Below are 56,219 nucleotides of genomic sequence, written 5' to 3' on the forward strand. Positions count from 1 at the left end.
CGGAGCTGGCCCGGGCCGAGGGTGTCGCCGACCGGGTGGTGTTCCTCGGCTTCGTGCCCCACCGGGACCTGCCCGACGTGTACCGGTGCGCGGACGTGTTCACCATCGCGGGCACCGCCGAACTCCAGAGCATCGCCACACTGGAGGCCATGGCCAGCGGGCTGCCGGTGGTGGCCGCCGACGCGATGGCCCTGCCCCACCTTGTGGAGGAGGGCCGCAACGGCTACCTGTACCCGCCGGGCCGCCCCGGCGAGCTCGCGGCACGGGTGGACGCGGTGGTCGCCGAGGAGACGGAGCGGGTCCGGATGGGCGCGCACAGCCGGGCGATGGCGGCCCGGCACCGCCTGGAGGACTCCCTGGAACGCTTCGAGCGGATCTACCGGAACGCCGCCGTCGGCGCCCGGCCCTGACCGGCACGGTCAGCCGGGCCGCGGCCCCTTCCCACGGACGGTGCGGGCCTGCGCTCCCCCGGCTAGGTGGCCGTCGGGTCCTGGCCGGGCGGTCCGGGCGGTCCGGGCGCGGGTTCGTCCCGGGGCGGGTGGTGAACGGGCAGGTGGAAGCCGATCACGGTGCCGCCGCCGTCGCGGTTGCGGGCGGACACCCGGCCGCCGTGCGCGTGGGCGATCTCCTTGACCATGGCCAGACCCAGGCCGGAGCCGGGCAGACCGCGGGCCACGGTGGCCCGGAAGAAACGTTCGAAGAGGTGGTCGATCTCCTCCGGGTCCACGCCCGGGCCGCGGTCCAGCACCTCCACCGAGCCGTCGCGGACCCGGATCTCGATCGGCGCGCTCCCGTCGGGGTCGAACTTCGCGGAGTTCTCCACCGGGTTGGCCAGGGCCCGCTCCAGGGCGCCCGGGCGGCCCCAGACGAGGCTGTCGTCCGCGTCCACCAGGATCTCCCGGCCGGTGCGGCGACGGCTCCGGGCCGCCACCCGTTCGGCGACGTCGGCGAGGGCGACCGCGCTCGGCGACTCGTCCTCGTGGTTGCCGGTGGCCAGCCCGACCAGTTCGTTGACCAGGTCGGTGAGCTCCCGGGTCTCACCCTGGAGGTCGTCGATGAGCCGTTGGCGGCCCTCGGGGCTGAGCCGGTCCACCCGGCCGAGCACCTGCACGTTGGTGCGCAGGCTGGTGAGCGGGGTGCGCAACTCGTGTGCGGCGTCCTGCACCAGACGGCGCTGTTCGTCCTTGGACCGGGCCAGCCGGGCCAGCATCGCGTTGAAGGCGCTGCCGAGGCGGCCCACCTCGTCGTTGCCCGGTTCCTCCGGCGCTCCGTTCCGGCCGTTCCCCTCCCGGCCCCCGCTGCTGGTGCCGGCGGTGCCGTCCCCGTCACCGCTGCCGCCCCGGTCCGGGGTGACCGGATCCAGGCGGCCGGTGGAGCTGACGTACTCGGCGGCGTCGGTGAGCCGGACCAGGCGGCCGGTGATCCGGTGGCCGACCAGCCATCCCACCGAGGCCGCGCACAGGGCGACGAACAAACCCACCCACAGGATCTGGGTGGCCAGCCGCCCGACCATCTGCTCGATCGGCGACAGCCGTTGCAGGAGCTGGATCGCGCCGCGCCCGTCCCCCAGGGAGACCGTACCCACCCGGTACTTCTGACCGTGGACCTGCTGCTCGCGGGTGTCGACGACACCGGCCTCCCCGTCCCGGGCGACCTCCAGGTCGGCGTCGGTGGGGTGGAAGGAGGAGAGTTCGTGGCGGTTGGCGAGCAGTCGGGCCCAGGTGCCGTCCGAGGCGAGGACCTGCGCGTCCAGGCTGCCCGGGGCCAGGAAGGTGAAGGTGCTGCTGTCCGGGGCGTTCTGGTTGTTCTCCGCGGAGACCACGAGCTGCCGGGAGAGGTTCTGCACGGCGGCGTCGAACTCGCTCTCGGCGTCCGCCCGGATGAGCGCGGCCGCGGTGCTGTAGGCAAGTGTGCCCACGAGGGCGATCGTGACCGCCGCGACCAGCGCGAACAGCACCGCGAACCGGGTTCCCAGCCGCCACCCGCCCGGGTGCAGCAGGACGCCGCCGCGAAACGCCTTCATCCGACTCACCCCTGGGGACGCAGTGTGTACCCGACGCCCCGGACCGTCTGGATCAGCGGCGGGCCGCCGTCCTCCATCTTGCGTCGCAGGTAGCTGATGTAGACCGCGAGGTTCTTGGACTCGGGCCCGAAGTCGTAACCCCAGATGCGGTCGTAGATGGTGGCGTGGTCCAGAACGATCCCGGCGTTGCGCATGAGGAGTTCGAGCAGGTCGAACTCGGTCTTGGACAGCTCGATCTCGCGTTCGCCCCGCCAGACCCGGCGGGCCCGGGTGTCCAGGAGGAGCTCCCCCACCCGCAGCGGCCCCTCCCCCGCGTCCCCCGTGACGGGGGCGGCGCGGCGCAGCAGGGCGCGCAGCCGGGCGAGGAGTTCGTCGAGCTCGAAGGGCTTGGCGAGGTAGTCGTCGGCACCGGCGTCCAGGCCCGCCACCCTGTCCGGGGTCTCCACCCGTGCGGTGAGCATGAGGATGGGGGTCCTGTCGCCCTCCGCCCGCAGGACGCGGGCCACACCGAGGCCGTCGACCCCGGGCATCATGACGTCGAGGACGAGCAGGTCGACGGGGTCGGCGTGGACGGAGGCCAGCGCCTGGACTCCGTCCGCCGCCGTCCGCACCGTGTACCCCTCCAGCTGGAGTGCGCGTTCCAGGGACTCCCTGATGGCCCGGTCGTCGTCGGCGACCAGGACGGTGGCGGTGCTTTCCATGGCCCCCATGTTCTCCCACCTGGGTGAGAGACCGGTAAGAGGCGGGCCGGAACGGTACTTGACCTTCTCCGTGCCCTCTCCGTGCCCGCCGGAGCGGGCACCCGGGACGGCCCCCGGTCAGGCCTCCGGGTCGAAGGTACGCGTCCGGGAGAGGCCGGCCGCACGGCCCTTGCCCGCCACGACCAGCGCCATCTTCCGGGACGCCTCGTCGAGCATCTCCTCGCCGAGCATCACGGCGCCCCGCCGGTCCACCGTGGTGGCGTGCGCGTAGGCGTCCAGGATCAGCTCGGCGTGGTCGTAGTCCTCCTGGGAGGGCGCGAAGGCCTCGTTGGCCGCCTCCACCTGGAGCGGGTGCAGCACCCACTTGCCGTCGAAGCCGAGGGCCGCTGTGCGCCTGGCCGCCCGGCGGAACGCGTCGACGTCGCGGATCTGGAGGTAGGGGCCGTCGACGGCCTGGAGCCCGTGGGCCCGGGCTGCCACGAGGATGCGCATGAGGACGTGGTGATAGGCGTCCCCGGTGTCGTAGCCGGGCGGCTGCTCCCCCACCACCAGGCTCTTCATGTTGATCGAGGCCATGAAGTCCGCGGGCCCGTAGACGAGTGTCTCCAGGCGGGACGAGGCGGCGGCGATCCCGTCGACGTTCACCAGGCCCCTGGCGTCCTCGATCTGCGCCTCGATGCCGATCCGGCCGACCGGCAGGTCCACGGCCCGTTCGATCTGGGTGAGGAGGGTGTCCAACCAGTGCACGTCCCGGGCCGCGGTCACCTTGGGCAGCACGAGGGTGTCCAGGTGGGCCCCGGCCCCCTCGACCACGGTGATGACGTCGCGGTAGGCCCACCCGGTGGAGACGTCGTTGACGCGCACCGAACGGACCCTGCCGTCCCAACCGCCGTCGTTGAGCGCCTTCACCGCGTTCTCGCGGGCGGACTCCTTCTCCGAGGGCGCCACCGCGTCCTCCAGGTCCAGGAAGAACGCGTCCGCGTCCAGCCCCCGGGCCTTCTCCACGAACCGGGGGTTGGACCCCGGCACCGCGAGTACCGACCGCCGTGACCTGAGCTCACCCATCGTCGTACCGCTCCCCTGTCGTCGCTGGTCGTGCCGCGGACCCCGGGGCCCGCGCCCCCCCATCATCGCACCGGGCGGTGCATAGAGTGTGGCCTGGGACGGGGAACCGCACCGTCCCGGAGATCCACACGGGGAGTGCACATGGCAGCGACGCTGCACCCGACCAGCGCCCACTGGGGCAGCTACCAGGTCGAGGTCGAGAACGACCGGGTGGTCGGGGTCCGCCCCGACCCGGAGGACCCCGCGCCCGCCCCCGTCATGGGCAACACTCCCCGGGCACAGCACCACCGCACCCGTGTGGCCCGCCCCGCCGTGCGCCGCCGGTGGCTGGAGCACGGGCCCGGACCCGACCCGCTCCGGGGCGAGACCGGGGACTCCTACGTGGAGGTGGAGTGGTCCACGGTGCTGGACCTGCTCGCCCGTGAGCTGGACCGGGTGCGTACCGAGCACGGCAACACCGCGATCTACGGGGGCTCCTACGGCTGGGGCAGCGCGGGCCGGATCCACCACGCGCAGAGCCAGCTGCACCGCTTCCTCAACACCATCGGCGGGTACACCCGGTCCCGGACCACGTACAGCCACGGCGCCCTGGAGGTGCTGTTCCCGCGCATCATCGGCACGCCCGCAGCGAACCGGCTGCTCAGCCGGGTCCCCTCCTGGGAACGCATCCGCGAGCACACCGAGCTGCTGGTGAGCTTCGGCGGGCTGCGGGTGTCCAACACCTGGACGGCCTCGGGCGGCCGGGCGGCGCAGACCGCGGGCCCGGCGATGCGCGCGGCCTCGGACTCCGGGGTGGAGTTCGTGTCGGTGTCCCCGCTGCGCGACGACACCGCCGCCGAGGTCGGGTCCGAGTGGGTCTCCCTGAGACCGGGCACCGACACGGCGGTGATGCTGGCCCTGATGCACGTGCTGTTCAGTGAGGGGCTGGCCGACACCGCCTTCCTCGACCGCTACACCGTCGGCGCCGACCGGTTGCGCGCCTACGTGACGGGCGTCCGGGACGAGCGCGGCGAACCCGGCGGGGTCGAGCACTCCCCCGAGTGGGCCGAACGCGTGAGCGGGGTGCCCGCCGCCGACCTGCGGGCGCTGGCCCGGCGGATGGCCGGAAGGCGCACCCTGGTGAACGTCGGCTGGTCCGTGCAGCGCGCCCGGTACGGGGAGCAGCCGCTGTGGGCCGGGTTGGCGCTGGCGTGCTGCCTCGGACAGGTGGGGCTTCCCGGTGCGGGGTTCGCCTCGGGGTACGGGTCCATGGGCAACTACGGCGGCGGCGCGACCCCGCTGGGGCTGCCGCGCATGCCGCAGGGCAACAACCCGGTGGACTCGTTCATCCCGGTGGCCAAGGTGTCCGACATGCTGCTGCACCCCGGGCAGCCCTACGACTACGACGGTGAGCGCCGCCGCTACCCCGACATCAGGCTGGTGTACTGGGCGGGCGGCAACCCCTTCCACCACCACCAGGACCTGTCCCGGTTGACCAGGGCCTTCGGACGCCCGGACACCGTGGTGGTGCACGAGACCCACTGGACGGCGACCGCCCGGCACGCCGACATCGTGATCCCCGCGACCACCGCCCTGGAGCGCGACGACATGGCCGCCAGCCACGGCGACCTGGCCCTGCGCGCGATGCCCCGGGCGGTGTCCCCGCACGGGCTGGCCCGCGACGAGTACGACACCTACACCGACCTCGCCGAGCGGCTGGGCGTGCGCGAGGAGTTCACCGAGGGGCGGAGCAGCCGCGACTGGATGCGGGTGGCCTACGAGCGGTGGCGCTCCCTGCTGGCCCGCAGGGACCTGGAGGTCCCCGGCTTCGACGAGTTCTGGGAGCGCGGTCGGGTCGAGATGCCCGCCCGGGTCGAGGACGAGACCCACCTGGGCGAGTTCCGCCAGGCCCCGGAGGCGAACGCGCTGCGGACGCCGAGCGGGCGGATCGAGCTGTACTCGGAGACCATCGCGTCCTTCGGCTACGAGGACTGCCCGGGCCATCCGGTGTGGCTGGCCGGACCGGCGGTGACCGGCGGGGACGGGGCGGACCGCGCTCCGGACGGCGGCGACCGGCCGCTGGTGCTGATCGCCAACCAGCCCTCCGGGAGGCTGCACAGCCAGCAGGACATGGGCGGTTACAGCACCTCCCAGAAGGTCGGCGGCCGTGCCCCGCTGAGGATGCACCCGCGGGACGCCGAGGCCGCCGGGGTGAGGGCGGGCGACGTGGTGCGGGTGCAGGGCCCGAGCGGTTCGTGCCTGGCCGGGCTGGTGGTCAGCGACGCCCTCAGGCCCGGTGTGGTGCAGCTGTCGACCGGCGCCTGGTACGACCCCTCGGGTGCGGACGTCACCTGCGCGCACGGCAACCCGAACGCCCTCGCCGAGGACGTGGGGACGTCCTCGCTGGCCCAGGGCTGCACCGGGCAGCTGGTGCGGGTCCGGGTGGAGCCCTACGCGGGCGCCCCGCCGGGGGTGCGCGCCTTCGAACCCCCCGAGGGTGTACGGCCGCTCGGGGACTGATCTGACTCACCTTGGCGTCACATCATGGACATCATTCAGACCGGTCATTACAATGACCATTATGGAGACCATCCCGATCACCGAGGCCAAGGCCAAGATCGCCGAACTCGCCGACCGGGCTCAGCGCGAGCACGCCGACTACACCTTCACGAAGAACGGTCGTCCGGCTGTCGTCATGATGTCCGTGACTCAGTACGAGTCACTGATGGAGACGCTGAGCATCCTGTCCGACCCCGAGGCACGTGCGGACCTGGCCGAGTCCGATGACTCCGAGGAGTTCACCACCGAGGAGGAGATGGCCGAACTCATGCGTGACCGGCTGCACCGGGAATCAGCTGCGTGAGGGTCGTTTACAGGAGCGCCGCGAGCCGGGCCCTGGCCGAGGAGCTTCCCGAGGCGATCGCCTCGGCTGCTTACGAGTTCATCGTCGGCCCGCTCAGCAACAACCCCTGGCGTGTGGGCAAACCACTCGAACAACCCTTCGCTGGACTGCACACCGCGAGGCGGGGAACCTACCGGATCATCTACAGGATCGACCCGGGCAAGGAAGTGATCGAAATCCACTCCATTCGTCACCGCCGCGACGCCTACCGAGCCTGAGGCCACCGCTCGCGACGGCGTGTCAACGGCTGATGAGGCGGTTCACCCGCCGGGGCAGGGCCATTCCGGCGAACCCCAGGAGCGCGTACCCCGCCTGGCCCGGGGCGAGCATGCCCAGGACGGCCCCGGTGTTGGCGGTGGGCGACCGGAGGAACTCGCCCATCCTCGGGTGGGCGTGCGGGACCGCGTTTCCCATGGTGAGCAGGGTGAGCACCGCCAGGCCGGTGAGCGCCGTCCACACCGTCGCGGCGGTGTCCGCCTGGGCGGCCCAGCCGTAGAAGAGTTCGACCGCCCGCACCGCGTAGGCGGGATCACCGCCGGGTCCGGGGGCCGGGGCGGCACCGGCGCCGGGCCCCGCCGTGGCGAGCAGCGCCGCGGCGGCCACGACGACGCCGCCGGTCCCGGCCAGACCGATGCGGCGTGCCAGGTCACGGGCGTTGTGGGCGAGCTCCTCCTGGGAGGGGTAACGGCGCCAGCTCTTCCCGCGCGAGCGGGCCTCGCCCATGGCGTTGGCCCGGCGCCACCGCAGGAACCGCAGGGCGTCGCACAGCGCCCCGGGCCCCTGTTTGGCGGCCATCGTGGCGGTGGCGAGCTCGTGCACGACCGTGGTGAGGGCCGTGGCGAAGGTGACCGGAAGGTCCACCCAGGACAGCGCGATCCGGCGGAAGAGCGGGGCGATGTCCGCGGGGATGCGCACGCGCATGGCCACCGACCTGCCGTGCGCCCACCGGCGCAGCCCCGGCAGCGGCGCCCGGCCGGGGAGCGGGGGCGTGGTCTCGGCCGCCGCTCCGATCAGCCGGTAGTCCATGGCGACCGCGAACACCAGGGCGAGCAGCAGCAGCCACGGGGTGAGCGCACCGCCGCCGAACACGCCGTACACGAAGGTGGAGACCGGGTCGAGGCGGGCTCCGGCGGCTCGGGCGTTCGTCTGGAGGTGCTCCAGGAACACCAGGGCGGTGGCCAGGACCGGCAGCAGCCACAGCCAGCCCCCGTACCGGCGGCCGACGACAGCGAGGCCGAGGGTGCCGCCGATGAGGCCGGTGACGACGGCGTGCCCGGAGAAGACCGCGGAGGCCGAACCCGTCGGCCCGGGGACGGCGCTGCCACCGGCCGGGAAGAGTCCGCCGCCCTGTTGGCCCGCCCCCGCGCCCGTGTCCGCCGGGGCGAAGAGGGCGACTCCGTTGAGCAGTTGTTCGGCCAGCTGGAAACCGGCCCCGGCGGCAGCGGCCAGCAGCAGGAAGTCGACCGCGGCCAGGCGGCGCAGCCGGCGCCGGGCCAGGAGCGCCAGGACCAGCAGCGGGGCGAGTTTGCCCAGTTCCTCCACGGTGACCGCGACGTAGGTCTGGCTGAACACGTGCTGGACGTCCAGCCCGAGAGCACCGCTGACCAGGGCGGAGAGGAGGGCGGTCGGCCACATCAGCAGGGCGCCGAGTGCGCTCACCCTCAGGAGGGTCGCGAACGAGACGGTCCGGGACCTGGCCAGCAGCGCCAACTGGAACAGCAGCCAGAACGTGAGGACCAGGGACGGCAGGGCGACGCCCAGGGCCGGGACGGCCAGGGGGGCCAGCAGCAGGGTCCCGAACATGAGCCAGCACCACGTGCCGCGCAGTCCGCGCAGGAACCGGACCGGGCCGGGGGTGCGTTCACGGGCGCGTTCGACCCTGCGGGCGAGGCGTTCGGCCAGGTCGGGTCCGGGCCCGCGGGGCAGGCGGGAGTGCCGGGCACCGGGCTCGGCACAGTGGTGCTGCTGGGCGGCCCGCACCAGTGCGGGCCGGTTCCCCTCCCGGGCCCGCGCCGCGAAGTCCGCCCGGGCCTGCGGGATGTCCGGACCGACGATCTCCCGCACGAAGTCGGCCGGGCCCGCGGCGACGGTGAGCTCGCTGGCGGCGACCAGGACCGCGGCGGAGAAGTCCTCGACGCAGACGAGGAAGTCGGTGGGTTCGGGACCCCAGCCGCGGATGAGGTCGATGAGGGTGCCGGTGTCGAGGGGTACTTCGGTGACCGGGTCGTAGGAGAACTCGGCCCGGGTGCGGCAGACCAGGAGGCGGTCCACGCCCATGGCCCTCCCGGCCGCGACGATCCCGCGGATCAGGTTGCGGTCGCGGGGCACCACGAAGGGGGTGGTGACCTTCCCCCCGGCGCCGACCCACTGGGGGTCGAACTCGGTGGCGCCGGCACAGACGCGCAGCACGAGGTCGCGCGCGAGCATCGCCTGTTCTTCCATGGACTTCCTCGTGCCGGGGGGCTGAGTACACGGGGCCCGCACCCGGCGTCGTCCGGGTGCCGGACGGCCCCGCACGAGCATAACGGCGGAGGGGTCCGGCGGAACATGCGCGTTCGCGGCTTGTGGCCGCTTTGGTGCCCGTGGTCAGGGAGCGGTTCCCGAAACGGCCGGTGAGACGGTTCCGTGCGGTTCCCTGGAGGGGCGCGGGCCCGCCCCGAAGGCGTCCCCGCACAACTGCACGAAGTGGCGCAGCACCGGCAGCGACAGGGCCCAACCGGTCATCGCCCACCCCAGGTGGAGGTGGTCCATGGCGCGCGCCAGGGCGGCGACCCCGCTCCACCTGTCCCCCGCCCCGTTCTCGTAGGTGAGCCGGTAGAGCACCTCGGGGTGTTCTGCGGCCGGGCGCATGGTCAGCGCCGTGGGCCCGCGTGCCGCCACCCAGCTGCCCAGGGTCCGGCACATACCGCAGTCCATCGCGACGTACAGGGTCCCCGGGGCCCGTCCGGCCCAGGGGCGCCACCGGGGCAGCCACGGGCGCACCCCGGCGCGGTAGGCGTCCCAGTCCCGGCCGAACCGTACGCGCAGCTGCCCGCCCTCGTGCCAGGAGGCGAACCCGGCCCCGTAGCCCAGGGCCACCAGGGCGCCCAGCAGCAGCGGCGGGTACAGGGCCCCGGCCAGCAGGTAGACCAGCACGATGGTGAGCTGCATGGGGTTGCGCACGTAGGCGTAGGGGCCGCTGGTGACCAGGCGGGCGGGCGGGTCGTAGGGCAGCGGGGTGCCGTTGCCCACCGCCGCGAACTCACGTGCCGCCGCCAGCCCCGGCAGGCAGGCCAGGGCGAGGACCTGCGCACCGGCGGTGAGGGCCTCGGGGGACGCCTCCCACGGGGCCCAGGGCTCCCGCAGCGCTTCGGGCGCCCACCCGGCGGCCGCGTCCAGCGCACTCGGCACGGCTGGGGCGGTGGCCAGCGCGCACACCGGCAGCACGAACCCCAGCCCGAAGGCGAGCACCGCCTGTGCCCACATCCGGGCGCGGACCAGTTGGCGGTGCCGGGTCCAGAAGGCCAGCATCAGCGCGGGGATCAGGCAGAACGACGCACCGAGGATCTCGCCGAGCAGCCAGTGCCGCCCCAGGACCACCACCGGTTCGGCCAGCGGCATGAGGATCACGTCCAGCCACACCAGCAGACCGGTGACGAGCGGGACCGGCAGCAGTCGGAGCAGGAGCGCGGGCAGGGCTCCCCACAGCAGCACCCAGGCGAGCAGCAGGTCGACCGGCATCCCCAGCCACACGGCACCCTCGGCGTGGAAGGACCACCAGCCCGCGTGCTGTGCGACCAGGTTCAGCGGGACGAGGGTGAGCAGCGCCCAGCCGGAGGCCACGATCATCGAGGCGGTCTCCTTCTGGCTCGGGGCCCGCCACAGGCACAGCCCGACGAGCACCGCGAGCGGGAGGAGGAGGCCCGCGCCCCGCACGAGCAGGGCGGGCAGTTCCGGAACGGTCCCCGGAGCGGGTACGGCGGCGGGGGCCGCCCCGGGAGGGAGCGCGAGGACGAGTTCGGGGATCAAGGCCGGACCTCCCGCCGCAGCGTGTCCGACGGGGGCGTGTCCGCGGCCTCGGCGAGCGGTTCCCCGGCGGCCGCGCCGAAGGTCCCGGCGAGGTACTCGGCGGCCAGGCCGGTGGCGTAGGACTGCACGGGGCCGAAGTACCAGGAGGGGTCGTAGGTCCGCTCGTACTCGATCTCCCAGGACAGACGGGTTCCCTCGCCCTCCTGCCGCCAGGTGGCCACGGCGCGCTCCATGTCCATCCAGTTGGCGAAGGCGGTGTCGGCGGTGACCTCGAAGACGACCCGGCCGCCGTCGGGGCGCACCTCGCTCTCGACGACCTCCAGTTCCATGCGGCGCGGGGCGGGTTCGTCGCCGATGGCGAGGGTGCGGCGCGGGGTGAAGTTGACGAGGCGGGTGTCCCCCGGTTCGAGGCCCTCGCCGACCGCCTCGACCGGCTCGGGAAACGGTACGGCGCGCAGGAGGAGCGCCCGCGGGGGGCCGTACTCGGGCGGGGCCGCGAGGGCGTCGGCGATCTCGCCGGGGGCGGCCTCGACCAGCACCGAACCCTGCCCGTCGCTCTCGCGCGGCAGCAGGGAGAACCCGCCCACCCCCTCCAGCGTGAGGGCGAACAGGATCGGGACCGCGACCAGCGCGTTCGGATGGCGCTCGTCGGACCGCAGCAGCGCGGCGCCCGTCCAGGTGACCAGGGCGACCACCCCGTAGATGAGCGGTGCGGAGATGACCAGGCAGACCAGGCCCTCACCGAGCAGCGGCCCGGCCAGCAGCAGGCTCAGGGTGGTGACGGCCATGGCGGCGCCGACCGCGCTGTGGACCTGGCAGCACAGGACGACGAGCAGGGCCAGGAGGGCGGGCAGCCCGACGTAGAACAGGGCGGTCTGGTCCAGGCCGCCGAAGCGGGTCACCCGTACGGCGAGCAGGGCTGCGAAGGCCAGGAGCACGATCCCGGCCAGGAGCCATCGGGCTCCGGAGATCCTCGGGGCTTCGGAGCGCCGTCTGACGAACGCGGGGGCGGCGCGGCGGCCTGCGGCGTAGAGTTCGGCCGCCTCCCGGTCGGAGATGCCGGGCTCCTGGTCGTCGGGGTTCTCGGGGGGTTCGGATGGCTGCGCCATGGGGGTCTCCTTGTCGCGCGGTACCGCGAAGCTCCTTGTTCGATTGATTAAAGCATACGATTTAATCAGTCGATTAAACCGTATGATGAAGCACGAACCGAGGGAGGGCCATGGCAAGGAGCGGCGGCGGAGTCCGCAGGAGCAGCACACAGACCAAGGAACGCCTCATCACGGCTGCGGGCGAGATCCTGCGCGAGGAGGGGTACACCGGTGCGTCGGCCCGGGCGATCGCCACCCGGGCCGAGGCCAACTCGGCGCTAGTCTTCTACCACTTCGGCGGGGTCGACCAGCTGCTGCTCGCCGCGCTGGACCGGTCCAGTACCGAGCGGATGGCCATGTACCGGGAGCTCGCGGGACAGGCGCGCACCCTGGAGGAGCTCGTCGAGGTCGCCACCCGCATCTACCGCACCGACCTGGAGCGCGGCTACATCGCCGAGTTCTCCGAACTGGTCGCGGCCGCGGTCACCGAACCGGAGCTGCGCGAGGAGATCAACCGGCGCTCGCAGCCGTGGATCGACTTCATCGCCGGAGAGTGGGAGCGTGTGCTCGGCGGATCCCCCCTGGGGATGCTGCTGCCCGCCCGCGAGGTCGCCTACGCGGCGATCGCCTTCTACCTGGGGGTCAACCTGTTCTCGGTCCTGGACGAGGACCGGAGCCGGACCGAGGCCGTGTTCGACCTGGCCGGGACCCTCGCCCCGCGTGCCAAGCTGCTGACGCTCCGCCTGCCCGGGCGCGGCGCCAAGACCAAGGAGGACCAGTGAGCATCGACGTCGCCCAGGGAATCGAGTTCCCCGACACCTCCGACGGCAACCGCTGGGTCGCCGGAGCCGTGATCACCGACGGCCGGGGCAACGCTTTCACCCAGCGCCGCTCGGCCACCCGGAAGGTGTTCCCGCACTGCTGGGACATCGTGGGCGGGCACGTCGAGGAGGGCGAGGGCATGCTCGACGCCCTGGCCCGCGAGATCCACGAGGAGACCGGGTGGCGGCTGTCCTCGGTGGAGGCGGAGCTGTACCGGCTGGACTGGGACCCGGGCGACGGGGTGACCCGGCGCGAGGTCGACTACCTGGTCCGGGTCGACGGCGACCTGGCCGACCCGACGCTGGAGGCCGGGAAGCACACCGAGTTCATGTGGGTCGACGACACCAGGGTGCACCTGCTGCGCGACGCCCGCGACCCCGGCGACTACTTCATCACCGACATCGTCCGGAAGGGGCTCGACGCCGCCCGCGCCCTGGCCTGACCTGGCGGCCCGGCGCTCCGACCGAGTCCGCCGGGCCATCGAGATCGGGTCGGGGTCGGGGTCGGGTCCATCATCGAGCCAGGCGCACCTCGGTGGGGTCGGCCGCGTCCCACTCGATCTCGACGCTGCCCCTCTCGACCAGCGCGTCCATGCCCAGGAGTTCGGTTTCGACACGATCCCGGTAGGCCATCCCGTCGTACTCGAACAGCACGACCAGGTAGCCCTGGCAGGCGGAACCCTGCTGTGGAGTGCAGTCCTGCCCGACGATCTCCGCCTCGCCCCGGACGACACGCTCCTCCGGGACCGTGACCTCGGGGTAAGCCAGGTGGAGGGCTAGCAGGGTGGACATCACGGCTGCCAGGACGACCAGTGCGGTGATCCGCCCGGTGTAGTCGGGCAACAGCCGGAAGGGAGCCGGCGGAACCGTGACCGGGGCCAGATCGGCCTGACGGTAAAGGGCGGCCATCAGCAGCAGCGGGCCGAAAGCCAGCGGGGGCGCAGCCAGCAGTATGAGCCCCTCCGTCACGAACAGGCCCGCCACGAGGGCCGCCACCGCGAGGAGGAGCAGCAACACCCCGGGGACAGCACGGACGGCCACCTGCCTGCGCAGCCCCGCGCCACCCCGCTCCGGCCCCTTGACCAGGGTGCGCGCCCGCCGCCAGAACCAACTGGCCCGCGTACCGAGGCGGTGCCAGAGGCCGAACACCGCAAGCAGCGCGGGCGGCACCAGCAGGAGCGGTATCCACCACGACCAGCCGTAGCCGTATCCGCTGATCATGGCTTTCTCCGGGGCGTCCACCCGGTGTCTGACCTCCACCCGGGTCGGGTCTCCGGGACGGTACTCGCCCCGAACCCGAAGGAGTTCCTCCTGTGCCCGGAGCGGTTCCGGACCGGGCCGGAGGCTCACCACCGGTGTGCCGCGGTCGACCATGACCACCTCGGCTTCGGTGACCTGTGTCGGCCGGAGCTCCAGGGAGAGCCGCTCCACCAGGGGCGCCGCCAGCACCAACAGGAGGAACGCGAGCGGAACGCCGAGCAGCCCGGCCAGGACCGCCCCGAAACATCCGGGGCCGCCCTCCCTCTTCCGGCTGCGGTCCTGGGCGAGACGCCGGGTGAACTCCACGAAGCCGGGCGGCAGTTCCCGGCGGCGGTCCGCCTCAGGCTCCGCCGGTCCGTGTTCCCCGGAGGGGTGGTCGCGGTGCATCACTTCTCCCAACGGACGTCGGAGGGGTCGGCCGGGTCCCAGCTCACCGGTGCCTCGGCGGCCCGGATCAGTTCCTCGGCGGTCCCCGACTTCCCGAGGGGGACCGTGTTCCGGTACAGCAGTCCGTCCGCCTCGTACTCCACGGTGAGGCGGTAGGTGCAGGAGCGCCCCTGGGAGGCGCACCGGTAGTCCACCACCTCCGCGGTGCCGTGTTCGCGGGTGCCGTCCGGGACGACCGTCGGCGCCAGGGCGAGGAGCAGGACGGAGACCGCCGGAACCGGCACCACGAGGACCGCCGCCAGGTACGGCACCCAACGCGGAACCGGCCGGAACACGCGGGGCGGGCGGCGGAGGGGCGCGTGTTCGGCATGGCGGTACAGAGCCCGGACCCCGAGGCCCAGCCCGTACACCACCAGTGCCGCCCCGAGCCCGCACAGCCACAGCGGCGCGCCGTCGGCGACCAGGTCCGCACGGTCGGACCGGAGCAGCGGCAGGGCGTACAGTCCCGTACCCGCCGCCACAAGCACCCCGGCGGCGGCCGCCCACGGCAGCGAACGCCGCCACGGGGACCCTGCCGTGGGCGTCCCCCAGCGCAGCACCCGCACCCGTCGACGGAACCAGCCCGCCCGGACCCCGCCGCGGTGCCGTAGGACCAGGAGGGCGAGCAGGAGGAGCCCCACCGGGAGCGCCCAGGGCCACGGGGACCACCGGTGATCGGCGATGACGGCCTGTTCGGGTGCGTCGGGAAGGTGGACGACGGTCCGGGTGAGCGGATCCCCGGGGGTGTGCTCTCCCCGGGCGACAGCGGTCACCCCGGACCCGTCCGCGGCGGTGAACCGCACCACCGGCTCCCCGTGGTCGACCGCGGTGACCTCCGCCTCGACCGCCACCCCGTCCAGGGCGAAGACGGCCCGGTGGACCAACCCTTCCGTGGCGTGGAAGGCCCCCACCCCGACCAGTACGCCGAGAACCGCGACGCACAGCCGGACCAGGGTCGGGTACCGGTCCCTGGCGGGCGGACGGGGCGACAGCGAACGCCGGTGCGACTCCAGCTCGCGCGCGAAGTCGTTGAAGCCGGAGGGCAGGGGGACGCGGTTCACGGGGGATGCCTTCCACACGAGGGGGCGGGAACGGACCACTGGCCGGGGAGACACGGCCGAAACCCGGATCGGGCCGGATCAGGCCGGTCTCCCGACCCGGTCACTCACGGGCGAACCGCAGCACGGAGGGTCGGACCCGGCTCCACTCCACCCGAACGGTCTGCGCCGCCTCGTACTCCTCGCTGTCGGAACAGGCGATCTCGATCCGTTCCCGGTACGGCAGGCCGTCGGCCTCGTACGCCACGTGGACCCATCCCCTGCACCCGCCCCTCCCGTTGGAGCGAGTGACCTCGGCGACCGCCAGTTCGGCCGTGGTCGAGTCCGCCAGGGCGGTCTGTTCCCGGACCGTGTGCACCCCGAAGCCGACGGGTAGAGCGAGGAACCCCGCCAGGACGAGTCCCAGCAGCGCCACGAACTCGCTGTCGGCCGGCAGGAGGCGGATCGGAGCGGGGGCGTGCGGGGCCGGAGCGAGTTCGGCGTGGCGGAGGAGGGCCTTCCCGGCCAGAACCGCACCGAACGACGCCAGGACCGTCGCCGGGACGAACCAGACATACAGCTCCGACGTCGAAACCAGCTCCACCGTTCCCGCAGCCGCGAAGGGCCCCGTGTAGAGCCCGACCGACGCGGTCAGAGCGAGGGCTGCCGGCGCCGCGAACAGGCCGACCGGCAACCACGGGGCACGTCCCGGGCCGGGGGCCCCACCAGCCGCGGACGAGCGGTCGGACTCGTGGGCCTTCCGGCGACGCCGGTGCCAGCCCGACCGGAGTCCGCCGCCCCCGAAGTACAGGTAGCCCCCCGTGGCCAGCGCCAGAACAACCGGCACCAGGAACCACGGAAGCCACACATGACCCTCCAGCACCGCCCGCTGCGGGGCGTCCACCAGGTACAGCACGCCCACCTCGCGGGGATCGCCGTGCGCGAAGGGGCCGGGGAGCTCCTTCTCGTACCGCTCCCCCGCCCGGGTGCTGAAGGAGACCACCGGCTCCCCGTACTCGACACCGACCACGGTGCCCGGTACGGCCGCCGACTCCGTCGCGAACGCGGCCCGGGTCAGTTCGTTGTGTACGACGAAGCCGAGCCCCAGACCCGCGAACCCGCCGAAGAGCAGCAGCAGGAAGAGCGCCGCCAGGGCACCCCTGACCCGGTGCGCCCAGCCCTTCCTCACGGCGGGTTCCGGCGCGGGCACGGAAAGAGGGGGCGGAGGGTAACCGCGCTCCCGTATCTTCTTGAGCTGCCACTCCGGGGTGGGCCTGGGCCGGTTCGACCTACGCCGTCTGGTCACCGGAGCCCCTCGGGACTGGGAAGCGCGGAACGTGGCGCCGCCGCCCGGCGGGCGGGGGCGCGCCGTGGTGCGCGAGGTGCATGGGGGACGCCTCCCTGAGGGCGGGAACGAGGGCCGGGACGCAGCGGCGGGGCGCGTCAGCGGGGGAAGGCGACGGCGACGGGGTCGGTGTCGCTGACGTTCAGTGGGACTTCCTGGCCGGAACGGTAGTAGTGCGCGTCGGAGCAGTGGACGGAGAGGGTGCGTTCGTGGGTCAGTTCGGCGGCCTCATAGGACAGACGCACGTCGTACCGGCAGCCCCGGCCACTGTCCCTGGTCACCTCGTGCACCGTGGCCTGGACGGTGGTGCCAGCGGCGGTCTCGCGTTCGTGGAGTACGAAGTCCACGGCCCAGGAGCCGGGGACCCCGAGGATCAGCGCACCCGACACGACCAGTCCGGCCACCACCCAGCCGGTGGGGAGTCCACGTTCCTCCCGCGGGTCCCGGGTGAGCTCTGCGTGCCGGGCCACCGCCTGTCGGGCGAGAACCACGGAGAGCAGGAAGGCGGTCGCCCCAGACGAGAACCACACGAAGGCGGGGTCGATGGTACCGGGTTCCGTCCGGTTCGCCCCGAGGAACGGCCGGGTGTGGCACAGCACTGCCGCGACGAGGGCCAGCAGGGCCGGCACCGACCAGCGGGCGACCGGGTACGGCGGGGCCTTCCGCCGCAGACGCGCGCGCAGCCGTCTGGGCTGACCGCCCCGGCGCCAGGTGCGCACCAGCCACACCGCCGCCACGCCGAGCACGGCGAGCACGGCGACGGCCGCCAACAGGAGGGGGCCCCAGCCGGGCTCGTAATCGGCCAGCACCACCTCATGCGGACTTTCGACGAGGTACCGGACCGACACCGTGCCAGGTTCACCGCCCCCGCCGGACTCGCCGGGTTTCCCCAGGACGTACGACCCGGTGGCGACGGCCTCCACCTCCTGTCCCTCGGCGGTGGTGAAGCTGACCTCAAGGCGCCCCTCGACCGTACCGACCACCGCGGCCTCGGCACCTCGGGAATCCTCGTGGGCGAAGAGATCACTGGTCAGGGGTTTTGCCATCACGGTGAGAACGGCACCTGTGCCCAGTCCCAACAGGATGAGGGCCGCCCCCGCGAGGGCCGCCACCAGGGCCATGAGCCGGACATCCTCGCCGTCCCGGTCCCGGACTCCCCCGCCCCTGCGGTCTCTTCTCCCGAACCAGCTCCGCCACCCGGTCCGCGCGGAGGGCCGGGGGCGCCGTGCACCCGGGTGGCGTCTGAGGTGGTGTTTCTTACGTGCCCGGCTCATCGGCCCTCCTCAGGGACACCGTCGGGGCCGGGTACGGAGGCCCCGCCCCGAACGGAAGGCTGCGGGCGAAGGTGCTGGGAGAATTGCGGAACGCGCCGCCGCCCGGCGGGCGGGGGCGCGCCGTGGTGCGCGAGGTGCATGGGGGACGCCTGTCTGGCCGCGAGCGCGGGCTCGGATCGTGCGGTTCTCGGCCGCTCACCCTAGGCGGCCCAGGTCACGTCCCGGGCACCCGCGGGTGGCTCCTGGGCTGCTCCGGCCCTTCCCGCGAAGAGGGGCCCGGGGCGTGTCAGGCACCCGGGAAAGAGACCTCGGCCGCGGCACGCCGCACCTCGACCGCCGCGAGAGGCAGTGCCTCCACCAGGTCCGAGGCGCTGATCGGCGCACCGTCCCGCGCCAGCTCCGCCGCACGCCCGTGCAGGTAGGCGGCGCACATCGCGGCCTCCCAGGCCGGCAGCCCGGAGGCCAGCAAAGCCCCCGCAGCGCCCGAGAGCACGTCCCCCGAACCCGCCGTCGCCAGCAGCGGTGTACCCGTCGGGTTGACCGCCGCCGGGGCGCCGGGGTGCGCGATCACCGTCGTGGACCCCTTCAGCAGCACGGTCGCCCCGTACAGCGACGCCGCCCTGGTGGCGTGTTCGAGCCTGCGTGCCTCGATCCCGGCCCGGTCGGCGTCCGGCAGCAGCCGGGACAGCTCCCCCGCGTGCGGGGTGAGCAGGGTGTGCGCCGTGCGCCGACGCACCAGCTCGGCGAGGGAGGCGCTGCCCGCCAGCAGGGTGAGCGCGTCCGCGTCGAGCAGTACCGGGCGCTCGCTGTCCAGCACCGCCCGCAGCTCCTCGGCGTTGGCGGGGGCGGTGCCCCGGCCGGAACCGACCACCGCCGCCGAGACCCGGCCCGGCCCCAGGTCGGTACTGTTCAGCGGGTCCAGCTCCAGCCCCACCGTCTCGGGCCAGCGTGCGATCACCTGCGCGAGGACGTCCTCGCCACCCCCGTAGCGGACCATGCCCACCCCCGTGCGCAGGGCGCCCCCCACGCACAGGACCGCGGCGCCCCGGTACTGGTCGGATCCGGCGCGCACAGCCAGCACGCCCCGACGGTACTTGTCGTCCTCGGCCGCGGGGGACGGGAGGAGGCGGGCGACGTCCACAGCCTGTGGACAGACCAGGTCGGCACCGGGCAGCTCCGGAGCCAGACCGATGTCGACGAGGTGCACCCGGCCCGCCCGCTCCGCGCCCGGATCAACGAACAGGCCGGGCTTGTGGGTACCGAAGGTGACCGTGGCGTCCGCGCGTACCGAGTGCCCGGCCACCTCCCCGGTGTCGGCGTCCACCCCGCTCGGCAGGTCGACCGCAAGCACCGGGGCAGGAGAGTTCGAGGCGAGGGAGGCGAGCGCGGCGAAGGGTTCGCGCAGCCCGCCGCGGCCACCGATGCCGAGGAGGCCGTCGACGACGAGGTCCGTGTCGAACAACGCCGCCTCCACCTCCTCCGGGAGCGGAACGCCGAGGGACTCGGGAAACGCGGCGTCCCCGCCCCCGACCACCCGGCCACCCGCCGCACGCAGGGCCGCCAGGCCGCCCGGGTGGGTGCGGCTCCCGGCGAGCACAGCGCGCACGAACGCACCGCGGGCGGCCAGGTCCGCCCCCGCGAAGAGCGCGTCGCCACCGTTGTCACCGCCGCCGACCAGCAGTGTGACCCTCGACCCGTAGACGCGGGGCAGCATGCGGGAGCAGTGGACGGCCAGGCCCATGGCGGCGCGACGCATGAGCGCGCCTTCGGGCAGTCGGCTCATGAGGGCCTGTTCGGCCGTACGGACAACACTGACGACATGGGCGGAGCGCACCGGTCACCTCCGAGGGGCGGGGTCGGGCCTCCCATCGTGGCGCATCCGGTTCGGAACACACCCGCACCGCCACGCACACCCGGGCGCTTTCCGGCGTACCCGCGGCCCGGAGAGGACCGCAGCATCCACAGAACATTAATCACTTTCGACTCATATAGCCCGTTGTCACGGGTTCGCCACATAGAGAAGTCTTCGCTGGGGACAATAGGTGTATGCCTCGACCGAGCAAATACGTATCCAGGTCCGATCTGGGCTGGGGCACATCCCCCGCTTCCCGAGCCAACCCCCGCTCCGGTCTCGTCATCCACTACGACAGCGTGAACCAGGGACTCTCCGGCAAGGACCACTCCGCCTGCCTGACCTACTGGCGCAACACCCGTGCGTTCCACACCGGCCCCTCCCGGGGCTGGGCGGACATCGGGTACTGCGTGGACGAGGAGACGGAGATCCTCACCGAGAACGGCTGGCGCTCGTTCCGGCGGGTCCGCGCGGGCGACACCGTGCTCACCCTCGACCACACGACCGGGACCTCCCAGTGGCAGCCGGTCCAGGCCGTCAACGTCTTCCCGGCCACCGAACGCACCCTCGTCCACATGCGGGGCCGCTCACACTCCTCCCTGACGACCCCGCACCACCGCTGGCCGGTGGAGCGCGCGCTCCACAACCCGCCCGGGGAGCACTGGGCGACCACGGAAACACTCACCTCCCGGGACATGATCAGAGTCGCAGCCCCCTGCGACCACCTGCCGGACGAACCCAAGTGGCCCCACGACCTGGTCGAAGAAGTCGCCAGAGCATGGGCCAGCAGGGCGAAGCCGAGCCCCCGCCTGAGAGAGCACCTCACGGAAGGGGTCCCCCACCACGCGTTCCTCCGAGCCCTGACCCGGGAGCAGCTGGCCCTGCTGATCAGGGGCGCCGCACCAGAGGGTCGCGTCCCGGACCGGGCCTCGGCCGAGGCCCTCCAGTTCGCCGCCGTGCTGGCCGGGCGGGCCGCGCACCTGCACCACAACGAACACGGCTGGACCGTGGCACCCGACCACCGCGCCCTCCTGCCGATCAACCGCGACCAGGACGGCCTGACCCTCCGCGAGGAGACCTACGGCGGGCACGTCTGGTGTCCCACCACCCCCAACGGCACCTGGCTGGCCCGGCGTCGGGGGACGGTGTACTTCACCGGCAACTCCTTCATGGCCTGCCCGCACGGGTACGTCATCGAGGGACGCGGGCTGTACCGCACCCAGGCGGCGCAGCCCGGCGGGAACTCATCGCACTACTCCTGCACCCTGGCGACCGGTCCGACCGACGCCATCACCCCCGAGCAGATCAACGCGGTCCGGATGCTGCGGCAGTGGCTGATGGAGCCCGACACCTCCATCGCCGGGGCCGTACTGGGGCACCGCGACTTCATCTCCACCTCCTGCCCTGGCGACAGGGCCTACCAGCTCGTTCAGGACGGAACGTTCACACAGCCCCCCGGGGCCGTCACGGAAGGACTCGACTTGCTCGGACTCAAGGAAGGCGACGGCATCCCCACCCCCTCCGAAGGGGTCAAGGCCGTCCAGAGGCTGATCGTGGCCGCCGGTTTCGGTGAGCACCTGGAGCCCTACGGGGTCGACGGCCAGTGGGGGAAGGGCACCAGCGCGGGCCTGCTCGCGGCCCGGCACTACGTGGGATCGGGCGTCTCCTCGATCAAGTCCATGACCGGCGAGTCCTACGCCCAGCTCATCCGGGCGTGCGCCCGGCGGGAGGCGGAGCGGGCGGTGAAGGGACTGGACGGCCCCGACAGCGGGGGTGACGGTTCGCTGCCCGGCACGGAGACCGTCGATGTGTCCGGCCAGCTCACCATCGAGCGATAGGTCCGGCACCCCCTGCATCCTCAAGCAACAGCACCCCGGGGGTTGGACGAGCACGCCCCGGGTCCCCTTCACCCCTGGGGGTTTTGCCGCACTTCCCAGCTGCCAGCCCCCGGGGGATCCAGCCCCCCACCACCCCGACCCCCTCAACCCCAGGGGGTCACAGAACGTGCGCCTTGTGCGCCCTCCTCCGGTGGTGGGGGTTGGCCGAAGAGCGGTGGGCGGCGCCCGGCCACAGGGAGTTTTCGCCAGACGTGGGGACACGTGTCTCCAGAACACGCCAGTAGTCCAGGGGGGGTGGCGAGCTACGGGCCTCGCCCTTTTCCAGAACCAGACGTAGCAAGATCAAACACGTCCCGCGAGGTGCGTAGCGGCCTCCGAGTACGCCCCACACCAACCCCCACAGGGCCCAGCCGGACGAACACCGGGCCCAGACCACCCCAGGGGGGTGTCCCGAACCCCCACCACCAACCGTTTGAAGGAGCACCCACGCAGAACCCCCCACCACAACGGGTCCCGAACCCCCACCACAAACCACCCGAACCTGCACCCGCGCACTCCCCACACCACAGCGGGTTGGCTTGGAGCTCAGGCACAGGAAGCTCAGACACAACCCCACCCGAACCCCCATCACCACACCCGCACACCCCCGTACAGGCTGAGTACGAGGCAGTACATCCGGGGTACTACAGTCTGTCGTAGTTTGGTTCGGTCCGCTGACATGGGCGGACACGCGTGGTGTGCGAGTGGAGGAAGCGTGGTCGACTGGCTGACCATGGCCATTCAGATGGTGTCGTTGGCGATGGCCGTGTGGTGCCTCATCTCGACCTTCCGCGATCAGCCCATGTTGGTCCCGCACCTGATCGGCGTGGGTGTCCTGTGGCTGCTGGTGCTTGGGCAGGTCGGTGCGACCGTGGTGACCATGGTCGGCGGCGAACGCCCCGACGAGATGGTCATGTTCGTGTCCTATCTCGCGACCGTGGTGCTGCTGCCCCCCGCCTGTGCCGTGTGGGGGTTCATGGAGCGCACCAAGTGGGGTCCGGCGGTGATCGCCTTCGCCTGTCTGATCCTTCCGGTGCTGATGGTCCGTATCGAGCAGTTGTGGAGCCCTGTTGTCTGAGACACCGGAATCCGAGGCACCGGGAACCGGGCCCGTCGCCGACCGCACTCTGCGCACGGGCCCCGGAAGAGTACTGGTCGCGGTGTACGCGGTGTTCGCTCTCGCCGCGACCGCGCGCGGGAGCTACCAGCTGGTGACGCGTTTCGAGGAGGCCCCCGTGGCGTACGGCCTGTCCGTGCTCGCCGGGGTGGTCTACCTGGTCGCCGCCGTCGGTCTGGCCCGTGCGGGGCGCACCTCTCGGGTGGTGGCCCTGGTCTCGGTGTCCGTGGAGATGGCCGGGGTACTCGTGGTGGGCGCGCTGAGCGTGTTCGCGTCCGGGGTGTTCCCGGACGACACCGTGTGGTCCGGTTTCGGCAGCGGCTACCTGTTCATCCCACTGGTACTTCCCGTCCTCGGCCTGTGGTGGATCCTGCACGTCCACCGTCTGGACCGCGAGGCGCAGGCCACCGGGGCCTGACCTCCGGTCGAACCACCACCGAGGGTCGGGGCACGGCGACCCTCCGGTTCCGCGGTCACTAGGCTGTCGCCATGTCCGATCAGACGCTGTCCCTGCCGGTGGCCGTTTCGGCCGCCTGGCTCCGTGAGCACATCGACGAGGTCGTTCTCGTCGACTCCCGTTGGTACCTGGACGGCCGATCCGGCCGTGAGGCCTACCTGAGCGGCCACATTCCCGGCGCCGTGCACGCCGACGTGGATGCCGACCTCGCCGCGCCCGCCAGCCCGGAGGGCGGACGCCACCCGCTCCCGGCCGCCGCGGACCTCGCCCGCACCCTGGGCCGCCTCGGCATCGGCGACCACTCCCGCGTGGTCGTCTACGACGACGCGAACGGTTCCGTGGCCGCGCGCCTGGTATGGATGCTCCGTATCCTCGGCACCTCCGCGGCCTTTCTCGACGGCGGCCTCCAGACCTGGAACGGTGAGCTGGAGGAGGGGGAGGCCACGGTCGCCCCGGTGCACCGCACCGCACTCCCCTGGCCCGCCGACCGCCTGGTGGACACCGAGGCCCTCCAGGGGGAGCTGGCCGCCCCGGACCGGCTCCTGTTGGACGCCCGCGTCCGCGGGCGCTTCACCGGTGAGCAGCCTGCGCCCGTCGACGCCCGGGCCGGGCACATCCCCGGTGCCCGCAGCGCCGAGTGGCCCGCGAACCTGACCCCGGACGGTCGGCTCGCCGCCCCCGACGTCCTGCGCGAGCGTTTCGCAGCCCTCGGCGCGGATTCCGCGCACACGGTCACCGCCTACTGCGGTTCGGGGGTGACCGCCTGCCACGACCTCCTCGCCCTGGAGCACGCGGGCTTCAGCAACACCCGCCTGTACCCGGGGTCGTGGAGCCGGTGGGGCGGGGACGACTCCCTGCCTCTGGAGACCGGGGACACCCAGCACTGACCGGCCGCTCCCCGCTTCGCCCGCGACCCAGCAACCACCGCTGCCCGCGCCCAGCAACAGCAACAGCAACAGCAACAGCCACTCGAACACTCGACGCCCCGCCGGGGCTCGCGCCGTCAGCGCGGACCGCGGCGGGGTTTCGCTGCGCTCCCCCGAGCCTGCCCCCGCTCCACCAACCGGCCTCCGCCAGGCTGGCCCCCGACCCACCAGCCCGGCCCCGTCCCACCATCCTTGCCCCCACCCCGCTTCCGCCCTGGTTCCCGGCCTGCCAAACCGTCGCCGCGCAGACCGTTCCCGGTCCCGGCAACCGCCTAGGCTGGGAAGAGACCCAGGCCCGAAAAGCCCAAAAAGCCCGAAATCTCCCAAAAGTGGATGGCCTCGTCCGAGATGGCCTCATCCGAAAAGAGCGGGTGCTTCAACAACCTGCCGCTGGGAAAAGTTCCCGTCCGTACCGTGCTGACCTGACCTGATCCGGCCAGAACCGGAACCGGATCCCCTGAGCCGGCGTCAGACAGAGCAGTAGGATCGCCCGGCCCCAACAGACAACGTGCTTCACCGCGAAACGAGGAACACTGGTGATCGAACTCCTGCTGCTACTGCTTCTCATCGTCGGGATCGTGATCGGAGTCATGATCTACAAGCAGCGCTCCCGCACCCAGAACCCGAAGCAGGACGTGCCCCCGCCGCCACAGGACCCCTTCGCCGCGTCCTCCACCACGGACACCGCCGGTGACCCCCGCAACATCAAGGCGGGGGACATGATCGACTGGGGCACCGAGCGGACCTGGATCCGCGGCACCCTGCGCCTGTCCGAGGGCGGCTACGTCTGGTCCGAGCACTTCCTGGAGGTCGAGGGCGGCAAGCGCTGGCTCTCGGTCGAGGAGGACCCGGACCTCGAGCTGGCCCTGTGGACCGGCCGCCCGGACCTGACCATGGTCCCCCAGGGCAAGACCATCGAGCTCGAGGGCGTCACCTACAGGCTGGAGGAGAAGGGCTCCGGCTCCTACCGCTCCGAAGGCACCACCGGCCTCAAGGCCCAGGGCGGCATGGACTACGCGGACTACGAGTCCGCGGACGGTCAGCTGCTCGCCTTCGAGCGTTTCGACCACGGCAGCTGGGAGGTCAGCACCGGCACCAAGATCGCCGCGGGTACCTTCACGATCTTCCCCGGGAGCTGATCCCGGTATGCGTGCGAGCATCAGCGCCCCCTTCGTCGACACCAAGGCCGACGACCTGGTCTGGACCCTGAACCACCCGTTGGTCGAGCCTCTGGCGACCCGGACCGTCGAGGTGCCGGGTTTCGGGGTCGAACTCCGGGTCCTCGGAGCCTCACACCAGGTGGTCCTGCGGTCTGCGTCCGACGACGGGAAGCTGGTGGAGACGGTCGCCTGCCTGCCGGGGGTTCCCGGCGGGCTCCCCGGCTGCGCCGGGCACCCTCTGCCTGGGGTGGGCGACTACCGCTTCGGCTCCGTCGTCGAGTCGCTGCCTCGTCACGAACTCGCCCTCCGGGTCGCGGAGATCCATCAGGAGACCTCCGACTCCCCCGGCGGGCTGCTCGTCGCCTTCCCCGGTGATCCGTTGGCGGTCACCGCGCTGCACCTGACCTCTGGCAGCGGGGCGTCCCTGCACTGGCGTACCTGGCACGCCTATCCGCAGAGCAACGAACTGGTGACGACGACCACAACCCTGACTTCCTGAGGAGGCCGACATGGCCAAGAGCAAAATCCCCGAAGCACACGCTCCACGACACAGGGTCGCCGCGGTCGGCGGCGCCGTCACCGTGCTGCTCCTGCTCTCGGCGTGTTCGAACGGCGACAACAACGCTGACTGCGAGCCCCGTGCCAGTGCGACCGCCACCCCGTCGAGCACGCCGAGCCCGTCGAGCACACCGAGCCCGTCGAGCACGCCGAGCCCGTTCAGCTTGTCGAGCCCCTCCAGCACACCGAGCCCGGGGAGCTCCACCAACTCCTCGTACCGCAACACGCCCAGCCCGACACCGACCGACGACTGCGACAACCACAACGGCAACAGCAACAACAACAGCGGTGGCGGCGGTGGATTCTTCTTCTTCGGGGGCGGCGGAGGCGGCGGCTCCAACAGCAACGGCAGCGGAAGCAACAACCGCGGCGGCGGGTCGGGCTTCGGCAAGTAGAGCAAGTAGGACAAGTAGTCTGCCGTGTCGGGGGACGGGCTCGTTTGCGCAGTCCACACCCACCGACGCCCCAACCATCCCGACACGGACGAGGCCATGAACGAAATCCTCAGCAGCTCCCTTTCCGCCCTGGGTTACGGCGTGGTCGGCACAGCCGTCATGCTGCTCGGCTACCTGATCACCGACCTGCTCACCCCGGGCAAGCTGCACCAGCTGATCTGGGAGGACCGCAACCCGAACGCGATCCTGCTGGTGTCCGCGAACACTCTCGGAGCCGCGGTCGTGGTCGTCTCAGCGATCATGTCCAGCTACTCCGAGCTGGGCCTGGTCCCCGGACTGGTCTCCACCGCGGTCTTCGGGCTCATCGGCCTGGTGGTGATGGCCCTGTCGTTCCTGCTGATCGACCTGCTGACCCCCACGAAGATCAGCCACATCGTCAGCAACGCCGAGTGGCACCCGGCTACCTGGGTCAGTGCGACCGCGCACCTGTCGATCGCGCTGGTCGTGGCCGCCGCCATCTCCTAGGGCCCGGGGGCTCCTGGGGCGCCCGCCCCGGGCGCCCGGCTCCCGGGCCGACGGTTCCCGGGCCGACGGTTCCCAGGGGATCGGTCCGGCGGACCGGCCCCGCACTTCCTCGAGAAAGCAGTACCTTGACCGAGACCACGGCCCACTCGCGGCCCCGACTCCCGGTGCCCGCGCGCGCGGCCCGGTTCTTCATCCTGTTGGCGGTGTTCATCTGCGCCGCCTGCGGCCTGGTGTACGAGCTGGCCCTGGTGGCGATCGGCAGCTACCTGCTCGGCGACACCATCACGCAGGCCTCCGTGGTCCTGTCGGTCATGGTGTTCGCCATGGGTGTGGGTTCGCTGCTGTCCAAGCGGTACCAGGCCCGCCCCGCGCTGTCGTTCGCCGTGGTGGAAGGCCTGCTGTCGTTGGTCGGCGGCCTGTCGGTCCTGCTGCTGTACGGGTCCTTCGCCTGGTTGTCCGTGAACGCCTACCAGCCCACGCTGGTGCTGCTGGCGTTCGTCATCGGCACCCTCATCGGCATCGAGATCCCGCTGCTGATGACGCTCATCCAGCGCATCCGCAAGCAGGAGGCCTCCGAGGCGGTCGCGGACCTGTTCGCCGCCGACTACGTGGGCGGTCTGATCGGCGGGCTGGCCTTCCCGTTCCTGCTGCTGCCGCTGCTGGGTCTGCCCAAGGGCGCCCTGATGGTGGGGCTGCTGAACGCGGTCATCGGTGTAGCGGTGGTGCTGTGGCTGTTCCGCACGGATCTGACCAGGCTCGCCTACGCGGGGTTGAGCGCGGGGCTGACGTTCATCGTCGTCGTGCTGGGGCTGGCCTACTACTTCGCCGAGCACTTCGAGGTGGACGCCCGGCAGGCCATGTACCGGGACCCGATCGCGTACGCGGAGCGCAGCGAGTACCAGGAGATCGTACTCACTCAGTCCCTGGACGGCCGGGACGTGCGCATGTTCCTCAACGGGTCCCTCCAGTTCTCCACGCTGGACGAGTACCGGTACCACGAGTCGCTCATCCACCCGGCGATGGACGGCCCGCGCGAGGACGTGCTGGTCCTGGGCGGCGGAGACGGCCTGGCCATCCGGGAGCTGCTGCGCTACGACGACGTCGACTCGGTGACCCTCGTGGACCTGGACCCGGCCGTGATCGAACTGGCCTCCACCCATCCGGTGCTCCGCGAGCTCAACGACGACTCCTTCCAGGACCCGCGGGTGGACGTCGTCAACGCCGACGCGTTCCAGTGGCTGCGCGACAACCCGGACAACTTCGACGTGGTCATCGCTGACCTTCCGGACGGCACCGACGTGGGTACCTCGAAGCTGTACACCATCGAGTTCTACGCGCTGTTGGAACAGGCCCTGAACCCCGACGGGCGGGTGGTGGTGCAGGCCGGTTCACCGTTCTTCGCCCCGGACGCCTACTGGAGCGTGGGCCACTCGCTGGAGGAGGCCGGGATCGCGGTCACCCCGTACAACGTGGACGTCCCGACCTTCGGCAACTGGGGTTTCTACCTGGGTGCCTCCGAGGGGGATTCGGGTCGGGCCCCGGAACTGACGCTGCCGGACGACGCCCCCGAGCTGCGCTTCCTGGACGACGACCTGCTGTCGGCGTCCCTGGTGTTCCCGAAGGACCGGCAGGAGGGCGATGTCCGCTCCTCCACGCTGATGCATCCGCGGATCATCGGCTACCACCAGGACCGCCAGGCCTGGCGGGGTTACTGAGTTCCGGGTCGTACGCACCCGGCCACACCGATGGCGCCCGTACCGGGGGTACGGGCGCCATCGGTGTCAGACACCGCGCGACCTGGGATCTTGGGCCAGTGGGCGGCCACGCGGTGGTTTCGGCCGGGGGCGGGCCAGCGGGGGGAGCGGGTCACCTTCGTCGGCTCCCCCGCGGCCCGACGCCCATCCTCACCCCGGCCGGGCGGACGGCGCGCACGCCACGCCGCCCGCATCACCCCGGATGACAACCCTTGACACAGACTTGCCGCCCCTTACCGGAAACGGATGCTTTCCTCACCCCTGTTCCGAGCGCTCCAGGGCCGCCAGGGCGGTGACCGCGCCCAGTTCCCAGCAGTCCTGCCTGGCCTCCGTTCCGGGACGGCCGGTGACGGCGACCGGGGGCCGGTGCCGGCTCCACCCCATGCCCTTGGTGATCGACTCCACCGCGCGCACAGCACCCGAGGTGTCGTTGTCCCCGTGCACGTAGAGCGAGTACGGCAGCCCCCGCGTGTCGGTCTGGACGGGGTAGTACACCGTGTCGAAGAAGTGCTTCAGGGCACCGGACATGTAGCCGATGTTGACCGGGGTCCCCAGCACCACCGCGTCGGCTTCCAGAAGGTCCGCGGCGGTTGCGGCCAGGGCTGCCCTGGCCCGTACCTGGACCCCTTCGATATCGTCGGTGCGGGCACCGTCGAGCACCGCTTCCAGAAGTTCCTGTGTGGCGGGGGAGACAGTGTGGTGAACGATGAGCAGTCGTGCCATACACCCACATTAGGCAGTGCTCCCTCCGGAGCCGACGGCCCCTCGACGGCGGCAGAAGAACTGGCGCCGAAAGCCACCTGACCTCGGGCGAACCCGGACGCCCGCACTGACGGGCGCAGAGTTCAGCCGTCCCCACGGCCCGGTCACACGCTCCCGTCATCAGCAGAAACCGTGGAAGAAAGCCAAGGGCCGCATGAATCAGCCTCCGCACGACCCCTACCAAGGTCCTCCGCCGGGGACGCCTCCGACCGGAGGCCAACCACCGGTGGACCCACCGCCGATGGGCCCACCGCCTCCCGGGTGGGCGCCCCCGGGAGGCGGCCAACCGCCGATGGGCCCGCCCCCTCCCGGAGGTCCGCCTCCGCCCGGCGGCCCCTACGGAGGCCCGCCCCAGGGCGGCGACCCCTACGGCGGTCAGTACGGCGGCCCGCCCTACGGCGGCGACCCCTACGGAGGCCAGTACGGCCCGCCCCAGGGCGGCGACCCGTACGGCGGTCCCTACGGCGGTCCCTACGGCGGCCCGTACGGCCAGCCCGCGCCCAGGAAGGGGACCTCCCCCTGGCTGTGGGTGAGCCTCGGATGCGGCGGGATCTTCGTCATCGGTCTCGTCCTGGTCCTGATGCTCTTCTTCGTCTTCGCGGAGGTGGAGGAGGACAGCGCCGGTGACAGCACCGGTGGCAGCGCTGGCCAGTCCAACTCGGACATGCCCGGCCTCGGCGAGGAGGTCGCGCACGACGGCCTGCTCTTCACCGTGACCGAGGTCGAGACCGGTCTGCCCGAGGTCGGGGGCCAGCGGGCGATCGGTGAGTACGTCGTCGTGCACCTGGAAGTCGGAACCGACGACGCCCTCTTCCCGCTGTTCTGGCGGGACGAACAGCACCTGTACACGGAGTCCGGCACTCAGATCGAGGAGGACTACGAGGCCACCGGTGCCTACGACAACACCGAGATGAGTGTGCTCGTGCCGGAGGAGGGCACCGTGAGCACGGCGATCGTCTTCGACGTGGACGACCCCGACGAGCTCTCCCACATCGGTCTGAGCGCGGAGACCTACGGCGGTAACGAGGTCGAGATCGACATCACCGGCTGATCCAGGCCTCCCCGCCGCCCGCCCCGGAGCGCCCCCTCTCCGGTCCGGTCGGTGTAGGGGGCGGACCCCACTCAGGGGCCGTCGGGACACCCCTTCCGGCGGCCCTCCGGCATGTGTGCCGACCTCCGGAATCCTCGCTGGCCCAGCAGCGAAACCTGCCTTTTCCGCTGAATCAACACCGCCGTGCAAAGGACATTTATTACCAGAGGCCACGAATGCGAAAGTGTTAACCCGTTCGCGTTCCCCCTGCCGGACTTCTGATATCGACCTGCCGTTCCCCTCTTGCCTGGGGTGCGACCGCTACAGCGCGCCAACCCGCTCGCACCCAGGTACCGGTCCGTACCCGACGGCCCCACCGCCATCACGGGAGGGTCGGCAACCCGGACACCGAGTTCGTGCCCGACGCCATCGTGGACCGGTTCTGCCTGGCCGGAACGGTTGCGGAGCACGTGGAGAAGCTGGAGCGGCTGCGCGCCGCGGGCGTGGACCAGTTCGCGGTCTACGCGATGCACGACGACGTCGACGGGGCCATCGACGCCTACGGCCGGGACGTCGTCCCGGCCCTGGCCCCGGCCGCCCCGGGCTGAGACACGCGGCCCCCGGCCGGTACCCGTACCGGCCGGGGGCCGCGGTGCCGACGTACCGCGTCATCGCGCGGGGGATGACGTGCGAAGATGTTCGACGGCCTGGCACCTTTTCCGGATATTTCGGATCTTTCGCCGGGCTCCGCCCGCGCGGGCCCAGCGCCGCGTCCGCGCACACCGCTCCCCCGCCAGCCCCACCGAAACGCAGGTGTCCCGTGTCCACAGTGCCCTCCACACCCGAGCCGCCCCTGTCCGAACCGCCATCCCAGGTCACCCACCCCGACGGCCGTGTGTCGATGCCCGAGGGCACCGCCCTCGCCCGGAGCCCGTTCGTCAACGACGACCTCCAGCCCCTCCCCGTGTCGAGGCGGACCTGGGGCACCGGGAGCTTCACCGCGCTGTGGGTGAGCATGTCGGTCAGCATCCCCGCGTGGACGCTGGCGAGCGGCCTGATCGCGGCCGGGCTGGACTGGCGCCAGGCCATGGTCACCATCGTCCTGGGCAACCTCATCGTGCTGCTGCCGATGGTGCTGACCGGCCATGCGGGCGCCAGGTACGGCATCCCGTTCCCCGTGTTCGCCCGGTCCTCCTTCGGCCTGCGCGGCGCCAACCTGCCCGCCCTGCTGCGCGGCGCGGTGGCCTGCGGTTGGTTCGGGATCCAGACCTGGATCGGCGGTCAGGGCGTGCACGTCCTGACCGGTCGGCTGTTCGGGGACGGCTGGGTCGACGCCACCGAGGTCGGCGGCAACCCGTGGACGCTGTGGCTGTCCTTCGGCCTCTTCTGGCTGGCCCAGGTCGCGATCATCCTCTGGGGCATGGAGGGCGTGCGCAGGGTCCAGGTGTGGGCCGCCCCGCTGATGGCCGTCGGCGGTGTCGCCCTGCTGGTGTGGATGGCGGTCGAGGCGGGCGGTTTCGGCCCGATGCTCGCCGTCGAGGGCAGAACGGACTGGGGTCCGTCCTTCTGGGCGCTGTTCTTCCCCTCCCTGATGGCCGTGGTCGGCTACTGGGCGACCCTGACCCTGAACATCAGCGACTTCACCCGCTTCTCCTCCTCCCAGCGCGCGCAGGTGGTGGGCCAGTCACTGGGCCTGCCCACGACCATGACGCTGTTCTCGCTGATCGCGGTCATGGTGACCGCCGGCACCGCGTCCGTCTACGGTGAGCCGATCTGGAACCCGATCTACGTCGTGGACAGGATGGAGAGCGGGATCGGGCTGCTCTTCGCGATCTTCGTGGTCCTGCTGGCGACGGTCTCCACCAACGTGGCGGCCAACCTGGTCGGTCCCGCCTACGACCTGGCCAACCTCAAACCCAGCTGGATCAGTTTCCGCACCGGAGCGATCCTCACCTGCTTCCTCGGGGTACTCATCTTCCCCTGGAAGCTCATCGAGGACGAGAACGTGTACGTCTTCACCTGGCTGGGCACCGTAGGCGGACTCCTGGGCGCGGTGGCGGGCATCCTGCTCGCCGACTACTGGCTGCTGCGCCGCACCCGCATCAACCTGCCCGCCCTGTACACGCGCGGGTCCGAGTACTGGTACTCCGGCGGCTGGAACTGGCGCGCCCTCGCCGCCTTCGGAACGGGTGCGCTGCTGGCCGTGGGCGGCTCGAACTCACCCGAGGGCGAGGGCCCCTTCCCCGCCGGGGGGCTCATCCCGCCGTTGGCCCCGCTGTCCGACTACGGGTGGCTGGTCGGTCTGCTCAGCGCGATGCTGGTGCACTGGGCGCTGGGCCGCTTCCTCCCGGACCCGAGGCAGCGGGCCGCCGAGGAGGAGGCCGCCGACCGGTCGGCCGACCCCGTCGCCTGACTCCGAGACGCGTCCCCGGGCGCCGCGCGGCAGTGTTCGCCGCGCGGCGCCCCCTTTCGTGCCCGGTTTTCGAACTGCGGATGTTGGCGCACAATAAAACCCCTGGAAAGCAGACCATCACCCAGAGAAACGGGAAGCAGGCCGAAAAAGAAACACGACCACAATCGGACAGCAGGTGAACCAGACGATCCAAAGCCACTTGAGCTGGGGATTAGCGGTGCCTGAAAAAACCCATAAAAATGACAACCCCTCCCCCGGCATCGGCGTCCGCGAGGGAGCCCTCATATTCCCGAAGATCCTTCCCGTTCGTTCAGAAAACCGGTGTCAGCCATCCTTTCGGAAGAGGCATGATGGAACGGTCCCCTGGTACTCCGGTCCCCGTCCGCCCGAGTCCTCCGGACCGAACCCCGCTCACCACGCCGGTTTCCGCCCCCGGCGCAGGGCAGCACCAGTCGAGAAGAAAAGGGTCATCATGACTCACCCCCAGTACCCCGGAGACGCGCCCCAGCCCCCGAAGAAGAAGTCTCCCGCCCTCCTCTTCGGATGCCTCGGATGCAGCGGCCTGCTCCTGCTCGTCCTCATCGTGGTGGGAGCCCTGGCCCTGGGCTCCGGTGACGGGGACGGCGCGACCGGGGACAGCACGTCCGCCGACTCCGGCGACGGCGGCGGCGGCGGAAACGACGAGGCAGCCGACGAGGGGTCGGACGGGGACCTGGCCGGCATCGGCGACCGCGTCGAGGTCGGCGGCCTGGCCTTCACCGTCACCGGCGTCGATGACGGTCTCACCGAGGCCAGCGGCGCCCTGGACACCTACACGGCGGAGGGCCAGTACGTCGCCGTGTCCGTCACCGTGGAGAACACCGGTAACGAGCCGACCTACTTCGAGAACACCGCACAGAAGCTGTACGACGCCGAGGGGCGCGAGTTCGGCCACGACTCCGACGCGACCATCGCGTTGGACGAGGGCCCCATGCTCGGGGAGCTCAACCCGGCCCAGAGCGGGGACTTCACCGTGGTCTTCGACATCCCGGCCGACGCCGAGGTCGACCGCATCGAGGTCAGTGACGACATGTTCGGGGACGGCGGCACCCCGATCAGCCTGAAGGGCTGATCCCCGTTCCGCCCTGACCCGCAGGGGGCGCCGCGCGGCAGTGTTCGCCGCGCGGCGCCCCCGTGTCCGGTCGGCCCATGGCCGTTTCCGGTCCGCTGAGCCGGTCAGGGGCGGTACGCCGCCGCCCCGGAGAACTCGGCGATGGATCCGCCCCCGGCGATGGACTCCCGGGCGGGGATCTCGGCGTCCTCCTTCGACTTCAGCAGTGCGCCGAGTCCCACCGCCTCCTCCGGTGTGAGGAAGGCCGCACCGTCGGAGTCGGCGAACACCACGTCGCCCGGCCGCACGACCGCGCCCGCGATACTCACCGGGACGTTGATCGCGCCCTCGATCCCGGCGATGCGGGTGGTCAGCGGGCTGTACCCCCGGGACAGGACCGGGAAGTCGTAGGCGAGGGTCTCGTCGTGGTCGTTGACCGCGCCGTCGATCACCGCGCCCGCCGCTCCGCGGGCCTTGGCCGTGTAGGAGACCAGACCGCCGAAGCAGGAGCGCCGGAGGTCGCCGGACTGGTCCACGACGAGGACGTCACCGGGGCGCAGCATGTCGGCCGCCATGTGCACGGCCGTGGAGTCCAGGTGCGGAATGCGCACCGTGACGGCGGTGCCCACGAACTTCAGCGGGCGCCGGTTGGGTGTCAGACCGAGGGCGAAACCGTGGTCCCGCAGGTGTCCGAGTGTGGAGACGCACGCCTGGCCGAGTTCGGAGACGATGCTGTCGTCGATCTGTTCGGGCATGTCATGGACGGTGAACACGACTGGTCCTTTCCGCACGGCGGGGCCGTGCTACTGCGCGCTGGAGAGATAGGGGATGAAGGTGGTGATCTCGGGGACCATGATGAGAATCGCGACGACCACGAAGTCGGCGATGATGAACGGCACGATGCCGCGGAAGATCCGTCCCAGTCCGGCCTCGGGCACCGCGCCGGAGTACACGAAGGCGTTCATGCCGACCGGCGGGGTGATGAGCGCCATCTCGGCGACCTTCACGATGAGCACCCCCAGCCAGATGCCGTCGAACCCGTAGCCGATCAGGATCGGGTGCAGCAGCGGGCCCGCGATGAGGATCATCGAGATGCCGTCGAGGAACATGCCCAGCGGCAGCAGCACCAGCAGGCACAGCACCAGCACCAGGTAGGGGTTCAGTTCCGCGGACAGGACCGCGTTCACCAGGGCCGTGCTCGCCCCGGACAGGGCGAGGAAGTAGGTGAAGACACCGGCTCCGACCATCAGCAGGAAGGTCATCGCCGTCAGGCCGACCGCCTCGGACACCGACTCCTTGATCGCGCGGAGCCACCGCGGCGGCCGGGTGCGGATCAGCAGGATGACGAACGCCGACACGGCACCGAAGGACGCGGCCTCGGTGGCGGTGGCCACCCCGAGGTAGATCGTGCCGATGGACACCGCGAAGATGACGACGAGGAACCCGAAGCCGACGAGGTCCGGGGACCGCGGCCGTGTGTCCGAGCCCCCGGACTCTGCCGGGGAGCCCGCACCGCTTTCGGTCACGGCGCTCGCACCGGCGTCCGTTCCCGGACCCGCCGCCAGCGCTCCGACCTCCTGGCGCGCCGCCGCGCGCGCAGCCCTGCGGCGCCTGCCGACCACCACGACCAGCATGACGGCGACCGTGTAGGCGAGGATCGTCAGCAGCCCCGGGCCGATACCGGCCAGCAGCAGGTGTCCGATGTTCTCCTCGGCCACGACCCCGTACAGCACCAGGACGATGGACGGCGGGATCAGGACCCCGAGCGTTCCTCCGGCGCAGACGACGCCGGCGGCGAGGCGGAAGCCGTGCCCCGCCCGGACGATCGCGTCGGTGGACACCCGCGCCATGGTCGCCACGGTCGCGACGCTGGAACCGGTGACCGCGGCGAAGAGCCCCGACCCGGACAGCGACGCCAGCGCGGTGCCGCCGGGCAGGCGGTGCAGCGTCCTCGAGGCGAGGTCGAACCCGGCCTGGGCGAGCCGGGCGTGCACGGCGAACACGCCCATGAGGATGAACAGCGGGATGATCGTCAGCGAATAGTCGGCCGCCGTGGAGAAGGGCTGGTTGGCCACCGTGCTGACCGCCGCGCCCGTGCTGCGGATGAGCACGATGCCCAGCAGGCCCGCCACCATGAGCGACAGCCCCACGTGGAACCGGACCGCGAGCAGGCCCAGGAAGGCCGCGAAGACCGCGGCCAGGATGAGGAGGGTCTCAGTGGTCATCGGTCACCCTCGGTTTCTGTCCGGGTGGCGGTCGGGGCCGTCCGTCCGGTGGCCGGATTCGCGGCGCCGGACGCCCCGGCCGGGTCAGTCGGGTCAGTCGGGCCGTCCGCCCCCTCCCGGGGTGCCTCCCCGGCCAGGAAGGCGCGGAAGGCGAGCACCTCCCGCCAGATGGCCACGATGAAGAACAGCAGGAAGGAGAGGAAGAGCACGAGCTTGGCCGGCCAGGTCGCCAGACGCAGGATGTCGTTGGTCGTCTCACCCCGGTCGACGGCGCTCATCAGCACTTCTCCCAGGCCCCACACCATCACCCCGCCGACGACCAGCAGCAGGACGGCGCGCAGCCCCGACAGGACCGTCCGTGCCCGCGGGCCCAGCCGCATCTCGACCAGCCCCACCCAGACGTGTCGTCCGTCGACCTCCGCGGAGGCCAGCCCGAGGAAGGCCACGGCGACCAGGAGCAGCGTCGAGATGTCGACGGTTCCCAAGATGGAGCGCCCCTGCACGTTGCGGCTGACCACGTCGGCCACGGTCAGCAGCATCAGGACCAGGAGCAGCAGTCCAGCGGTGAGGCTGAACACGGTGGAGACCGCGCCCGCGGACCGCGGAAGGCGGTGCCGGGTCATGGGCCCTCTCCTTCCATACAGGCGATGAGCGGATCGGAGTACTCCGACGTTCCGGTCTCCTCCGCGATGATCCGCCGGTAGTCCTCGAGCACCGATTGCGCCTCGTAGCCGCGCGCCTCGTAGCGCTCCACCCACGCCTGCGCGGCGCCGACCTCCTCCTTCCACCGGGACACCTGGTCCTCGGGGAGGGAGGTGAACTCCGCGCCGGACTCCTTGAGTTCGGTGCAGGCGGTCCCGCCGAGCTCGTCCATCTCCTCCAGTCCGTTGGGGATGCCCGACTCGGAAGCCTCCGTGAGCGCGTGCCGGTACTCCTGCGGCATGGACTGGAAGAGCTCCTCGTTGATGACCACGATCGAGGAGGAGTACGCACCGATGCCGGGCTCCATGACGTACGGGGTGTTCGTGGACAGCCCGAAGGTGGGGAGGTTGGCCAGGGCCAGCGAGGTGTAGCCGTTCACGACGCCGCGGGTCATGGACTCGTAGATGTCGTTGGCCGTCATCGCGACCGGGTTGGCTCCGGCGGCGAGCATGACCTCCGAGGTCAGTCCGCCGGCCCGGATACTCCTGCCGCGCAGGTCGTCGAGGTCTTCGGCCTCCTCCTGGAGCCCGACGGCGGCGATGCCCAGGGGCAGTGGGAAGAGGAGCCGGACGCCCTGGCGGTCGAAGTCCTCCCGGTAGACCTCGTTCTCCTCGTACAGCCGCTGGATCGCGTTCATCTGCACTTCGGGGTTCTTGGTCTCGAAGGGCAGCTCGATGACCGTGAACATCGACAGGTCCGAGGCGGCGTAGATGGAGCCGACCTGCGCCATGTCGGCGCGGCCGTCCAGCGTCGCCTGGACGGATTCGTCCGCGTCCACGAGGGTCTGCGAGTAGTGGAAGCGGACGGTGACGCCGCCTTCGGTCAGCTCCTCGACCTCCTCGGCCCACCGCTGCATGGCCTGAGACTGGTCGGAGGTCGAGTTGGAGTACGTCGTGTAGTGCAGGACGTAGGTGCCGTCGCCGCCTCCGGCGGCGGAGCACGCGGTGGCCGCGAACGCCAGGGCCGCGCCGGCGGCGGCCCGTCCGAGCCACCGCCGTCCACCGTTCGGTGCGTGGGGTGCAGGTGCCTTCATGGCGTCACTCCGTTGGTGTCACGCGGTAGCGCCGCAGGGAGAGGGCGGGGTTGACCGTGCGGACCCGGTCGATCCGCTCCCGGTCCAGGACGGCCGTTCCGATTCCCGGGGCCTCACCGAGCGAGGCCAGGGCGATACCCATGGGGTCGACGATCGCGCTGTTGCCGGAGCCGGTCGGACCGCTCTGGTCGGCGGCGAGGACGTAGACGGTGTTCTCGATCGCCCGGGCACGCACCAGGGTGTTCCAGTGGTACTCCTTGAGCGGGCCGGGGACCCACTCGGCGGGGAGTGCGACGATGTCCGCGCCGGAGTCCACCAAGGTACGCGTGGTCTCCGGAAAGCGCAGGTCATAGCAGGTTTGCATACCCACGGTAAAGCCGTCGACCGTCAGGAGCTGCGGCTCGGCCGGGTCGGCGGCGATGACGCGGTCGGACTCCTTGTAGCCGAAGGCGTCGTAGAGGTGCACCTTGCGGTAGACGGCACGGACCTCGCCCTCCCCCAGGCCCACGAGGGTGTTGTGGATGCGTCCGTCGGCGGCCGTCTCGTTGACGCCGACGATGACGAAGACGCCCAGTTCGGCGGTGAGGGCGCGGATACGCGACACGGACGGGCCGTCCAGGGGTTCGGCGCTCTCGACGAACCGGTCGTCCATGGCCGGCGCGGTGAACACCGCGTACTCGGGGAGGACCGCGAGGCGCACGCCCCGGCCGACCGCCTCGCGCAGGAGGCGTTCGATCTCGGCCAGGTTCGCTTCCTTGTCCTCGGCCGGGGTGAACTGGATGACGGCGGCGGTCAAACTCATCAACGGCTCCTCAGCTCGTTCTCGATGGTGCGCAGGGCGTCGATCGCCCCGGTGAGTCCGGCGAACAGCGCGCCGTACTGCATGGTCGTCACGATGGTCCCGGCCCCTTCCTGCACGGCCAGGCGCTGCTCCGCCGGGCTCCAGGCCGGGAGGACCCACGGCTTGCCCGCGGCGCGGGCGGCACGGGCCAGGCGGCGCAGGTCGTCCAGGTCTGCCTCGTCGACGCTGTAGGCGCCGCGGTCACGGCGCAGCGACAGGTCGGAGGGGCCGATGAAGATGCCGTCGACGACGGGCAGCCCGAGGATGGCTTCGACGTCGGTGAACGCCGAGGCGTCCTCGATCATCGGGTAGCAGCGCGTCTGACCGTCCTGCCGTGCCACCCACTCGTCGGTGAAGCCGCGGTACCCCGAGGTGCGTCCGCCCGCGAAGGAGCGGTCCCCCAGCGGGGGGAACTTGGCGAAGGCGCAGACCTCGGCGGCGTGCTCCACCGATTCCACGTGCGGAACGGCCACGGCGTTCGCGCCGAAGTCCAGGGCCTGCTGGATGGGGCCCCGTTCGGGCCCCAGGACCTTGGCGATGACGTCCATGCCCTTGGCACGGACGAACGGGATGAGTGAGTCGAGGGCCGCCAGGTCGAACAGGCCGTGCTCGATGTCGAGGACGACGGTCCCGTAGCCGGCCAGGTGGGCCATCTCCACGGCGGCGGTCGAGGGCTCGGTCAGCCAGACGCCGTGCCGCTTGTCTCCTTGCTCGCTCATGCTGCTCCTTCGTGTGTGATGCACAGCATGAAAATATGTGCTGTGGACGACATGTATACAAGATGCATCCACGGAGTGCAAAGGTAGGCTGAGACGGTGTCAGATCAAGGGAACAGCGGAAAGCCCCGCGCAGCGCGACGATCCGCCCGCGAACGCGCCTACGAATGGATCGGCGAGGCCATCCTGTCGGGAAAGTACTCCGAGGGGCAGTTCCTCGACGAGGTGGACCTGGCCCGGGAGGTGGGCACCTCCCGGACCCCGGTGCGGGAGGCGCTGCACCGGCTGGAGGCCGAGCGCTTCGTCGAACTCGTCCCCCGGCGGGGCGCCCAGGTGCGCGTGGTCACCTCCACGGAGATGAAGGAGATCTACCACGCCCGTTTCGTCATCGAGTCCCACGCCGCGACCGAGATCTGCAAACGGCGGCACGGCGCCCCTGCCGACTTCCACGACCTGATCGAGGCGATGGAGGCCGCGGGGCGGGAACGGAACTGGAACGAGATGGCCCAGCGCGACCAGGCCTTCCACGCCTCCCTGGTCCGTCACCACGGCAACGCCGTCCTCGCCGAAATGTACGAATCGATGCGGCCCCGCCAGGTGCGCCTGTCGATACGGACCATCACCGAGGCCCCGGAACGACTGCACACCATCGCGAGCGAGCACCGGCTCCTGGCGGAACGTCTCGACGAGCACGACGGAGCGGGTGCCGTGGCGGTCCTCGCCACCCACCTGCGCGAGGTCCCCGAGCTCGTCCGCGCCTTCCCCGGTTAGGGCGCCCCGGCCACCGAGAGGATCCGGGCTCCCGCCCCTGGAGGGGGACAGGGCCCGCACGGCGTTCACACGGACACCCGATCGGGCGCGCCCGCGGACGGCGGATCCGCGGGAACCCGGGGCAGACAGCGGTGCGGTTCCGCGCCCCGGAGAGGTTCGGCGCGCCCGGAAACCCGTGGTCTCCCGTCTGACGCGACGCCCGGGACGAAGCCGCCCGCACCGGGCCGCCGGAACACGGCACATGTGACTGGCTACACACGTTTTCCCTGCTCAGGGCTACGCATTCACACAGATTCCATCTCGACTCGACAACAGGGGCCGCTGTCTACACAGGCCACTCCCCCCGGCTGCTGATACTGGCACGGCAGGGCGTCCCTCTCGGGCGCCGCCACGACTCCTGGCGGCCGACCCGTCGCACGAGCCGTCTGATCCGGCCGGCCCCTGCCTTCACCTCCTTCGAGCCCGAGGCTGATCCGTGTCCGTTCCTGCCCTGAACCGTGTCCCCGACGCGGTCACGTCACCTGTGACCGACCCCGCGAGGAGCCGACGCCGCTCCGACATCGAGGGGCTGCGCGCCGTCGCGGCCCTGCTGATCGCCGTCTACCACATCTGGTTCGGCACGGTCTCCGGCGGCGTGGACGTCTTCCTGGTGCTCACCGGCTTCCTCATCACGGGGTCACTGGTCCGGGCGATGGAGCGCGACGGGCGCATCGGTTTCGGGGCGTTCTGGTCCAAGCTGGTCAGGAGGCTTTTCCCCGCGGGTGCGGTCGTGCTCGGGACGATCCTGGTGACGGCCTTCCTGCTCTTCCCGCGCTCGCAGTGGACGGCGGTCATCGACGACGTCCGGGCGGCGGCGCTCTACTACGGGAACTGGCACCTGGCGCTGGGATCGGTCGACTACATGGCGCAGAGCGCCGCGGCCAGCCCCGCCCAGCACTTCTGGTCGCTGGCCGTGCAGGGGCAGTTCTACCTGCTCTGGCCGGTGCTGATCACCGCCGCCGGACTGGTCGCCGTCCGGCTGGGGCTGACCGTCCGCCGCGCCGCCCTGGTGACCGTGGGCACGGTGTTCGCGGTGTCCCTGGGCTACTCGCTGTGGATCACCGCCACCGACCCGGTGTGGGCCTACTTCGACACCGGGGCCCGGCTGTGGGAGCTGGCACTGGGCGGCCTGCTCGCGCTGGTCGTCCACCGGGTGGACCTGCCCGGCCGACTGCGCACGGCGGCCGGGTGGACCGGCCTGGCCGCACTGACCACGTGCGGCCTCGTGATCAGCGACTCCCTCCCCTACCCGGGGTACGCCTCGCTGTGGCCCACCGCGGCCGCCCTGCTGATCATCCTCGCGGGCGCGGGCGGCGCCGAGAACAGCCGCCTGTCCGCGAACCGCCTGCTGGGGCTGCGGCCGCTGACCTGGCTGGGCGGACACGCCTACACCCTGTTCCTGTGGCACTGGCCGCTCCTGGTCCTCCACCTGGAGCTGACCGGCCGGGACCGCCCCACCCTGACCGGCGGGCTCCTGGTCCTGGGCGCCTCGTTCGCGGCCGCCCTGGCCACCAGCTGGGTGGTCGACGGCGGGGTCGCCCGGGTGACACGCAGGCTGCGCGCCCCGAGCTGGTCGCTGGCGGCGGGGGCCGCCTTCATCGTTCCCGTGCTGGTCGCGGCTGCCCTGTGGAACCAGTCCATCGAACGGGACCGCCAGCTGCGCACCGAGCTCAGCTCCAACCCGCTCGCCTACCCGGGCGCGGCCGTCCACCTCGACCAGGAGCTGGCGGAGAACCTGCCCGCCCTGCCGATCTACCCGGACACGACCACGGTCGCCCGGGACACCATCGACCAGACCCGCGAGTGCAACGCGCTGTCCGACCAGACCGAGGTCGTCACCTGCGAGTTCGGAGCCCTGGAATCGGACTACACGATCGCCCTGGTGGGCAGTTCGCACGTGCGGCACTGGTTCCAGGCGCTGAGGACCCTTTCCGAGCAGCACGGATGGCGCCTGGTCACGATGACCAAGAACGCCTGCCAGTTCAGCTCCGAGCCCCAGCGGTACCGCGGTTCCGAGTACACCGAGTGCACGGAGTGGAACGACGGCGTCATGGCCGAACTGGCCGATCTGGAACCCGACTCCGTGTTCACCCTGGCCTCGCTCACCAGCAAGAGCCCTGACGAGGAGGAGCACGTACCAGAGGGGTTCGTGGAGCGCTGGCACCAGCTCGACCGGATGGGCGTCGACGTCGTCGCGGTCCGGGACACGCCCCGGTTCTCCTTCCGGGTCCCCGACTGCACCGACCGCAACCACCGTTCCGAGTGCTCCGAACCGAAGTCCGACTCGATGTCGGCACAGGCCCCCTTCAAGGACCTGGCCAACGTCCCGCACAACACCCGGTTCCTGGACATGACCGACTACCTGTGCCAGGACGGCGTCTGCCACGGCGTGATCGGGAACCAGTTGGTCTACTACGACACCAACCACTTCTCCCACGCCTTCTCCCGGTCCCTGGCGGTGGTCATGGAGCCCTACCTCCTGGAGGCCACCGGCAACGCCCCCGAGAGCGAGCTCACCCTGACCGAGGCCGCCCTGTCCCTGCACGAGCAGCAGAACCCGTCCTGACGTTCAGGAGAGTTCGCCCCGGCGGCCGCGTTCGAGGAGGTCGTGCAGACGCTCCACCCAGTCGTCGTATCCGGGCGGATGGAAGTGGTTGCGCTCCCCCCACTCCCGGCTGGGACGCCGGAAGCGGGTGGCCCGCACGTCAGCCAGGGTGCCGAACAGGCCGCTGTCCTCGAAGACTGCGTTGCCCTGCGCGGCGCCCACGCCGAAGTCCGTGAGGACGAGGGAGGGCACCCTGCGCGCGAGGGCCTCCAGCACGGCCGCCGAACCCACCGCGACGAGGCCGCGGGCCCGGTCCAACTGCGCGGACAGGTGACCGGACCGGAAGAGCAGCGCGTACCCGTCGGCCCGCCCGGAGGCGACCAGGGAGCGCCAGGTCTCCAGGTGGGGGCCGCCGCCCGTCTCCTGCCCCAGGTGCACGACCACCTCCAGGTCGGGGCGGTTCCCGGCCAGGGTCGCCAGAGCGAGGAGAACGCGCTGGCGGCCCCGCCCGGTGTCCGGGACTCCGGGGCGGGCCGCGTACACCACCCGGTCCCGCCTGACCGCCTCAGCGGGGTCCCGACGTCCCAGCGGCGGGCTCGCCAGGCCCACCTCCCCCCTCATCCCGAGTTTCTCGCCCAGGGTCGTGTACTCGGCGACCTCGCGGTGGCTGTGCGCCACGAGCAGATCGACCCGTGAGCGGTGCAGCCACTCCCCCTCGACCGCGGGCACGGCGAGCGGTTGCAGTGCGGAGACCACCAGGGGCCGGTAACGGCGGACCACCGAGCGCAGCGACCAGGACAGGGCCTCCACCACCGGACCGGCGCAGTTGAGCACGACGGTGTCGGGACGGCGGCGCCAGACGAGTCTGCGGACCTGGCGCGGGGAGAGGACCGGGACCCGCAGGCCCGCCTGCCCGGTGCCCTCGGTCGCGTGGCGGACCAGGGCCGGAGGGGGTGTGCTCTCGGAGCGGACGACGGCCATCCCCACGGCGTTCCCCGGGCCGGAGAGCCGGTCGAGCATCGCGGCGCAGAGCCCGACCCGTTCGGTGGAGTCGGCCACCGCGAGGACCGTGATCGGGCCGGTCCGAGCGCCGGGCCGGCTCCATGGGGGCGTGAGGGACACGAAGCCGTCTCCTTGGCTTTCGGGGTGGACACCCCCAGGCTACACACGGAGAGTAGGCACTCGGGAACGCATCGTCCGCCCCCCGGCGGGAACGGCGACGGCGGCCGCCCCGGGGGGGCGGCCGCCGTGCGGTGCGCGATGCGCGGAGGAGCTACTCGCCCTTCCACACGGGGGCGCGCTTCTCGGCGAAGGCCGCCGCCCCCTCCATGGCGTCCTGGCTGACGAACACCGGGCCCGCCAGTTCGTTCTGCCGGTCCCACATCTGCTCGGTGGACCAGTCGTCGGAGGCCTGGATGATCTCCTTGGAGACCTTCAGGGCCAGCGGGCCGTTCGGCGTGATTCGGGAGGCGAGGGCCCTGGCCCCCTCCAGCGCGCCGCCGCTCTCGGTGACCTGGTTGACCAGGCCCAGGTCCGCGAGGCGCCCGGCGTCGACGAAGTCGCCGGTGAGGGCGAACTCCATCGCGATGTTGCGCGGGATGCGGTGGTGGAGGCGCAGCAGGCCGCCGGCTCCGGCGACCAGGCCGCGCTTGACCTCGGGGATGCCGAACCTGGCGTCCTCGGCGGCCACCACCAGGTCACAGGCGAGCACCGCCTCGAAACCACCGGCGAGGGCGTACCCCTCGACCGCGGCGATCAGCGGCTTCTTCGGGCCGCGCTCGGCGAAACCGCCGAACCCGCGGCCCTCGACCACCGGGACCTCGCCCTTCATGAAGGCCTTGAGGTCCATCCCGGCGCAGAAGGTGCCGCCGGCGCCGGTGATGATCGCGACGTTGACGTCCCTGCGGGCGTCGACGTCGTCGAGGGCCTCGGCGATCCGGGCCGCGACCGCGGCGTTGACCGCGTTCTTGGCCTTGGGGCGGTTGATGGTGATGACGGCGACGCCGTCCTCAGCCGTGTAGAGAACCTCGTCGGACACGGTGTCCTCCTACTTGGGGGGCATGCGGAGGGCGCCGTCGATGCGGACGACCTCGCCGTTGACGTAGCTGACCTCGAGCAGGGTCCGGGCGAGCTTGCCGAACTCCTCGGCGGTGCCCAGGCGCTTGGGGAAGGGCACCGGGGCGGCGAGCTTCTGCTTGAACTCCTCCGAGCCCGGGCCGTCGCCGTAGATGGGCGTCTCCAGGATGCCGGGGGCGAGGGTGTTCACGGTGATGCCGACGGCGGCGAGGTCACGCGCGGCCGGGAGGGTCATGCCGATCACGCCGCCCTTGGAGGAGGAGTACGCGATCTGACCGATCTGGCCCTCGATGCCCGCGAGGGAGGCGGTGTTGAGGATGGAGCCGCGCTCGCCGTCCTCGTTGACCGGCTCGGTCTTGGCGATCTCGGCCGCCGCCAGACGGAGCACGTTGAACGTGCCGATCAGGTTGACCTGGATGACCTTCTGGTAGCTGTCCAGGTCGTGCGGGTTGCCGTTCCGGTCGACCGTACGGGTGGCCCAGCCGATACCGGCGCAGGAGACCGCGACGCGGAAGGGCTTGCCGGTGTCCGCGGCGGCCTGGACGGCGGCCTTGACCTGGTCCTCCTGGGAGACGTCGGTGGAGACGAAGACGCCACCGATCTCCTTGGCGATCGCTTCGCCGCGCTCGGCGTTCAGGTCGGCGATGACGACGGTGGCACCGGCGGAGGCGAGTTCCTTGGCGGTGGCCTCACCGAGGCCACTCGCGCCGCCCGAGACAAGGGCGGAGATTCCGTTGAGATCCATGTGCCGCACTCTACCGAGGATGTGACCCACACACTAGAACCGGGTTCGGTTAATCGTGGGTAATGCTGTGGCCAGCACTGCGGAGCATCCGGAGCGGGTACGGGGAAACCGCCCCACTCCGTCGTCACACAGCGCTACGTTCCCCTCATGCGAAGAACAGCGACACTAGAGTGGGCTCAGGAATCGACCCAGGAGGATTCGATGGCCGAGCCGCTCCCCGACTGGTTCCGCACCCCGCCCGGGGGTTGGACCGCCGACGACATGGACAACCTTCCACCGGGTGCCCCCCGGATGGAACTCATCGACGGAGCGCTCGTCCTGCTTTCCCCCCAGACCAAGTTCCACGGCAAGGTCATGGTGAACCTGCTGTACGCACTCCAGGAGGCTGCTCCTGAGGACATCGACATCATGCAGGAGATGACGATGAAACTCGGCAGGCACCAGCGCCCCGAGCCCGACCTCGTCGTCTACCGTTTCGACCCCGGGTCGGACGAGGACTGGCAGTCCGACACCCACATCCTCCCCGAGGACGTTCTCCTGGTGGTCGAGATCGTCTCGGAGGAGTCCCGGGACCGGGACCGGACGACCAGGCCGTTGAAGTACGCGGCCGCCGGTATCCCGCACTTCTGGCGGATCGAACGCGAACAGGACGGACCCGCGGTCCACGTGTTCGAGCTCGACGGGGTCCGGGACCCCAGGTACGTTCCGATCACCATCGCCCGGGAACGCCTCAAGCTGGACGTCCCCTTCCCGGTCGACATCGACGTGAGAGCGCTGTCCGGCCGGCGTTAGACGTCACCGCCGCAGGGCCCTGCCCAGACGCTGCTGCCTGCGGCGCCCCCGCCATCTCGGCAGGGCCTCCCGCGCCAGGTCGGCGGCACCGATCACCCCCGCCTCGTTGCCCAGGGCGGCGGCCACCACGCGCGCCTGCGGCCGGTAGCCCCGGCCGGTCAGCGCCTTGCCGAACGCGTTCCTCGCCGGGCCCAGCAGCAGCTCGCCCACCTCGGAGACGCCTCCCCCGATCACGAACAGCTCGGGGTCGAAGGCGGCGGCCAGGTTGGCCAGGCCCGACCCCAGCCAGCCGCCCGCCTCCTCCAGCAGCTCCCGACAGGCCGGATCCCCCTTGCGGGCCAGCTCGCTCACCAGCGCTCCGGTGATCAGAGCCGGATCACCGCCGACCGCCTGGCTCAGCGCCCCGGCCACCGGCGACTCCGCCGCCACCAGCTCCCGCGCCTCCCGGGTGAGCGCGTTGCCGCTGGCGTACTGCTCCCAGCACCCCCGGTTCCCGCACTCGCAGCGGTGACCGCCCGGGACCACCGTCATGTGCCCGAACTCGCCCGCGATCCCGTAACGGCCGCGGCGCAGCCGACCGTCCAGCACGATCGCGCCGCCGATGCCCGTACCCAGGTTCACGACCACCACGTCGTCCACACCCTGACCGGAGCCGGCGCGCACCTCGGCCCAGGCGGAGGCGTTGGCGTCGTTCTCCACGACCACGGGCAGCCCCAGCCGCAGCGACAGAGCGTCGCGGAGCGGTTCCTGGCGCCAGGACAGGTGCGGGGCGAACAGCACCCGGGAGCGCCGCTCGTCGACGAACCCGGCCGCGCCCACCCCCACCGCCCGGACCGCGAACTCCCGGCGCAGTTCCGACACGACCGACACGATCGTGTCCTCCACCACCGAAGGGCTCTTGCTCCGCTCCGGCGTCTGGGTGCGCAGGCGCGCCAGCACCCGGCCGCCGGGGGTGACCACGCCCGCGGCGACCTTGGTCCCGCCGATGTCCACACCGACCGTCAGGGAGTGCCCGTACCGCACGTCCGTCGCCATTCCAGCTCCGCTCCACCGCACCGCGTACACACGAGAACGCGCACCCGGGCCGCTCTGTGCCCGGATGCGCGCGAAAACCGGAAAAGTCCCCCGGAGGAGGACAGGCCGGAAGAAACCCTAGCCCAGGGCGGAACGGACCACCCCGGCCAGCTGCTCGGCCACGGCGGCGGCCTGCTCCTGCTCGGGGGCCTCCACCATGACCCGGACCTTCGGTTCGGTCCCGCTGGGCCGGATCAGCACCCGGCCGGTCTCGCCCAGCTCGGCCTCGGCGACGCGGACCGCCTCGGCCAGCTCCTCGGACTCGGCGGCGCGGTCCCTGTCGACGTCGGGAACGTTGACGAGGACCTGCGGAAGCCGGGTCATCACCTTGGCCAGTTCGGCCAGGCCCTGCTTGTGGTGGGCCATCGCGGACAGCAGGTGCAGACCGGTCAGCAGGCCGTCCCCGGTGGTGGCGTGGTCGAGCAGGATCACGTGGCCGGACTGCTCACCGCCCAGGCCGAACCCGCCGCGCTTCATCTCCTCCAGCACGTACCGGTCGCCGACCGCGGTCTCCACCACGGTGATGCCCTCACGGGCCATCGCCAGTTTCAACCCCAGGTTGGACATGACCGTCACCACGAGGGTGTCCTCGGCGAGCCTGCCGGCCTCCTTGGCCTCGGTCGCCAGGATCGCGAGGATCTGGTCGCCGTCCACGACGTCGCCGTCGGCGTCCACCGCCAGGCAGCGGTCGGCGTCGCCGTCGTTGGCGATACCGGCGTCGGCGCCGTGCAGGCGCACCGCCTCCTGCAGGGCCGCCAGGTTCGTCGAGCCGCAGCCCTGGTTGATGTTGTACCCGTCGGGCCGGTCCCCGATCGCGATGACCTCGGCGCCCGCCCGGCGCAGCGCCTCGGGGGCGACGGTGCTGGCCGAGCCGTGGGCGCAGTCCATCACGACCTTGAGCCCCTTGAGGCTGTGCGGAAGGGAGTCCAGGACGTGCCGGGTGTACAGCTCGGCTCCGTCGCGGGACTCGGTGACCCGGCCGACCGCGTCACCCACGGCGGGTGTCGAGGGGACGCCGAGCATGCCCTCGATCTCCTCCTCCAGGGCGTCCTCCAGCTTCTGGCCGCCCTTGGCGAAGAACTTGATCCCGTTGTCCGGGGCCGGGTTGTGGCTCGCGGAGAGCATCACACCGAAGTCGGCTTCCAGCGCCCCGGTCAGGTAGGCGACGGCCGGGGTCGGAAGCACCCCGACCTTCACGACGTCCACACCGGTACTGGCCAGACCGGCGACGACCGCGGCCTCCAGGAACTCCCCGGACGCGCGGGGGTCGCGACCCACGACCGCGCGCGGGCGGCGGTTCCCCTCCGTCCCGGCAAGGACCCGCGCCCCGGCGATGGACAGTTCCAGGGTGAGTGCAGCGGTCAGGTCGCGTCCCGCGAGACCGCGTACGCCGTCTGTTCCGAACAGCTGAGCCACAGGCGACAGCCCCTTTCAGAAGCGGCGCCGGATGGCCCCGGCGCCGGGAAGGTTCAGCGTGGCGGAGAAAGCCACCGGAAAAAACGAAGGCCCGTACGCCGCCCCGGCTACGGGGGCGACGTACGGGCCAAAGCTCAGCCGAGCAGGTGCCGGCGCATGAGCATTAACGCTTGGAGAACTGCGGGGCCTTGCGCGCCTTCTTGAGACCGGCCTTCTTCCGCTCGACCTCGCGGTCGTCACGGGTGAGGAAACCGGCCTTCTTCAGGGTCGGGCGGTTGTTCTCGGCGTCCAGGGACGCCAGGGCCCGGGCGATGCCGTGACGCAGGGCGCCGGCCTGACCGCTGGTGCCGCCGCCGTCCAGACGGGCGAAGACGTCGTAGGCGCCATCGAACCCGAGGGAGACGAAGGGGTCGTTGACGGTCTGCTGGTGGACCTTGTCCGGGAAGTAGGCATCAAGCGGCTTGCCGTTGATCTTCCACTCGCCGGAACCAGGGGCGATGCGAACGCGGGCGACGGCCTGCTTACGACGACCGGTACCGGCGCTGGGGCCGGACGCGGTGGGGACGTAGGCGGCGGTCGTCTCTTCCGACTCGCTGGTGAACTCGGAGGGGAACTCCTCCGGGTTGTCGGCGATTTCCTGCTCGACGTTCTCGATGCCGGTGGGCTCGACCACGGTTATCCTCGTGCTTCCTGTAAAAGTCTGCGAACGCCTAGGCGGGCTGCTCGATCTTGGTGATTTCGAACGGAACCGGCTGCTGGGCCTGGTGCGGGTGCTCCGCGCCGGCGTACACCTTGAGCTTCTTGGCCATCTGGCGGCCGAGGGAGCCGTTGGGCAGCATCCCCTTGACGGCCTTCTCGATGGCCCGCTCGGGGTTCTTCTCCAGCAGGTCGGCGTACGCGATCGAACGCAGGCCGCCGGGGTAGCCGGAGTGCCGGTAGGCGCGCTTCTGCTCCAGCTTCTTACCGGTCAGCGCGACCTTGTCGGCGTTCACGACGATCACGAAGTCGCCGGTGTCGATGTGGGGCGCGTAGTAGGGCTTGTGCTTGCCCCGAAGCAGCGTGGCAACCTGGCTCGCCATACGCCCGAGCACAAGGTCGGTAGCGTCGACAACGTGCCACTGACGCTGGACATCGCTTGGTTTGGGGCTGTATGTGCGCACGATCGTTTGCCTTCGCTCTTCAGTCGGCTGCCCCATCCCGAACGGGATGGTGGACTCGTATTACGGAACACCCCAACGGGTGCGGGGCCGGGAACAGACCCCGCGGGTGCGGGGCTGTTACTTTGGCCGGATGTCCCATGTCCAATCAGGACGACCCGGTCGTGAGTGCGCAGACGATGGTGCGTGGATCGGCACCCAGCTTCGGGAGTTTGGGGCCCACGGCAACTCAACGCACAACGACGAAATATCCTACCCGTCCACCCTAACGCAGGTCAAAGCGAGCGCCGGGCCGACCGATGGGATCGCCTGGCGGGAAAGCGCCGGGACGGGTTCACATCCGTGACCTCTCCGCCTTTTATTATGCCCGTTGTCAGGAGTGCTTCGTCCTGCTCCCGCCCGCGCGTTGGTTACCCTTGCACCGAAAGGCCGGTCTCCGCCCGGCACCACGGGCGAAGACGTGAACCTTGGAGACGCCCGTCACGGTCGACCGAACGCGCCGAACCAGCACGGACGCCACAGCGCGGACCAGGCCACGGGCCCGGCGAGCCGCGGTCCAGTCCCACCCTCAGAGCCTTCGGAGACTCCTATCAGTACCCATCCGAACCAGCCCCAGTACGGCCCAGACGGACGACCTCTCCAGCCGGGGGCCGGTGACGGCCAGGACCTGCTCGGTTCGCCCCCACAGCCTGAGGGCCAGCATCCCACACCGGACCCGCAGCGACCGTACGGCGCGCCCGCCGGGGGCCCGCAGCCGCCGCAGTACCCGAGCGGCCCGCAGCCTCCCCAGGGCTTCCCCCCTCAGGGGCAGCACCCCCAGGCGCCCCACCACCAGATCCCCCCCGGCCAGCAGAGCGGACCGCAGGTCCCGCCGGCTCCGCAGAGCGGACCCCAGCTTCCACCGCACGCCGCCCCCAGCGGCCCGCACGCTCCGCTGCCGCCCAACGGCCCCGGGCAGGGCGGACTCCTGCCCGGCGGACCGACCGGCGGCCACCCCGGAATGGGACATGTCACCCAGGGCGGACCGAACTACCCCCAGGGCGGCCCCCACGCGGCCCCTCCCGGCCCGGGTCGCCCCAACCCCGGCCAGGCCCCTCCCCCCGGCGCGCCGGGGCCCGGGCCGCAGAGCGCTCCGCTTCCGCCGCACATGCAGGGCCGTCCGCCCCAGGCGCCCCCCGGTCACCCCCAGGGGACGCCCGGCACGGCCCAGGGCCCGCCCGGGACGCCCCAGGGTCCCCACGGCCCGATGCAGGGCGTGCCCACCGGCGGTCAGACCCCGATGCACCACCAGGGGCCCGCCCAGCCGAACACCCTTCCGCCCGGTGCCCCCGCCGTCCCGCCCCACGGCGGCCAGGGCGCACCCGGTCTGCCCCCGACCGGCGCCCCCGCCATGCCGCCGAACGGTGGTCCCGGCACACCCACGCCCCCGGCTCCCCAGGGCTACCAGCCGCCCCCCGCGCCGCCCCGGCCCGAGGACGAGCCCGTCTTCCCCGTGGACGCCATGGGCGCGACCCAGAACCTGAACGCGGTCCCCGGCCCCGGCGCGGCCGCCGGTGACCGACCGCTGTACCGGGACGAGGTCCCCGAGGACGCCGGGGCCGACACCGCACAGTTCGACGTCCAGGGCGTCCAGGACTACGACGACTACGACGACTACGACGACCAGTACCCGCAGCGCCCCTCGAACCGGCGCGGACTCCTCATGGGCGCGGGCTTCGTCGCCCTGCTCGTGGTGGCCGGCGGTGGCGCCTTCTACTTCGCCAGCGGCGGCTTCGGCTCCGGCGGAGCCAACGCCGTCACCGTCGCCGACGAGGGCAGCGACAAGGGGGCCCTCACCGCGGACACGCTGTTCCCCGCCGAACTGGAGATCGACGGCCAGGGCACGTTCAGCCGCGTGGCCGTCGACGACAGCGAGGACTGCGCCGCCGGTACCCACGGCGACTACGGTCAGGTCCTCACCGACAACGAATGCCGCCAGCTGGTGCGCGCCTCCTACCTGAGCGAGGACCAGAACCACGCCGTCACCGTCGGGATCGCGGCCATGCCCAGCGACACCGAGGCCGAGACGGCCCTGGGCGCGCAGGACCTGGTCGGCGCCCAGTGGTTCGCCGGGCTGCCCGGCGAGGAGGGCTCCCCCGCCGAACGCCTGGGCTACTCGGGCGGACACGGCAGCAGCGGCCAGTGGGGCCGCTACCTCCTCTTCTCCCTGTCCGCGAACAGCGACGGCAGCGACGACGACTCCGACGGGGAGGGGGCCGGGGCCACCGAACTGCGCGACATCGGTGAGGGCTTCATCGAAACCGCCCACGAGGCGCTCGCCGAGGACCGCGCCTGACCCGGGCACGGCGGCGGCGCCGGTGCCGGGCCACTGATCGTGCCCCGGAGCCGGCGCCGCCGCTCACGGTCGGGCTCCGCCCGGCCCCGCGGGGCCCGTGGGCGCGCCCCGCGCCCCGGCCCCGTAACCCTCACCCCGAGTGCCCCCTGCACGGCAGCTCGCGCACCCGCCGGGTGCGGACGGCGCGCTCCGCCAGTTCCTCGTCGGGCGGGTAGCGCACCTCCTCCAGGCTCAGCCCCTGGGGGCCGACCACGTGCACCGAGGAGTCGCGTACGGCGGCGCCCAGGACCCGGCCGGGCCACTCGAGGTCCCTGCGCCCGTCGCCCACCGCCAGGAGGGCCCCCACGAGCGCGCGCACCATGTTGTGGCAGAACGCGTCGGCCTGGATCGTCCCGGCGATCAGGTGTTCGTCCTCGCGCACCCACTCCAGGCGCAACAGCTCCCGGATGGTCGTGGCGCCCTCGCGTTTCTTGCAGAAGGCCGCGAAGTCGTGCTCGCCGACCAGCAGTGCGGCGGCCTCGTTCATCCGGCCCACGTCCACCGGGTGCCGGTGCCACAGCACGTCCCTGCGACGCAGCGGGTCCACCCCGTAGGGAGCGTCGCTGATCCGGTACACGTAGCGGCGGAACAGCGGGGAGAAACGCGCGTCGAACCCGGGGGGCGCGACCCGGACGGCGTTCACCCGGACGTCCTTCGGAAGCACCCCGGCGAGCCTGCGCGGGATCCGCTCCCCCTCGTTCTCCCAGGCGGCGACCGGAACGTCCACCTGGGCCACCTGGCCGCGAGCGTGCACCCCCGCGTCCGTGCGCCCGGCGCACGTCACCGAGGCCTCCGGCAGCCGGAGCACCTTCGCCAGGGCCGCCTCCAGCTCCCCCTGCACGGTGCGCCGGGTCGGCTGGGCGGCCCAACCCGAGAAGTCGGTGCCGTCGTAGGCGATGTCCAGCCGCAGCCGGACGGTCGTGTCGTTCTCGTCCATCCCCACCCCGATCAGGTAGCCGGGTGCCGCAGGCCCCGGGAAAAGGAAAGTGCCCGACCCCCGCGGGGGTCGGGCACTCGTCGAGCGTGTCGTGCGGGCCGGGGCCCGGCACGTCGGCCCTACTTGCTCTCAGAGCTCTCCTCGGCGGCCTCGGGGGCCTCCGCGGCGGTGTCCTCGGCCTTGGCCTCGGCGGGCTCCTCGACGGGAGCGGACGCCGGGGCGGCGGGGGCGCTCAGCGCCTCAACCAGCTCGATGACCGCCATCGGGGCGTTGTCGCCCTTGCGCGGACCGATCTTGGTGATACGGGTGTAACCACCGGGGCGGTTCTCGAAGCGCGGGCCGATCTCGGTGAAGAGCTCGTGCACGACGGCCTTGTCCGTGATCTTGGTCAGGACCTGGCGACGGGCGTGCAGGTCACCGCGCTTGCCGAGGGTGATGAGCTTCTCGGCGTACGGACGCAGGCGCTTGGCCTTGGCCTCCGTGGTGCGGATGCGGCCGTGCTGGAACAGCGAGGTGGCAAGGTTCGCCAGGATGTGCCGCTCGTGAGCGGGCCCGGAACCCAGACGGGCGCCCTTGGTAGGCGTGGGCATGGTGTCGTTCTCCTAGTGATGCGGTCCACGGCCGCACTCGGCCGGGGACCATTGGGCGACGAAGGTCAGTACTGCTCCGTCTCGACGAAGGAGTCACCCTCGTCGTCCTCGGAGCCGTAGGAGTCGGCCGCAGTGCTGGGGTCGAATCCGGGCGGGGAGTCCTTCAGGGACAGGCCCATGTCGATGAGCTTCTGCTTGACCTCATCGATGGACTTGGCACCGAAGTTGCGGATGTCCAACAGGTCCTGCTCGGAGCGGGCAACCAGCTCACCAACGCTGTGGATGCCCTCCCGCTTGAGGCAGTTGTAGGACCGGACCGTGAGGTTGAGGTCCTCGATCGGCAGCGCCAGGTCCGCCGCGAGAGCGGCGTCCGTGGGCGACGGGCCCATGTCGATGCCCTCGGCGTCGACGTTGAGCTCACGCGCCAGACCGAACAGCTCGACCAGGGTCTTGCCCGCGCTGGCCACGGCGTCACGGGGACGGATGGCCGGCTTGGTCTCGATGTCGACGATCAGGCGGTCGAAGTCGGTGCGCTGCTCGACTCGGGTGGCCTCGACCTTGTAGGTCACACGCAGCACCGGCGAGTAGATGGAGTCGATCGGGATCCGACCGATCTCCTGGCCCTGCTGCTTGTTCTGCGTCGCGGAGACGTAACCGCGGCCGCGCTCGACCGTCAGCTCCATCTCCAGCTTGCCCTTACCGTTCAGCGTGGCGAGGTGCAGGTCGGGGTTGTGCACCTCGACACCCGCCGGCGGAGCGATGTCCGCGGCGGTCACCACGCCGGGGCCCTGCTTGCGCAGGTACATCAGAACCGGCTCGTCGTGCTCGGAGCTGACGACCAGGCCCTTGAGGTTGAGGATCATCTCGGTGACGTCCTCCTTGACACCGGGCACGGTGGTGAACTCGTGCTCGACGCCCTCGATGCGGATGCTGGTCACAGCCGCACCGGGGATGGAGGACAGCAGGGTACGCCGAAGCGAGTTACCGATGGTGTAACCGAAGCCCGGCTCCAGCGGCTCGATGACAAACCTCGAGCGCAGGTCCGAGACGACTTCCTCGGCGAGCGTGGGACGCTGTGCGATCAACATGGTCCGTGTTTTCCCTTCCACATGGCCGTCCGCTATATGACGGCCACCGGGTGGGCACCCCCGGAGCGGTGGTGCCCTCTACTCGGATTCCTACCCTGCCCGCGCGGCCCCCATCCGGGGCCGCGGCGGGCGCACCAACGGGGCGCCCGCGCGGTAGGAGGCGCGGACGCCGGTGCCGATCAGACGCGGCGGCGCTTCGGCGGGCGGCAGCCGTTGTGCGGAACCGGGGTGACGTCCTGGATGGAGCCAACCTCGAGGCCGGTCGCCTGGAGCGAACGGATGGCGGTCTCCCGACCCGAACCCGGACCCTTCACGAAGACGTCGACCTTGCGTACGCCGTGCTCCTGGGCGCGACGGGCAGCGGCCTCGGCGGCCATCTGCGCGGCGTACGGGGTGGACTTACGCGACCCCTTGAAGCCGACCTGTCCCGAACTGGCCCAAGCGATCACCGCACCGGTGGGGTCGGTGATGCTCACAACCGTGTTGTTGAACGTGCTCTTGATGTGAGCGTGCCCGTGGGCAATGTTCTTCTTTTCCTTGCGGCGCACCTTGCGCGCGGCACCCTGACGGCCCTTAGGCGGCATGAGCGAAACTCCCAGAGATCATCGGTCCGTGTGTGTCTTCTCGGACGCGGTTGACAGGTCCGAGTCGGACTACTTCTTGCCGGCCTTCTTCTTGCCGGCCACGGTCTTCTTCTTGCCCTTGCGGGTACGGGCGTTAGTCTGCGTGCGCTGACCACGGACCGGGAGGCCACGACGGTGGCGGATGCCCTGGTAGCTCCCGATCTCCATCTTGCGACGGATGTCGGCCTGGACCTCGCGTCGCAGGTCACCCTCGACCTGGTAGTTGGCGTCGATCCACTCGCGCAGCTTGACCAGGTCCTCTTCGGACATCTGGTAGACGCGGGTGTTCCCGTCGACACCGGTGTTCTTCAGCGTTTCGAGGGCGCGGGTACGGCCAACCCCGAAAACGTAAGTGAGAGCGATCTCCACCCGCTTGTCGCGGGGGAGGTCAACGCCGGCAATACGTGCCATGTGGGCGAGACTCCATCCATGCATGTGCGGAGGTCTGACCCGTTCCATCCTCTCGTCGCCCAATCGACGAGGCCCCGGCCTCCGACCGGGGGTTCTCCCCCGCGCGTCCTCGACGGCGGGAGATCGGAACAGGTTTTCGTTGTTTCACTTGCCCGGCGGGGAGATGCTCCCCTGCCGGGTCCTCGCTGTGCGGAAGCCGCGGCGAGCGGACCGGGGTGA

54 protein-coding genes (1 of these 54 only partly in view) are annotated in these 56,219 nt (G+C 71.5%); 23 read left to right on the forward strand and 31 right to left on the reverse strand.

The annotated features are described in order from the left end of the window. Window positions 1-410, forward strand: partial view of a glycosyltransferase gene (locus tag AC0VYD_RS22545; protein WP_475477384.1) — the 3' end only. Its footprint begins 847 nt before the window's first position; only the last 410 of its 1,257 coding nucleotides appear in the window; the start codon falls outside the window, past its left edge; the stop codon is at window positions 408-410. Window positions 411-472: 62 nt separating this feature from the next. On the opposite strand, the gene AC0VYD_RS22550 is transcribed toward AC0VYD_RS22545, so the two are convergent. The 3 genes from AC0VYD_RS22550 to AC0VYD_RS22560 all read right to left on the reverse strand — a co-directional run bounded on the left by AC0VYD_RS22550 (window position 473) and on the right by AC0VYD_RS22560 (window position 3,789). Beyond that, window positions 473-2,023, reverse strand: coding sequence for a sensor histidine kinase (locus tag AC0VYD_RS22550; RefSeq protein ID WP_475477385.1), 1,551 nt, complete (start codon window positions 2,021-2,023; stop codon window positions 473-475). Window positions 2,024-2,028: 5 nt separating this feature from the next. Further along, window positions 2,029-2,724: a response regulator transcription factor gene (locus AC0VYD_RS22555; RefSeq protein WP_475480347.1), complete on the reverse strand. Its 696-nt coding sequence runs from the start codon at window positions 2,722-2,724 to the stop codon at window positions 2,029-2,031. 117 nt (window positions 2,725-2,841) lie between these two features. Continuing rightward, the gene (locus AC0VYD_RS22560; RefSeq protein WP_475477386.1) at window positions 2,842-3,789 is read right to left on the reverse strand and encodes an HpcH/HpaI aldolase/citrate lyase family protein; all 948 of its coding nucleotides are present in this window, start codon (window positions 3,787-3,789) and stop codon (window positions 2,842-2,844) included. Window positions 3,790-3,930: 141 nt separating this feature from the next. Here AC0VYD_RS22560 and AC0VYD_RS22565 point away from each other — a divergent pair, with 141 nt between their 5' ends. Genes AC0VYD_RS22565 through AC0VYD_RS22575 form a run of 3 tightly spaced genes read left to right on the forward strand, consistent with a single transcriptional unit; the run spans window position 3,931 to window position 6,888 of the window. Next, complete coding sequence (locus AC0VYD_RS22565) at window positions 3,931-6,288, forward strand: molybdopterin-dependent oxidoreductase (RefSeq protein ID WP_475477387.1); 2,358 nt, start codon at window positions 3,931-3,933, stop codon at window positions 6,286-6,288. A 52-nt stretch (window positions 6,289-6,340) separates the two neighbouring features. Further along, window positions 6,341-6,631: a type II toxin-antitoxin system Phd/YefM family antitoxin gene (locus tag AC0VYD_RS22570; RefSeq protein ID WP_475477388.1), complete on the forward strand. Its 291-nt coding sequence runs from the start codon at window positions 6,341-6,343 to the stop codon at window positions 6,629-6,631. Next, window positions 6,628-6,888 (forward strand): type II toxin-antitoxin system RelE family toxin, encoded by a 261-nt coding sequence (locus tag AC0VYD_RS22575; protein ID WP_475477389.1) that lies wholly within the window; start codon window positions 6,628-6,630, stop codon window positions 6,886-6,888. Before AC0VYD_RS22570 ends, AC0VYD_RS22575 begins: the two co-directional genes overlap by 4 nt. Window positions 6,889-6,910: 22 nt before the next feature. On the opposite strand, the gene AC0VYD_RS22580 is transcribed toward AC0VYD_RS22575, so the two are convergent. The 3 genes from AC0VYD_RS22580 to AC0VYD_RS22590 all read right to left on the reverse strand — a co-directional run bounded on the left by AC0VYD_RS22580 (window position 6,911) and on the right by AC0VYD_RS22590 (window position 11,787). Then, complete coding sequence (locus tag AC0VYD_RS22580) at window positions 6,911-9,112, reverse strand: PrsW family glutamic-type intramembrane protease (RefSeq protein WP_475477390.1); 2,202 nt, start codon at window positions 9,110-9,112, stop codon at window positions 6,911-6,913. Window positions 9,113-9,256: 144 nt separating this feature from the next. Continuing rightward, the gene (locus AC0VYD_RS22585) at window positions 9,257-10,678 is read right to left on the reverse strand and encodes a methyltransferase family protein (protein ID WP_475477391.1); all 1,422 of its coding nucleotides are present in this window, start codon (window positions 10,676-10,678) and stop codon (window positions 9,257-9,259) included. Then, window positions 10,675-11,787, reverse strand: coding sequence for a hypothetical protein (locus AC0VYD_RS22590; RefSeq protein WP_475477392.1), 1,113 nt, complete (start codon window positions 11,785-11,787; stop codon window positions 10,675-10,677). The genes AC0VYD_RS22585 and AC0VYD_RS22590 overlap by 4 nt, the downstream gene beginning before the upstream one ends. A gap of 110 nt (window positions 11,788-11,897) precedes the next feature. On the opposite strand from AC0VYD_RS22590, the gene AC0VYD_RS22595 reads away from it, so the two are divergent. After that, a complete protein-coding gene (locus AC0VYD_RS22595) occupies window positions 11,898-12,548 on the forward strand; it encodes a TetR/AcrR family transcriptional regulator (protein WP_475477393.1) in 651 nt (216 codons plus the stop codon). Continuing rightward, complete coding sequence (locus tag AC0VYD_RS22600) at window positions 12,545-13,030, forward strand: NUDIX hydrolase (protein ID WP_475477394.1); 486 nt, start codon at window positions 12,545-12,547, stop codon at window positions 13,028-13,030. Before AC0VYD_RS22595 ends, AC0VYD_RS22600 begins: the two co-directional genes overlap by 4 nt. A gap of 70 nt (window positions 13,031-13,100) precedes the next feature. On the opposite strand, the gene AC0VYD_RS22605 is transcribed toward AC0VYD_RS22600, so the two are convergent. From AC0VYD_RS22605 to AC0VYD_RS22625, 5 genes are all read right to left on the reverse strand, one after another. After that, window positions 13,101-14,234: a hypothetical protein gene (locus AC0VYD_RS22605; RefSeq protein WP_475477395.1), complete on the reverse strand. Its 1,134-nt coding sequence runs from the start codon at window positions 14,232-14,234 to the stop codon at window positions 13,101-13,103. After that, the gene (locus tag AC0VYD_RS22610; protein ID WP_475477396.1) at window positions 14,234-15,334 is read right to left on the reverse strand and encodes a hypothetical protein; all 1,101 of its coding nucleotides are present in this window, start codon (window positions 15,332-15,334) and stop codon (window positions 14,234-14,236) included. The genes AC0VYD_RS22605 and AC0VYD_RS22610 overlap by 1 nt, the downstream gene beginning before the upstream one ends. Window positions 15,335-15,434: 100 nt before the next feature. Further along, entirely contained in the window at window positions 15,435-16,499 is a 1,065-nt protein-coding gene (locus AC0VYD_RS22615; protein WP_475477397.1) for a hypothetical protein, read from the reverse strand. Between the two features lie 254 nt (window positions 16,500-16,753). Next, window positions 16,754-17,776 carry a hypothetical protein gene (locus AC0VYD_RS22620; protein WP_475477398.1) on the reverse strand — a complete coding sequence of 341 codons (1,023 nt, stop codon included), beginning with the start codon at window positions 17,774-17,776 and terminating at the stop codon, window positions 16,754-16,756. A 439-nt stretch (window positions 17,777-18,215) separates the two neighbouring features. Further along, a complete protein-coding gene (locus AC0VYD_RS22625) occupies window positions 18,216-19,763 on the reverse strand; it encodes an NAD(P)H-hydrate dehydratase (RefSeq protein ID WP_475477399.1) in 1,548 nt (515 codons plus the stop codon). Between the two features lie 212 nt (window positions 19,764-19,975). Between AC0VYD_RS22625 and AC0VYD_RS22630 the strand changes: the two genes are divergently transcribed. The 9 genes from AC0VYD_RS22630 to AC0VYD_RS22670 all read left to right on the forward strand — a co-directional run bounded on the left by AC0VYD_RS22630 (window position 19,976) and on the right by AC0VYD_RS22670 (window position 28,511). After that, window positions 19,976-21,619: a hypothetical protein gene (locus AC0VYD_RS22630; protein ID WP_475477400.1), complete on the forward strand. Its 1,644-nt coding sequence runs from the start codon at window positions 19,976-19,978 to the stop codon at window positions 21,617-21,619. 754 nt (window positions 21,620-22,373) lie between these two features. After that, window positions 22,374-22,736, forward strand: a complete 363-nt coding sequence (locus AC0VYD_RS22635) for a hypothetical protein (protein WP_191266484.1) — start codon at window positions 22,374-22,376, stop codon at window positions 22,734-22,736. Then, window positions 22,729-23,193 carry a hypothetical protein gene (locus AC0VYD_RS22640; protein ID WP_475477401.1) on the forward strand — a complete coding sequence of 155 codons (465 nt, stop codon included), beginning with the start codon at window positions 22,729-22,731 and terminating at the stop codon, window positions 23,191-23,193. Before AC0VYD_RS22635 ends, AC0VYD_RS22640 begins: the two co-directional genes overlap by 8 nt. Window positions 23,194-23,264: 71 nt before the next feature. Further along, on the forward strand, window positions 23,265-24,119 hold the full coding sequence (locus AC0VYD_RS22645; RefSeq protein ID WP_475477402.1) for a sulfurtransferase: 855 nt from the start codon (window positions 23,265-23,267) through the stop codon (window positions 24,117-24,119). A 575-nt stretch (window positions 24,120-24,694) separates the two neighbouring features. Beyond that, a complete protein-coding gene (locus AC0VYD_RS22650) occupies window positions 24,695-25,297 on the forward strand; it encodes a DUF4178 domain-containing protein (protein WP_475477403.1) in 603 nt (200 codons plus the stop codon). Window positions 25,298-25,304: 7 nt separating this feature from the next. Continuing rightward, complete coding sequence (locus tag AC0VYD_RS22655; RefSeq protein ID WP_475477404.1) at window positions 25,305-25,817, forward strand: DUF2617 family protein; 513 nt, start codon at window positions 25,305-25,307, stop codon at window positions 25,815-25,817. 10 nt (window positions 25,818-25,827) lie between these two features. Next, window positions 25,828-26,271, forward strand: a complete 444-nt coding sequence (locus AC0VYD_RS22660) for a hypothetical protein (protein ID WP_475477405.1) — start codon at window positions 25,828-25,830, stop codon at window positions 26,269-26,271. Between the two features lie 96 nt (window positions 26,272-26,367). Further along, the gene (locus tag AC0VYD_RS22665) at window positions 26,368-26,796 is read left to right on the forward strand and encodes a DUF350 domain-containing protein (protein WP_475477406.1); all 429 of its coding nucleotides are present in this window, start codon (window positions 26,368-26,370) and stop codon (window positions 26,794-26,796) included. Between the two features lie 125 nt (window positions 26,797-26,921). Further along, the gene (locus AC0VYD_RS22670; RefSeq protein WP_475477407.1) at window positions 26,922-28,511 is read left to right on the forward strand and encodes a polyamine aminopropyltransferase; all 1,590 of its coding nucleotides are present in this window, start codon (window positions 26,922-26,924) and stop codon (window positions 28,509-28,511) included. Window positions 28,512-28,805: 294 nt separating this feature from the next. Here the strand turns inward: AC0VYD_RS22670 and AC0VYD_RS22675 are convergent, their stop codons facing one another. After that, a complete protein-coding gene (locus AC0VYD_RS22675) occupies window positions 28,806-29,273 on the reverse strand; it encodes a flavodoxin family protein (protein WP_475477408.1) in 468 nt (155 codons plus the stop codon). Window positions 29,274-29,604: 331 nt separating this feature from the next. On the opposite strand from AC0VYD_RS22675, the gene AC0VYD_RS22680 reads away from it, so the two are divergent. The 4 genes from AC0VYD_RS22680 to AC0VYD_RS22695 all read left to right on the forward strand — a co-directional run bounded on the left by AC0VYD_RS22680 (window position 29,605) and on the right by AC0VYD_RS22695 (window position 33,866). Continuing rightward, window positions 29,605-30,363 (forward strand): hypothetical protein, encoded by a 759-nt coding sequence (locus AC0VYD_RS22680; protein ID WP_475477409.1) that lies wholly within the window; start codon window positions 29,605-29,607, stop codon window positions 30,361-30,363. A 260-nt stretch (window positions 30,364-30,623) separates the two neighbouring features. Further along, window positions 30,624-30,950: an LLM class flavin-dependent oxidoreductase gene (locus tag AC0VYD_RS22685; RefSeq protein WP_475480348.1), complete on the forward strand. Its 327-nt coding sequence runs from the start codon at window positions 30,624-30,626 to the stop codon at window positions 30,948-30,950. Between the two features lie 293 nt (window positions 30,951-31,243). Then, complete coding sequence (locus AC0VYD_RS22690; protein ID WP_475480349.1) at window positions 31,244-32,755, forward strand: NCS1 family nucleobase:cation symporter-1; 1,512 nt, start codon at window positions 31,244-31,246, stop codon at window positions 32,753-32,755. A 472-nt stretch (window positions 32,756-33,227) separates the two neighbouring features. Further along, window positions 33,228-33,866, forward strand: a complete 639-nt coding sequence (locus tag AC0VYD_RS22695) for a DUF4352 domain-containing protein (protein ID WP_475477410.1) — start codon at window positions 33,228-33,230, stop codon at window positions 33,864-33,866. A 104-nt stretch (window positions 33,867-33,970) separates the two neighbouring features. On the opposite strand, the gene AC0VYD_RS22700 is transcribed toward AC0VYD_RS22695, so the two are convergent. The 6 genes from AC0VYD_RS22700 to AC0VYD_RS22725 are packed head-to-tail and all read right to left on the reverse strand — an operon-like array spanning window position 33,971 to window position 39,365. Further along, window positions 33,971-34,618: an RraA family protein gene (locus AC0VYD_RS22700; RefSeq protein ID WP_475477411.1), complete on the reverse strand. Its 648-nt coding sequence runs from the start codon at window positions 34,616-34,618 to the stop codon at window positions 33,971-33,973. A gap of 30 nt (window positions 34,619-34,648) precedes the next feature. Next, window positions 34,649-36,070, reverse strand: a complete 1,422-nt coding sequence (locus AC0VYD_RS22705; protein WP_475477412.1) for a TRAP transporter large permease — start codon at window positions 36,068-36,070, stop codon at window positions 34,649-34,651. Continuing rightward, window positions 36,067-36,693, reverse strand: coding sequence for a TRAP transporter small permease subunit (locus AC0VYD_RS22710; protein WP_475477413.1), 627 nt, complete (start codon window positions 36,691-36,693; stop codon window positions 36,067-36,069). The genes AC0VYD_RS22705 and AC0VYD_RS22710 overlap by 4 nt, the downstream gene beginning before the upstream one ends. After that, window positions 36,690-37,805: a C4-dicarboxylate TRAP transporter substrate-binding protein gene (locus AC0VYD_RS22715; RefSeq protein ID WP_475477414.1), complete on the reverse strand. Its 1,116-nt coding sequence runs from the start codon at window positions 37,803-37,805 to the stop codon at window positions 36,690-36,692. Before AC0VYD_RS22715 ends, AC0VYD_RS22710 begins: the two co-directional genes overlap by 4 nt. Before the next feature lie 4 nt (window positions 37,806-37,809). Further along, complete coding sequence (locus AC0VYD_RS22720) at window positions 37,810-38,607, reverse strand: carbon-nitrogen hydrolase family protein (RefSeq protein ID WP_475477415.1); 798 nt, start codon at window positions 38,605-38,607, stop codon at window positions 37,810-37,812. Beyond that, the gene (locus AC0VYD_RS22725; RefSeq protein WP_475477416.1) at window positions 38,607-39,365 is read right to left on the reverse strand and encodes an HpcH/HpaI aldolase family protein; all 759 of its coding nucleotides are present in this window, start codon (window positions 39,363-39,365) and stop codon (window positions 38,607-38,609) included. Before AC0VYD_RS22725 ends, AC0VYD_RS22720 begins: the two co-directional genes overlap by 1 nt. 96 nt (window positions 39,366-39,461) lie before the next feature. Between AC0VYD_RS22725 and AC0VYD_RS22730 the strand changes: the two genes are divergently transcribed. Together AC0VYD_RS22730 and AC0VYD_RS22735 are read left to right on the forward strand one after the other, a co-directional pair. Next, entirely contained in the window at window positions 39,462-40,133 is a 672-nt protein-coding gene (locus tag AC0VYD_RS22730) for a GntR family transcriptional regulator (RefSeq protein WP_475477417.1), read from the forward strand. 475 nt (window positions 40,134-40,608) lie between these two features. Then, complete coding sequence (locus AC0VYD_RS22735; RefSeq protein ID WP_475477418.1) at window positions 40,609-42,738, forward strand: acyltransferase family protein; 2,130 nt, start codon at window positions 40,609-40,611, stop codon at window positions 42,736-42,738. A 3-nt stretch (window positions 42,739-42,741) separates the two neighbouring features. Here AC0VYD_RS22735 and AC0VYD_RS22740 read toward each other — a convergent pair whose 3' ends face one another. The 3 genes from AC0VYD_RS22740 to AC0VYD_RS22750 form a co-directional block, all read right to left on the reverse strand. After that, the gene (locus AC0VYD_RS22740; RefSeq protein ID WP_475477419.1) at window positions 42,742-43,839 is read right to left on the reverse strand and encodes a DUF6716 putative glycosyltransferase; all 1,098 of its coding nucleotides are present in this window, start codon (window positions 43,837-43,839) and stop codon (window positions 42,742-42,744) included. Between the two features lie 151 nt (window positions 43,840-43,990). Beyond that, entirely contained in the window at window positions 43,991-44,755 is a 765-nt protein-coding gene (locus AC0VYD_RS22745) for a crotonase/enoyl-CoA hydratase family protein (RefSeq protein ID WP_475477420.1), read from the reverse strand. A 9-nt stretch (window positions 44,756-44,764) separates the two neighbouring features. Beyond that, window positions 44,765-45,538, reverse strand: a complete 774-nt coding sequence (locus tag AC0VYD_RS22750; RefSeq protein WP_191266548.1) for an SDR family NAD(P)-dependent oxidoreductase — start codon at window positions 45,536-45,538, stop codon at window positions 44,765-44,767. A 201-nt stretch (window positions 45,539-45,739) separates the two neighbouring features. Between AC0VYD_RS22750 and AC0VYD_RS22755 the strand changes: the two genes are divergently transcribed. Beyond that, the gene (locus tag AC0VYD_RS22755) at window positions 45,740-46,330 is read left to right on the forward strand and encodes a Uma2 family endonuclease (RefSeq protein WP_475477421.1); all 591 of its coding nucleotides are present in this window, start codon (window positions 45,740-45,742) and stop codon (window positions 46,328-46,330) included. A gap of 3 nt (window positions 46,331-46,333) precedes the next feature. Here AC0VYD_RS22755 and AC0VYD_RS22760 read toward each other — a convergent pair whose 3' ends face one another. From AC0VYD_RS22760 to AC0VYD_RS22780, 5 genes are all read right to left on the reverse strand, one after another. Then, window positions 46,334-47,365 carry an ROK family glucokinase gene (locus AC0VYD_RS22760; RefSeq protein ID WP_475477422.1) on the reverse strand — a complete coding sequence of 344 codons (1,032 nt, stop codon included), beginning with the start codon at window positions 47,363-47,365 and terminating at the stop codon, window positions 46,334-46,336. 117 nt (window positions 47,366-47,482) lie between these two features. Then, window positions 47,483-48,820 (reverse strand): phosphoglucosamine mutase, encoded by a 1,338-nt coding sequence (glmM, locus tag AC0VYD_RS22765; RefSeq protein WP_475477423.1) that lies wholly within the window; start codon window positions 48,818-48,820, stop codon window positions 47,483-47,485. 163 nt (window positions 48,821-48,983) lie between these two features. After that, entirely contained in the window at window positions 48,984-49,493 is a 510-nt protein-coding gene (gene rpsI, locus AC0VYD_RS22770) for a 30S ribosomal protein S9 (protein ID WP_191266566.1), read from the reverse strand. 37 nt (window positions 49,494-49,530) lie between these two features. After that, window positions 49,531-49,980, reverse strand: coding sequence for a 50S ribosomal protein L13 (gene rplM, locus AC0VYD_RS22775; protein WP_475477424.1), 450 nt, complete (start codon window positions 49,978-49,980; stop codon window positions 49,531-49,533). A gap of 565 nt (window positions 49,981-50,545) precedes the next feature. Next, entirely contained in the window at window positions 50,546-50,986 is a 441-nt protein-coding gene (locus tag AC0VYD_RS22780; RefSeq protein ID WP_475477425.1) for a hypothetical protein, read from the reverse strand. A gap of 237 nt (window positions 50,987-51,223) precedes the next feature. On the opposite strand from AC0VYD_RS22780, the gene AC0VYD_RS22785 reads away from it, so the two are divergent. Continuing rightward, complete coding sequence (locus AC0VYD_RS22785) at window positions 51,224-52,312, forward strand: hypothetical protein (RefSeq protein WP_475477426.1); 1,089 nt, start codon at window positions 51,224-51,226, stop codon at window positions 52,310-52,312. 130 nt (window positions 52,313-52,442) lie between these two features. On the opposite strand, the gene truA is transcribed toward AC0VYD_RS22785, so the two are convergent. From truA to rpsM, 5 genes are all read right to left on the reverse strand, one after another. Next, window positions 52,443-53,288, reverse strand: coding sequence for a tRNA pseudouridine(38-40) synthase TruA (gene truA / locus AC0VYD_RS22790; protein WP_475477427.1), 846 nt, complete (start codon window positions 53,286-53,288; stop codon window positions 52,443-52,445). Between the two features lie 119 nt (window positions 53,289-53,407). Then, window positions 53,408-53,878, reverse strand: a complete 471-nt coding sequence (rplQ, locus tag AC0VYD_RS22795; RefSeq protein WP_475477428.1) for a 50S ribosomal protein L17 — start codon at window positions 53,876-53,878, stop codon at window positions 53,408-53,410. 65 nt (window positions 53,879-53,943) lie between these two features. Continuing rightward, a complete protein-coding gene (locus tag AC0VYD_RS22800) occupies window positions 53,944-54,966 on the reverse strand; it encodes a DNA-directed RNA polymerase subunit alpha (protein WP_191266579.1) in 1,023 nt (340 codons plus the stop codon). 179 nt (window positions 54,967-55,145) lie between these two features. Beyond that, entirely contained in the window at window positions 55,146-55,550 is a 405-nt protein-coding gene (rpsK, locus tag AC0VYD_RS22805; RefSeq protein ID WP_191266590.1) for a 30S ribosomal protein S11, read from the reverse strand. Window positions 55,551-55,619: 69 nt separating this feature from the next. After that, a complete protein-coding gene (gene rpsM, locus AC0VYD_RS22810; protein WP_191266592.1) occupies window positions 55,620-56,000 on the reverse strand; it encodes a 30S ribosomal protein S13 in 381 nt (126 codons plus the stop codon). Window positions 56,001-56,219: the final 219 nt, after the last annotated feature.

This window comes from Nocardiopsis sp. iso_40 (assembly GCF_056173285.1).

Excerpts from the sequence above, each read along its gene's own strand:
- AC0VYD_RS22550 (WP_475477385.1), bottom strand. The coding sequence starts at position 2,023 with ATGAAGGCGTTTCGCGGCGGCGTCCTGCTGCACCCGGGCGGGTGGCGG.
- AC0VYD_RS22555 (WP_475480347.1), bottom strand. The coding sequence starts at position 2,724 with ATGGAAAGCACCGCCACCGTCCTGGTCGCCGACGACGACCGGGCCATC.
- AC0VYD_RS22560 (WP_475477386.1), bottom strand. The coding sequence starts at position 3,789 with ATGGGTGAGCTCAGGTCACGGCGGTCGGTACTCGCGGTGCCGGGGTCC.
- AC0VYD_RS22565 (WP_475477387.1), top strand. The coding sequence starts at position 3,931 with ATGGCAGCGACGCTGCACCCGACCAGCGCCCACTGGGGCAGCTACCAG.
- AC0VYD_RS22570 (WP_475477388.1), top strand. The coding sequence starts at position 6,341 with ATGACCATTATGGAGACCATCCCGATCACCGAGGCCAAGGCCAAGATC.
- AC0VYD_RS22580 (WP_475477390.1), bottom strand. The coding sequence starts at position 9,112 with ATGGAAGAACAGGCGATGCTCGCGCGCGACCTCGTGCTGCGCGTCTGT.
- AC0VYD_RS22590 (WP_475477392.1), bottom strand. The coding sequence starts at position 11,787 with ATGGCGCAGCCATCCGAACCCCCCGAGAACCCCGACGACCAGGAGCCC.
- AC0VYD_RS22595 (WP_475477393.1), top strand. The coding sequence starts at position 11,898 with ATGGCAAGGAGCGGCGGCGGAGTCCGCAGGAGCAGCACACAGACCAAG.
- AC0VYD_RS22605 (WP_475477395.1), bottom strand. The coding sequence starts at position 14,234 with ATGCACCGCGACCACCCCTCCGGGGAACACGGACCGGCGGAGCCTGAG.
- AC0VYD_RS22620 (WP_475477398.1), bottom strand. The coding sequence starts at position 17,776 with ATGGCCCTGGTGGCGGCCCTCGCGGGGGCGGCCCTCATCCTGTTGGGA.
- AC0VYD_RS22630 (WP_475477400.1), top strand. The coding sequence starts at position 19,976 with ATGCCTCGACCGAGCAAATACGTATCCAGGTCCGATCTGGGCTGGGGC.
- AC0VYD_RS22645 (WP_475477402.1), top strand. The coding sequence starts at position 23,265 with ATGTCCGATCAGACGCTGTCCCTGCCGGTGGCCGTTTCGGCCGCCTGG.
- AC0VYD_RS22655 (WP_475477404.1), top strand. The coding sequence starts at position 25,305 with ATGCGTGCGAGCATCAGCGCCCCCTTCGTCGACACCAAGGCCGACGAC.
- AC0VYD_RS22660 (WP_475477405.1), top strand. The coding sequence starts at position 25,828 with ATGGCCAAGAGCAAAATCCCCGAAGCACACGCTCCACGACACAGGGTC.
- AC0VYD_RS22665 (WP_475477406.1), top strand. The coding sequence starts at position 26,368 with ATGAACGAAATCCTCAGCAGCTCCCTTTCCGCCCTGGGTTACGGCGTG.
- AC0VYD_RS22675 (WP_475477408.1), bottom strand. The coding sequence starts at position 29,273 with ATGGCACGACTGCTCATCGTTCACCACACTGTCTCCCCCGCCACACAG.
- AC0VYD_RS22680 (WP_475477409.1), top strand. The coding sequence starts at position 29,605 with ATGGGCCCGCCCCCTCCCGGAGGTCCGCCTCCGCCCGGCGGCCCCTAC.
- AC0VYD_RS22690 (WP_475480349.1), top strand. The coding sequence starts at position 31,244 with ATGCCCGAGGGCACCGCCCTCGCCCGGAGCCCGTTCGTCAACGACGAC.
- AC0VYD_RS22695 (WP_475477410.1), top strand. The coding sequence starts at position 33,228 with ATGACTCACCCCCAGTACCCCGGAGACGCGCCCCAGCCCCCGAAGAAG.
- AC0VYD_RS22705 (WP_475477412.1), bottom strand. The coding sequence starts at position 36,070 with ATGACCACTGAGACCCTCCTCATCCTGGCCGCGGTCTTCGCGGCCTTC.
- AC0VYD_RS22710 (WP_475477413.1), bottom strand. The coding sequence starts at position 36,693 with ATGACCCGGCACCGCCTTCCGCGGTCCGCGGGCGCGGTCTCCACCGTG.
- AC0VYD_RS22715 (WP_475477414.1), bottom strand. The coding sequence starts at position 37,805 with ATGAAGGCACCTGCACCCCACGCACCGAACGGTGGACGGCGGTGGCTC.
- AC0VYD_RS22720 (WP_475477415.1), bottom strand. The coding sequence starts at position 38,607 with ATGAGTTTGACCGCCGCCGTCATCCAGTTCACCCCGGCCGAGGACAAG.
- AC0VYD_RS22725 (WP_475477416.1), bottom strand. The coding sequence starts at position 39,365 with ATGAGCGAGCAAGGAGACAAGCGGCACGGCGTCTGGCTGACCGAGCCC.
- AC0VYD_RS22750 (WP_191266548.1), bottom strand. The coding sequence starts at position 45,538 with ATGGATCTCAACGGAATCTCCGCCCTTGTCTCGGGCGGCGCGAGTGGC.
- AC0VYD_RS22755 (WP_475477421.1), top strand. The coding sequence starts at position 45,740 with ATGGCCGAGCCGCTCCCCGACTGGTTCCGCACCCCGCCCGGGGGTTGG.
- AC0VYD_RS22760 (WP_475477422.1), bottom strand. The coding sequence starts at position 47,365 with ATGGCGACGGACGTGCGGTACGGGCACTCCCTGACGGTCGGTGTGGAC.
- AC0VYD_RS22780 (WP_475477425.1), bottom strand. The coding sequence starts at position 50,986 with ATGTCCCATTCCGGGGTGGCCGCCGGTCGGTCCGCCGGGCAGGAGTCC.
- AC0VYD_RS22785 (WP_475477426.1), top strand. The coding sequence starts at position 51,224 with ATGCAGGGCGTGCCCACCGGCGGTCAGACCCCGATGCACCACCAGGGG.
- truA (WP_475477427.1), bottom strand. The coding sequence starts at position 53,288 with ATGGACGAGAACGACACGACCGTCCGGCTGCGGCTGGACATCGCCTAC.
- rplQ (WP_475477428.1), bottom strand. The coding sequence starts at position 53,878 with ATGCCCACGCCTACCAAGGGCGCCCGTCTGGGTTCCGGGCCCGCTCAC.
- AC0VYD_RS22800 (WP_191266579.1), bottom strand. The coding sequence starts at position 54,966 with ATGTTGATCGCACAGCGTCCCACGCTCGCCGAGGAAGTCGTCTCGGAC.
- rpsK (WP_191266590.1), bottom strand. The coding sequence starts at position 55,550 with ATGCCGCCTAAGGGCCGTCAGGGTGCCGCGCGCAAGGTGCGCCGCAAG.
- rpsM (WP_191266592.1), bottom strand. The coding sequence starts at position 56,000 with ATGGCACGTATTGCCGGCGTTGACCTCCCCCGCGACAAGCGGGTGGAG.